The sequence below is a fragment of the Gemmatimonadota bacterium genome (assembly GCA_022560615.1).
Taxonomy (GTDB): Bacteria; Gemmatimonadota; Gemmatimonadetes; order Longimicrobiales; family Gaopeijiaceae; genus UBA1138.
The window spans coordinates 1-57671 of sequence record JADFSR010000023.1; the positions used below are offsets into that span (position 1 = coordinate 1).

A 57671-nucleotide genomic window follows, 5' to 3' on the forward strand; every position below is an offset into this window, starting at 1 on the left:
GCCTTCAAGCTGCGTTCCGGCCTGTCGCGCCTTTTCGAGCAGCGCGAATTCAGCGTGCGCTCCGAGAATCTCACCACGATGCGCTCGATGCAGCTCCTGACCCGTCGATGAGCAGAGGATAGCACCCACAAACGGATGGATGCGGTTGTCTTCACTTTGTGAGAGCTTCGCTTCCTCGATGGTCTGTGTCATCAGGGAATACTTCAGGTCATCTGGAATCACTCTGATTCAACTCCCTATTCTCACCCGGCAGCTTGGCGCTTAACGTCTGTATCTCCGCACTACCCCTAACCCCCCAAAACCCGGGGATCTCCGAAGTACGCAAGACCTGATCTAGGCCGGGGATCTGCGAAGTGGTGCGGATAATGCCTTATAGTGGGCTGTTGATCTTTTGTTCACGCCGGGGTGTGCCGGGTGAGCGGCCGGACCTCACCACGCGTGGGCGGTTCCCGGCATCCCCTCCCAGACAGCCGCTACCGCCAAATCGCCCGCCATTGGGACGAGCCCAAATGGGCGCGTGGTGGGCACAGACCGGCCGAAACAGGACGAAAAGACCCGAAACGAGACGAAGCGCCCGAACGCAGAAAGTCCCGTCTCCGTGGAGGAAACGGGGCCTTCCGAGTGATTCAGAAAGGCCCCGCTCTAAGCCAAAGACCGGTGTTCCTTGCCGGGTCGAGGACGCGGAAAGAGCGGCCGAAATCGAGACTCTGTGGTGACTATGTGGTGACTCCTCTCCATTGAGGATCCCCAAATGACAGACGTCGCAGCGACGTAAACCACTGCGAGGCTTCTCTTTACTTCAATCGGGGCGCCCGGATTTGAACCGGGGACCCCCTGCTCCCAAAGCAGAGATGCTCGCGATCACGAAGCCGGTCTCCGGCATCCACGCCCCCGCTGCAGTGATATCGTCCAGAGCCAGAAGATCAAACAGTGTGATCGTCACGAGTGCGATCGCGGAGCCCAAGCGACGGACGGAGCCGGTCGAAGGCGCTCCTGTGAGTGGCTTATCGTAGTCCACATCGCCATTCTGGTCCGGAAGGAGCCCAACCACGGAGGCACCCCATGTCAGCACCGACTTCCCGCACTCCTGCCGCCCTCGGCCTCGCCACCGTCCTCGTCCTGTCCCTCACGGCGTTCGTCACCCGTCACGACGCCGCGCCGACGAGTCTCCAGGTCGAGCCGTTCCCCGTCGAGTACTACTACAAGGTCCGTTGGGGCCATTTCGAGGAGTGGCTCGAGCTGTACAAGAAGAACCACTATCCGGTCCTCGAGAGGCTCCAAGAGCTGGGCGACATCGTCGAGATGTCGGCCTCGTCCCCGTTCTACCACGCCGGGGAGGGCACCCGCTGGGACTTCCGCTTTACGATCGTTTGGCGGAACGCCGAGGTCGCGCACGCGGAGCGCGACACCGAGCCGATCCTCCGCGAGCTGTACCCCGACAGGGAGACGTTCACGGCGGAGGAGCAGCGGCGGTTTCAGCTCCTCGAAGAGCACCTCGACGTTCCAGTGGTTCCCTACGACCTCACCCAATGGTGATCGGACACCGCCCGACGCGCCGTCCGGAGATTCCCCGACGACGAGGGTCAGCCCGACCCGATTTGCCCCGGCATGATCTACGGACTGCTCGCTGACCTCGTACTCGCGCTGCACGCGCTCTTCGTTGTGTTCGTCGTCCTCGGAGGGTTGCTGGCACTGCGCTGGCGTCGCGCGGCGTTCGTCCACGTACCGTGCGCCCTGTGGGGGGCATGGGTCGAGCTGGTGGGCTGGATCTGCCCGCTGACCCCTCTCGAGGTCTCCTTGCGACAGCAGGCCGGTGAGGGCGGCTACGCCGGCGGCTTCCTCGAGCAGTACCTCGTTCCGATCCTGTATCCCGGCGATCTGACGCGCGGCATCCAGATCGGGCTCGGCGTCTTCGTGCTGGTCCTGAACGTCGCCATCTATGCGGCCGTGATGCGGCAGTGGAGGCGCTCGCGGACGGACGGCGTTTGAGCGCGACGCAGGCCCGGCCGACCTCCCCCCTGCAACTACCCTCCCAGCGCGAACACCCAGATCACCCCACCCTGGGGCACGAACGTCTCTGTTCCGCGGTCGGCGTCGACCCGTCGCTGCATCGATGCCGCGTCCACGCCAAAGCCCGACTGGACGGCGATGTACTGCACGCCATCGACCATGTAGGACGACGGCACCCCGATGACACCGGAGTTGGTTCGCTGCTGCCAGAGCTGGTCACCTGTGCGCGCATCGAACGCGCGGAAGTAGCGATCGCTGGTGCCGCCCATGAAGACGAGATTTCCGGCGGTCGTCATCACGGGGCCCCAGTTCGGGGAGTCGAATTCGCGTGTCCACACTTCCTCGCCGGTGTCTATGTTCCAGGCTTGCAGCTCGCCGATGTGCTCCGCTCCCGGCCACACGGTCAGATCCGTGTCGGCCCCGATGAACGCCCGGCCTGGGCGGTACGTGACCTCCCGACCCTCGATCGACCCGCACAGATTCTCGTTGGCGGGGATGTATAGCAGACCGGTACCCGGATTGTAGGCCGCGGGCGGCCAGTCCTTGCCACCCCAGAGTGAAGGGCAGAAGTCGGCCTGGAAGCCGGTGCTGGGCTTCCTGAGTTGGTCGTACGTCGGCCGACCCGTCTCTGGGTCTATGTTGATGAAGACGTTCTGGCGCACATACGGCCAGGCGTCAACGAACGAGATCGCATCCGCGCTGCGCTCGAGCAGCCACAGGTACCCGTTGCGGCCCGGGTGCACGAGAGCCGGAAACGTCCGCCCGTCGCGCTCGACATCGATCAGAAGAGGCGTCGAGACCTCGTCCCAATCCCACGACCCGTTCCAATGGTACTGGTGATGGCCGACGAGCTCGCCGGTATCGACGTTGAGCGCGACGACAGAATTGGAATAGAGGTTGTCCCCGGGTCGGACGTCCCCCATCCACGGACCGGGATTGCCGGTGCCCCAGTACGTCAGGCCCAACTCGGGATCGTAGTGCCCTGTGAGCCACACGGCGGCGCCTCCGGTCTGCCACGCGTCGCCCCACCAACTCTCGTTCCCCGGCTCGTCCGGGGCCGGCACGGTGTGGGTCCTCCACACCTCCTCGCCGGTCTCGGTATCGAGCGCTACTACGAAGCCGCGGATGCCGAGCTCACCGCCCGAGACGCCGACCATGACTTTCCCACGCGCGGTGAGCGGCGCGAGCGTCATGTAGTACCCTCTGGCATTGTCCGCGACGGACTCGTCCCAGACTACTTCCCCCGTCGCTGCGTCGAGCGCGACGATCCGGGCGTCGAGCGTTGCCATGTAAACTTTGTCGCCGAACAACGCCACTCCGCGATTCGTGTAGTGAAAGCCGATCACGTCCTCCGGCATCTCGTGCTCGTACAACCAGAGCAGATCGCCCGTCCGCGCGTCGATCGCGATCACCTGATTGCCCGGCGTGGTGACGAACATCACGCCGTCGTTGACGATCGCCGGCGCCTCGTGGCCGCTGTTCACGCCGGTGGAGAACGACCAGACGGGGACCAGGTCGGCAACGTTGTCCGCGTCGATTTGATCGAGCGGGCTGTAGCCCCAGCCGTCGTAGGTGCCTCGGTAAAAGAGCCAGTTCTCGGGCTCGGGGTTTTCCAGACGCTCGTCGGTGACCGGTCGATACGGTTCCGCGGTCTGCTGAGCTGTCGCTTCACGAGGCACGAGCAGGCCGGCCGCGATCATTACCATGGTCGTGCAACAGCATCGGTCGAGCTTCATCACGTTCCCCCTCAGGTAGCCTGCTGGTTGTCCCTCAGCGCCGCCGGAATCCCACCCGCCCGAGGAAGCCGCCCCCCGCCATCAGCGTGCCGTCGACGATCTTGAGCGGGAGCGCCGCGAGACGCCGCCGCGCCGGACCTTCCGTCACTTGCCCGTTGTCGCTCGGGTCGAACTCGGAATCGTGGCAGGGGCACACGAGCTGCAACCCGTCTTCGTTCCAGTCGCTGACGTCACATCCCTCGTGTGTGCATACCGCCGAATAGGCGACGATTCCTTCCACGGCGCGAGCCGCAGTCTCCTCGGTGAGACTCGAGGGGTCCATGCGCACGAGCATCACCTGATCCAGTCGCGATTCCGATGCGACATGCGCGCCGTCAGAGTCGGCGGGATACGCGAAGAGCTGGGGGCCGCCGAGCGGGACGTCGGAGGGCGCGATGACCTGGCCCTCCCTATCACCGAACGCGAAGACCAGCACGTCGCCTTCGGCCGGGTGCTCGTGCTCCTCGAGCGGCGTAGCGTCAGCCTCGGGCGGTGAGGGCGTTGCGCCAGGCTCCGCAGCGGACGTGCAGTCCGTCAGCCCGGACGCCAACCCCAGGCCCACGAACGCCTTGAGCGCGGCTCGCCGGTCCATGCCCTCACTCGCCACTTTGTTCGCCAGCTCCGTCGTCTCGTCGTGTGTCACCTCGCCCCCCCGTTCCCGGCCGCACGCTCCGGCCGGAGGTACATCTCGAACCAGTCGAGCATCCTCTTGTGCACGTCGAGCGCGTCGGCGCGCGAGTGCCGATACAGGCTGTGATCGCCCTCCTCGTAGAGCACGAGCGTGGCGGCTTTCCCCAACCGCCTGAGGGCGTAGAACATCAGCTCGCCCTCGCCGACCAGAATCGTGTAGTCCTTCACACCGTGCGTGAGCAGCACCGGCGTCTCGACCTCGTCGAGGTGGAAAAAAGCCGACTGGGACAGGTAGCGCTCCATGAACTCGAACGGGCTGCCCCCCATGCGCGCCTGCCCGGTCTCGATGTTGTCCGAATCGCGGTCCCGGCCGCTCGCCCAGTTGCGGATGAGATCGGGAGGCGTGGCGCGCGAGACGGCGCAATCGAAGACCTTCGTCTGCGTGATGACGAACGACGTGCCGTACGCGCCGAAGCTGCCACCCCAGAGACAGAAGCGGTCGTTGGTGAAGCCCATGTCACGCACCATGTCGACCGCGGGCACGACGCTCTTCACATACGACGTGCCGGTCTCGCCGACCTTCACCTTCACGTTGGGCATGAGAACGGCGTAGCCGTGAGTCGCGAAGATCTGGTGACGTGCGCTGAAACGATGGATGCTGGGGGTGAGCTTCTCATAGATGTACGTGATCACCGGAACACCGTCGGTCGCTCCGGGAGGTCGATACAGGAGCGCGCCCAACCGCTCGCCGTCCGCGTTGTCGAAGTGCAGGAGCTCCGGCTTGCTGAACGCAAAATCCGTCAACTGCGGGTTGAGCTCGGTCACGCGTGTGCGACGTCCTGTGGTGCCGTCGATAAACCACAGGTCGGACGGCGCGGTCGCCGACTGGATCGTCAGCAGGAGCCCGTCGGGAACGGGCATGAGGTTGCCGTACGCCTCCTCGCCGGAAGCCAGCTGAGAGAGTCGCCCCTGCGCGAGCTCGTAGCGGTACAGCGTCTCGTCATAGGTGCGGTTGTCGACGGCGCGGAAGAAGAGCGAGGATCCGTCCGCGCTCCACACCGGGCCACTCACGTTGTCGTCGAAGTCCGCCGTGAGGTTGCGGGCCGTGCCGTCCTCGCTCGACACGAGGTACAGATCCATGAACGGCCGGGCGATCGAATACATGCCCGGCTGCGGGGCCTCGATCTCGGGGTCGCTGATCGACGGGTCGGCCACCAGGCTCACGAAGCGCGTCCCGTCAGGAGACCACGCGAGGGGCGTAAAACGGGCGCCGGGGCCGGAATCGAACGGGATACCGCTCCCGCCCTCCGCCGGGCCGGGATCGTTCACTCCGAGCGTCAGCAAGCGACCACGGCTGCGCCACGCCAACCGCCCGTCCGGAAGCCAGGAGAGTCGCTCGCCGCCGTCGGTGATCTTGCGCGGAGCCCCGCGAGCGTCGATCCGCCAGAGGAACGTCTCGTTACGCTCGCGGCGGGCGATACCCGCTGTGGCAGGGCTGGGCAGAGCAGCGATCACGTGTCGCCCGTCTGGGGAGACCGCAAAGCGCCGAAGCGGCTGGTCGTCCTCGAGCAGCGTCCGCTCCGTGCCGTCTCCGACGTCCACGACGGCCAGGCCGGCGCGGCTCCGGTTCGCGAAGAAGGCGTCACCGGGCAGGACCTCATCCGTGCTCTGAAGCACGCGCACGCGGGCGGGCTCACGCGCCTCCCCGGATGCATCAACAGGCGCCGCCGGTCGTGCGTAGACGACCTGACCGTCGGACACCCACTGGGGGGCCATCGTCGCCTTCCCAGGGAACGGAGTCCCGACCGTGCGCGTCTCTCCAGTATCGGCACGCCAGACGGCGAGCTGTCCCCCGCCGGCTCGCTCGAAGAAGAACGCCAGGCGTGAGCCGTCAGGTGAGAAGACCGGGAAGGAGCTACGCTGACCGTCGGAGCCGAGCGCCACGGGCGGACGCGCGGACGGCCCGTCGAGGCTCTGCACGTAGACCGTACCCAGGGGGAAACGCTCCAGGATGTTCCACTCTTCTGTCACGTCCGGTAGCATATACGCGATCCGGCCGCCGCCCGAGGCGACGGAGACACCTCCGCTGATCTGCGCCAGATCGAGCATGTCCTCGGCGGTGAACGGACGAGTCTGCGCTCCGGCAAGCGCCGGAACCGTCGCGCATACACCGACAAGTAGGAGCGGTACGCCCCCGCGGCACTTCCTGCTGATCATCTCCACCTCTCATCTCCGGCTGTTGCCCGCATCCTACGACCGGAGTCGATGCGCCGCATGTCGTCGCGTTGGTCGGCGGTGCCCGAGTTCCGAGGTCCTACCGTACCACCCGAACCTTCGCCCGATGACCGGGCGCGTCAGCGCTCCGAGCATCACAGGTGAGTAGCGGACAGTCGAGGGCCTCCGCGAGCGCAACGTACGCGGCGGCGTAAGCGCTCAGGTTGTCGCGCAGCGTCCACATGCGCGACACGAGAATCCCAGCGGAGTGTCTTTCGACGGGTAGGGCGTCCAGTAGCTCGACTGCCCCGGTCGCCCTCGCGTCCGAGACCGCGCCCGACCGCGCCAAGCGTCGAAACGCCTGCACGACCTCGACATCGAGCAGATCCGGCGCGAAGAATGAGCCGTCCGGGTCGTCCAGCATTTGCGCCACTACGGCGTCACCACGCTCGCTTCCCATCAGCCACTCCACCACGGCAGAGGCGTCCAGGACCATCACCGGGTGTCGCGGTCCTCACGGATGACGTCTGCGGCTGGAGGGGCATCGCACACTGGGCCCAACTCACGAACCCGCGCCACGATCTCGTCAACGCTCAGCCGCCGTATCTCTTTCTGCAGTGCTCGTAGCGCTAGATCGGAGAGCGTTACCCCCTCGAGGGCCGCCTTGGCCTTGGCTCGGCGGTGCAGCTCCTCCGGCACATTGCGAATCTGGATCATGACAGACATGTGACTAGCATGTGCACATGCGTTCGGCATGTCAATCGGGATCGTGGTCTACGACGATTGCTCCGATGACGCGGTCAGTTCGACGTCGTCGTCCGTGCCAGCAGCTGGGCCAGCAGTACCTCGACCGCCCGCTCGAGCTGGCTGTCGCGGCCGAGATAGCTCTCGCCGGTCGGTCGCTCCACTTCGATGTCGACCGGCCGGGGGTTTCGCTCCATCACCTGGCCACGAGTGTCGCGGATCTTCGTGCGGGGCATGCGAACCGACGTCCCATCGACGAGGCCGACGCTGCCCGTGTAGATGATCCAACCCGCGGTGGGCTCACCGACGACCTTGCCAAGCTGCAGCGTGCGGTACCCCTCCGTGAAGTCCTCGCCGTCCGAGAGCGTGTGCTGGTTCGTCACGAGGACCGTCGGCGCGAGCAGGGCACGCTGCCCGAGCTGCACGCGTGAGGGAGCGATGTTGCCGCCCCGGTTCTCCATCGTGAAGTAGTTCTGACGCGCGAGGATGTCGATCGCGTAGACGTTCACGAAGCCGCCGTTGTTGTTCCGGACGTCGATGACGACGCCGTCCTTGGCGTGGTTGCCTTGGTCCAGGTCGAAGATCAGCTGGTCGAGCGCACCTTGGGACATCGACGCGATGTGCACGTACCCGAGGCGGCCGTCGCTCAGCTCATCGACGTACGCCCGCCGACCCTCGACCCACGCCCGGTAGACGAGTTGTCGCTCGGCCCCCGTGCTGATCGCCTGCAACTCCACGTCACGAGCCCCCGAGCCGTTGGCACTGGCCGAGACGAGGACCGCGGCCTTCTCGCCGGGCGTGCCGGCCAGGACTTCGTTGAGGTTCGTCGATCCAGTCAGCTCGGTGCCGTTCACCTCCAGAACGTAGTCCCCGAGCTCGATGCTCCCCTCCACGTGTGCGGGCCCGAGCTCGATGATCTCAGTGACCCGGAAACGACCGTCGTTCTCGAAGACCGTGCGGTCGAAGCGCAGCCCGAGCTTCCCGGTCTGCTCGGCGCCTCCGCCGCCGCCACCACCCCGGTGCCCGAGGTGGGACGCGTTCAGCTCTCCGAGCATCAGGTTCATGAGACGGCTCAGCTCGGCGCGTGTCTTAGCGCCGGCGACGCGCGGCGCGAAGGTCTCGCGGACCGCGTCCCAGTCGGTGCCATGGAATTGGTCGTCGTAAAAGCCGTCACGCATCTCGCCCCACGCCTGCTCGAAGACGGCGAGCTTATCCCGCTCGAAGTCGACGTCGACCTCGGCGGAAGTGGAGATCGAGCGCGTGTCACCGGAGGTGACGTTCATGACGCTGATCCGACCACGACGAAGGAGATAGAGCTCTCGCCCATCCTTTGAGAACTGCATCGATGCGCCACCGCCGCGGCCACCACCCCCGCCCCGCCCGCCCCCACCCTGCTCACGCTCACCGAGTGGCCGGACGTCGACGCCGCCGTCGGGCTCGAACGTCACGTAGTACAGGCCTCCCTGCCCCGAGACCGCGGCGTGCTCCCCGTCCGGACTCAAGACGACCGCTCGCACACTGAAGTCCAGATCGACCAAGTTTCCTCGGCGCCGGATGCCGTCGAAATCGATCTCGACGTCGGCGGGCGCCTCAGGAGCCGCCGACACCTCGGGCTCGTCCGCCCGCACACGCTCGGGCCGCGCGGGCCGCTCCTCTGTCTGCTCCTGGTTGAAGAGGTCCCAGAACCGGTCCTCCTGGAACGTCGGCGTGAGTGGGATCAGGTCGACGCGCACCAGCTTACCCGGTTCGGTCCGCTGGCCGGTCCGGAAGACCAGGTACTCTCCGGTCGAGCTCCAGTCGAGCGATCCGAAGTTCGTGTTCGCGAGGAAGCTCACCTGCCTCGCCGTTCCACCGTCGATGGGCACGACCATCGCGTTGTTGAACTCGTCAGTGCGGCCCGCGTACGCGATCCATTTGCTGTCGGGGGACCACGTGTACGACCCACTCCCGCTCGTACCCCGTGCGAGAGATCTGTCCTGGCCGGACTCCATGTCGATGACTCGGAGCTCCTGGCCCGCGCGGTTGTAGGCCAAGTAGCGGCCGTCGGGCGAGAAGCTGGGATTGTCGTCGCGGCTCGCGCTGTTGGTGAGTTGGCGCTCCTGCTCGGTCGTGAAGTCGTACGCGAAGATCTGCGGGGTGCCATTCCTCCACGAGACATACACGATCTCGTCGGAGTCGCTCGACCAGGTGACGTCGCTCTCGGCCGCCGGCGTGTCGGTGATCCTCGCAGCCGGAGCGTCGCCCTCCAGGGGGGCGGCGAAGACCTCCCCGCGCGCGACGAACGCGAACTTCTTCTCGTCCGGAGACACGGCGAGCCCGCTGAAGCCGTCCGTCATCTTCTCGACCTCGGGCCTCGGACCCTCGACCGAGCCCATGAGGTTGATGTCCAGCTGGACGGTCCGCCCAGACGCGACATCGTACGTCCAGATGCCGAAGCTCCGCTCGAAGGCGATCAGCGGTCGGTCGACCGCGATCGTCGGCCAGAGTACCCTGCCTTCGGTAAAGTTCGTGAGCCGCTCCTCGCCCCCCATGCCGCCAGCGTCAGCGGGGACGGACCACAGGTTTTCGGAGCCACTGCGGTCGGACATGAAGTACACGCGGTCTCCGGCGTCATCCCACATCGCCCAGGAGTTCTTACCACCCGTCGTGAGCGGTGAGTAGGTCGGGGGCGCACCTTCGCGGACGAGCCAGATCTCGGCCTCGTCGATGTGTGCGTGGCCGTTCCGCCACCACTGGCTCCGCGCCATGTTGCCGCGCGTGCTGATCGCGACGACGCCCGCCTCTGGTCCCGGAGCGGCGAAGAACTCGGTCTCGTACCGGTCCCCGGCGACAGTGAACGGCGTCCCGCCCGAGGCTCGGACGCGGTAGACGTCGGTTACGCTCGAGATGTCCTGGTCGGACGACGAAAAATAGACCCACTCCGAGTCGCGCGACCATCCGTTGAGCTGCTCCGCACCGGAGGCGTAGGTGAGCCTCGAGACGTCTCCGGTCCGCAGGTCCATCACGTAGATGTTGAGGCCACCATCCCGGTCGGAGTTGAAGGCGATCCGCGATGCGTCCGGGGAGTACAGCGGCCTCGACTCGTTCCCCGAGTGGGCTATGAGAAGTCGCGCCGCGCCGCCCTGCGTGGACACCGTCCAGATGTCTCCACCCGAGACGAAGGCGACCTCGGAGCCGTCGGGTGAGATCCCGGGCTCGGCGAAGGAGGGGAGGCCCTCGATGCCGGTCTGGGCGGCCAATCCTGCCTTTGCCGCCGTCAAAGCGGGACCACCCACCAGGAGTGCCGAACAGAGCGCCATAGACCCGAACGTGAACACGATTCGGACTGCCGGGGCAACGGGTCGGAGAGCGAACATCGGGTCCTCCACGTTACTGATTCGAGAAGACGATACGGGACTACGGGTTCGTCGGACTGAACCGACCGTTTCGCAGAAAGTGCACGACCTGCCTGGCCACATCTCTGCGGTTCATGATGAACGTGTGCGTCGCGGAGATGACCAGAAAGTCCGCCGACCCCTCGACGTTGGCACGGCCCACGGCAACCTTGCCGTCATCAGGCCCTGGAATCACCCACGACCCTACCGGGCTCAGGCTCCGGTCGCCGGCGATGATGCCCAGGTCGAATCGTGCCGGGCCCAGTTGCTTGGCGATGCCCGCGGAGTCGGTCCCCAGTTGCGAGGCGGCAGGGCCCACGAATAGATCTCGAAGTCGCGGCGAATCCGCGAAGGCGTCGACGATCTCGCTCCCCTGGCTCGGGGGACTCAGCATCACGACACGCCCCTTGTGCGGCTCGGGCTGCTGGGAGAGATAGCTCCGGACCAACACGCCTCCCATCGAGTGCGTGACGAAATGCACCTCTTCCGCATGATCCGCACAGCACAGCGCCACCGCGGCCTCGAGCTGATCGATGAGGACTTCCATGGGCTCCGACGTCGATGCATACCCAAAGCTGGTAACGCCGTAGCCGGCATCCTCGAGGCGCGCCACGAGAATCGCCATCGAGGTAGAGGTACGGCGCAGGCCATGCAGGACGATGACGGACTCCGCCCCGTCCGGGGGCGGCGATGACGAGCATCCGGAAAGGACCAGAAGTGCACAGGTCAGTGATTTGAAGAGATGTCTGCTCGTCATCTTGGCCATCTAGCGATCTGCGGGGCTCTCTCTCTACCCTAGGGCGTGGGTAAGTGCTTCAATGCTCTCGTCGAAGGTGCTCGCCGTCACGGTGATCGGAGCTCCGAGGGCCACGTGAATAGTGGAAAAGGGCAGCGGCTGCATCTTTCGATCCCACGAATCGGTTCGAAAGCAGCGGTTCGCTGAAATGCGCATGGGAAGGATCGGCACGCCACTCTGAACGGCCATGTGAAGCACGCCTTTCTTCAGTGTTCGCGGCGGTCCCTTCGGACCGTCCGGAGTGACGAACGTCGAGTACCCTTTCTTGAGGTAACTCACGATCTCCTCCGCGGCTCCGCGACGGCCGTTCCCCGTCGATGAAGGCACGAGTTTCTGTACGCCGACCAAACTCAAGAGGACCCAAACCGGCTTCGTATACCAATCCGAGTGCACGATCCAGGCGTGCGGGCGCTGCCGTAAATAGGCTGGAAGACGCGGCACCCATGTTTCGACCGACAGGGGGCCGGACTCATGCCACTGGCAAAGAATGAAGTTCGAGCCGTTCGGCACGTTGTCGGTGCCCGTAACTCGGATCCTCAGGGTCAATCGGAGCAGCAGTATGTAGATGAACCAGAGCCCCCCCCCAACGTACCCGTAGACCAAGAACGGAATTCGGAATTTGGGCGGGACGTTGTCTACCCGATATCGTCTGAACAGTGGTTGATCCTCCGACCGGTGGCTTGGCGCGGGGACTGGTAGCCTGCGTAGGCGTACCACCGCAAGGCGTGAGGGGGTTCACGCCCGTGGGCTACCTCGTGCCGTCCACCGCAGCCGTCGGCTCGCGGCCCGGAAAGACCTCCTGGAAGACGGTGCCGAAACGGGGGTCACCGTACAGGGCACGGAATCGGGGAACGCCCCGGATCCCCGGCAGCATAGTGTCGCGATCAGCCAGCGCTTGTTCGAGATAGTCGAGGGCGCGCTCCACGTCACCGGTCAGCGACAGGGCCGCCGCACGCAACTTGAGATATGCTCGTCCCCAGAGCGGGCCACCAGATCGGCCGCCACCCGGGCCACCTCGTCCTCGCGTCCGGCGGCATGAAGGACGTTGCAGGCCGTGAGCTCTGCGATAGGCTTATCGCTGCCTTGTATCGCCTGACCGACGTGTGCGAGACGACGTCGAGGGCCCCGATGTGCACGATCTGCGCAAGTTAATGTCCTCAGTCATCCCGTCGCTGAAGTACTCGTTCTCCGACGAGTCGCTCATGTTCGCGAAGGGGAGTACGGCGATGGAGGTGAGCGGCGCGGACACGGCCTGGGACGTCTCCGCGGAGACGTTTGGGACACCCGGCGCGGTGGCCGTCCTGTTCCAATATTCGATCGACCCATTCAAGCGGCTTTTCGATAGTAATGGCTGAGGATTCCTCCCAGCCGTTCCTGTCGAACGACAGGCCCTAGGGCGGGTTCTGGAACCCCCTCGATCGGCCGGTTGCCGAGGCCTTGGTGGCACCGCTCCAACTGATAATGCTCCAGGTAGTTCGCAATCGCTCGCCGTAGGTGCTGCTCACCGAGCATGACCATCCGGTCGAGGCACTCCGACTTGATCGAGAGGACGAAGCGCTCCGCGTAGGCATTCAGATTCGGACTCTTCGCAGGCAATCGCACATGCGCCACGCCCGCGTAGCGGAGGATTTCGTGGAAGCCTCGTGTGTAAAGCGGGTCCCGGTCATGGATGAGAAACCGCTTTCCTCTCAAGAAGCCGCTTAGCAGGTCGCTGAAAAAGTACAGTGGGCCGCGCACATGGTGCTTGCGCGCGTTCAGGCAAGGAACGACGAGGAGTCGTAGCAGGGCTACGGCGACGAGGAGAGACGATGGATCAACCGCGCAACCGCCATGTGCCCAACACCAAACGTGACAATATCTTACGTGTTTGTGGGTTGCGGTGGCACGGCCCCATCTCCGTCGTTGGAGCTCCTATCCGTAGCGACGGCTATGGCGTCGTCGCTCCGCCTAGGATATGAGGCCGTGGCACCGCAACGCGGCCCGCTGTACTTCTTCAGCGACCTGCTAGGTCGTCGATCAGGTTCCGGGCCACCTGTCGCATCCACAGCCCGTTGGGAGCCGGCGCGATTCCGGCGATCTCCACGCGCCTGCTCGACAGATCGATGACGAAGAACACCAGGTACCGCACCAGCCCCACCCTGGTCCAGACCTCGACCGTGAAGAAGTCGGCCGCAGCGATCGCTTCCCAATGCGCCTTCAGGAACTTCGACCATGGCATGTGCGGCAGCCGCTCCGGTGCGGGCCCGATCCCACACTCCTTCAGAATCCGCCGTACTGTTGATCGCGAGACCCGATGTCCCAGCTTCGACAGCTCCCCGACGATTCGCGTACAACCCCAGCTCTCGTTCTCACTCGCCATGCGCACCGTGAGTGTGCGGATCTCGGTCGCTATGTGAGGTCGGCCCGGGCCTCGCACTGCGCTTCCGTCGTACTTCCTCGCGATCAGCTCCCGATGCCAACGCAGAATCGTGTCCGGTGTCACGATCGGTTCGAATTCTCTCAGCACGCGGCGTCCGAGCGCATGGCCCTTCGCGGCCAGTCTCCTCCGCTGGTCATCGTTGAAGCGCAGGCGCTTGTTGCCGTGCAGCTCGCGAAGCACTCGGTTCTCTTCCTTCAGGTATGCATTGACGGCTCGGTGCTGCTCGTTCACCCAGCCCGCGAGCATCATCACGAACATCTGCAAAGGCGTGTTCAATATCCCTCAACTCGTCGGTTCCAAAATGCGCCATGTCGACCGAGAATGGCGTGGAGGGGGCAACCTAATCCCCTGCAAGCTCACGGATTAACGATCAGCCTGGGTTTTGGAACAGGACGCCATCGGGCTGGAAGTGTCGCCATGCGAACCAGAAGAGCACGTAGGCGTCCTCGCGCGTGCTCAGACGCTCACCGTCCATGGGTCCAGCGATCGCCGAACCGTCGATCGTCCATGTCGAACCAGTCCCCGCGTCGACCCAGGTCCCGTTCTCGGCGGCGCTGAAGGTCAGCGTCTGACCCCCGACCCGTGCGTCGAAGGCGAGCGCGGTCTCTCCATCACGCGCTTCGTAGAAGACCACCGTGGGTATGCCCCCGACCAACTCGTTTACGACGGAGGTCTCGCCCATCTCTGCGAGCTCGCCGAACGGATATCCGCGCCCGCCCTCGCCGATCCGGATCGCGAGCACACGCTCCTTCATGGGACGCGAACGGTCCACGCCCATCGGGAAGAGTAGTTGGGAGTTCGTGATCTCGTCGTAGGAGCCGTACGGGTACACACGATAGTTTCGCCCGAAGTCCGTATTCTCGCTGACGACTTTCGTGTCCCGGTGTAGCTGCTTCCAGCGGCCCCAGCTCATCTCCTGAACGGATCGCAGGCTGACCGACTCATCGAGGAACACGCCACACTTCCCTTCCACCGAGAGCTGGGGGCCGTACACGCCGCCAGTGATGCGGTCGAAGAGCACGAGGTTGTTCGCGAACAACAGCCCGGACACGCCGAGCTCGAGCCGCTCGCCATTGGCGAAGGGATCGAAGACGAGCCCCGAGCCCGTGAGTGGGCAGAAGGTCGCGGAGATCCACGTGTCCCCAATGCGATCGTTCACGATCTCGTGATGCCAGAGGATGTTGTGCGGATAAGCACGAGCCTCACCGTTGACCACGACCCCGAGCACGCGGTCGAAGTCGAAGAGGTACTGCGCCTCCGGCGCGTCAGGGGAGACCATCTCAGGTAGCGTCAGCGCCGGGATGGCATCTGGAGGAAGGCTGGCGACCAGAAGGTCAGGATCAAGGGAACAGAGAGGAAGCTCGTCCGGATCGGCCAGCAGCGGCAGGTCGTTTCCACAACCGCCGACCGCAGCTGCCGCGAAGAGCACGGCCATGAGTCCGAGGACGCGTGTCTTCATTATCACCCCACTTTGGCGTCATGTCTGCACTTCTGGCCTAACCCGGTTGGTGCCCCGTGGGTTCCCGTTGGCTAACGGTCCTTCTCGGGCCGGCGCGGTTCATCAGGCCCCGAGATCGACCGCGATGTATGTGCGGGCTGGCATCGAGATCCGAATGGGTATCGAGATGGACGCGAACGGTCGCCGGCTCGCGTACCATGTCTTCACGCGCCATCCGTCCGAGGGCTTGGGCCGCGAGCGCACGCATGTGCCGGCCGCCGAGATCATCCACTTCTTCGTCCGGTACCGGCCCGGCCAGACGCGCGGCTATAGCCTGTTCGCTCCGGTCCTCACGACGCTGAAGATGGTCGACGGCCTGACGGACGCTGAGCTCGTCGCGAGCCGGCTCGCGGCGGCGAAGATGGGCTTCATCAAGAACATCAGCCCTGAGGCGGTCGCTGTCGTACCTAACGCGGACCGGTGATGTCGGCGAAGCGAACTACAGCTCGATGCGCGCCGGACAGCTGCCTGAGCGCGACCACTGGCGCTGCATCCAGGTCGGACTGGCGAGCAAGGTCCACCGTCGGGTCTATCTCAGCTGGATAGCCGGGCCGCGCCAGTGACCGATGAGTCATCTATGAGTGATGCTTACTGATGCCAGCAGTAAGGGCCTGCAGGTGATCCTGGACGACGCTGCATATCGCGAGGTGAGCCGGGCTGTTGGCGGAAGGGAACTGAGCGCGTGCACACGGACATGGAGCGGCGCGTATCGGACGTGCGGTCGCCCGCTCGACCATGGCAGCGCCCGGGTCTCAGGGCACGCTCCACCATGGCGACCCCGGCTCAGCGCCTTCCCCGATACCGACACACCCCGGCGCGTACGCCTGACTGGGCCGGCTCCCAGTACGTCTACCGACCGCGCCGGCCTACCACCACCCCCGCGGCGGCGACGATGATTCTCGGTGCGCTCCAGTTTAGAGCCTTTATGGCACACATCACGGGGCATGCCCCCTCCGGGTCCTCAGATGATGGCTATGTCGAGGCTCTCGCGGACCTGCTGACCCACGGGCTCGCGCCGGAGGAAGGCCAGTGAGATTCCTAGCGCCTCGCGCCATCCTCCTCCTGTCCCTCGCCGCTCCAGCCGGGACCGTTGCACAGGATCGACCGTGGTGGGAGGCTTTGGGCGACGACACGCTGGGAGCGTTGATCGAAGAGGCGCTTTTGATGAGCCCTGACCTCGCCGCCGCTGTCCAGCGCATCGCTCAGGCTGAGGCTTCTTCCATCCGTTTCCGAGCCCCGCTCTTGCCCACGCTGAGCATCGACGCCCTGGGATCGGTGGCTCCCCTGAGTGGGCTGGGGTTTCAGTTTGGCGGATTGCCGATCGGTGGTGACCCCACCGGTGCCCGGCCGTCCCTCTTCTACACGGGGTCCGGCAGGTTCACGGCGCGATACAACCTCACGTCCTTGGGCGCGGATTATCGCCTCTTGGAGTCGAGTCGTTTCCGGGCCCTTGTGAGCCGCGGAGACGGCGACGCCGTCGCGGTGGCCCTGGCCACTCAGGTGGCCGAGGCATACTTGGACGCGGTGTCCGCCCGAGAGCAGCGGGCGATCATCGAGCAGCAGGTTACGGCTAGCCAACAGCTCGCCGATGTCACGCTCCTCCGCTATCAAAGCGGCCAGGCGACCGCACTCGACGTGCTCCAGCAGCGGCAGCAACTTGCCACCGCGAAGGCCAATCTTCCGCTGACGCAGGCGTCCCTGCGGGTTGCGCTCGAGCGACTCCACGCCCTTCTCGCTCGGGATGCAGAAGCGTCCCTGCCAGAGGTCCCAGAGCGGCTGCCCACCGTGCCCGTCGCCGACCCAACCATCCGGTCCGGTGCGCCAGTGGCCACGTCTTCGATTTTCGATCGTCCCGATGTCCGGGGAGCCGATGCCAGGCTCCAGGCATCGCTTCGCGATGCCTCGGGCGCACGATGGAGCGGCAATGAGGAGGCCAGGTGCCATGGCGGACAGGATGCTGGAGATCCTGATGGCAGGCGTGAGCACGCGGAAGTACGGTGCGGTGATCGGCGAAATGGCCGACACGGTGGGCGTGAGCAAGTCGGCGGTGAGCCGCGAGACGATCGAAGCGTCGGAGCGCGTGCTGAAGGAGTTGATGGAGAGACGCCTCGACGCGTGGGATCTGTTGGTGATCTACCTCGACGGCATCCAATTCGGTGCGCACCATGTACTTGCGGCCGTGGGCGTGGACACGGACGGCAAGAAGCATGTGCTGGGGATGCGGCAGGGAGCGAGCGAGAACACCGAGGTGACCACCACCCTGCTCCAGGACCTGGTCGAGCGTGGCCTGGATCCGGAGCGCCGGCGACTGTTCGTGATCGATGGCTCGAGGGCACTGAGGAAAGCCATCACTCAGGTGTTTGGCGCGGAGCACTTGGTCCAGAGATGCAGGAATCACAAGCTCAGGAATGTCATCGGGCACCTGCCGAAGGGCGAGCACCCACAGGTGAAGGCCGCGATCCGTGCGGCGTGGAAGCTCGACGCGAAGGACGGCACCCAGAAGCTCGAACAGCTGGCGCGGTGGCTCGAACGCGATCAGCCGTCGGTGGCGGCAAGCCTCCGTGAGGGTCTGCATGAGATGTTCACGATCAACCGGCTTGGATTACCACCTCGGCTGAGGAAGTGCCTCGGCACCACGAATGTCATCGACAGCACCCACTCAGGCGTGAGGCAGAAGACCCGCAGGGTCACGAACTGGAAGAATGGCGCGATGGCCTTGAGATGGGCAGCAGCCTCCTTCGTCGAGACCGAGAAGAGCTACCGACGTATCGTCGGCTTCGATCAACTCCGGATGCTCAAAGCTCATCTCGATGATCGCGAGCCGGTTGCCGAAATGAAGATGGCAGGTTAATCACGATAGCCTCGGAGCCACCACCTTCAACTGAGATCGTTGGTCCGGCTAGCGGCTTACCGCGAACTGTGCCCTAGCCGTTACCCCCAGCTCCTGGATCTCGAAGGCCAGGCGGTAGGGCCCTACGCGGTCCGCCATCTCAGGTGTGACCGTGAAACTCCAGCGAATCATCGCCATCTGACCTGGAATCACGAAGAGTGTTGGATTGAGGAGGATTACTTCGCTCACGAGCAAATCCGCCCCCTCTCGAGTATAGCTGAGCGGAGTGGCAAGCGTCACTCTGTAACTCGTGACCCGAACTCTTGAGTCTGCGACACTCGCGAGGTCGAACTCACCAGTGATTCGTTCACCGACGCGCACCGAGGACCGCTGAACGCCAGCAGGTTCGGCTCCAGCGCCGAGTAGCCGGATCTGGGGGCCGCGGGCTGAAGCGCAGGAGCAGGCTACCAACGCAAAGAAGAAGAGCCATGCCCGGTTTTTCAGCGATGCCATACGCAGTCCGAGGATGAAGTCTCACCATTCTGTATTCGGAGCGGTCTGCGGCGCATGACAACGGGAGGTCCAGGGTGGGTCCGATCTCCGTAACCAAAGCGTCGGCGGTCCCCGAGTACGCCGGGATTACCGAACGGAGCAAGCGCGATGGTGCGGATCAGATCGCCTCCCCCAAGGATCGACACGCGGAGCAAGCGGGAGTCGTCGACCAGAAGCATATCGTTGTCCGCAACTGTCACCGAATGAAGATTGCGGAACTCCCCAGGCCGTCTCCAACACCGGCACGGACCCACTCGACGGTCCCATCCGCGGCGGCGCAACCAGTTCTTGTGTCCTTCCGCCGTCGGCCACTGCGGCTCTTCCGTCCGGGAAGAGTGCCCCTGCCACGATCGTCTCGAACGACCGCTCGGTCGCGGCCCACCAGGCGCTCCCGACGTGGGCGCCTCCACTTACTAGACGCTCGACCCTCGCGGATCGTGCAGCGCGTAGTGCCCGGGCTACGGACGCTTGCTGGTCTGGGCGCTGTGGCCGAATTGCCGGAGGTCATCGCTTCGTCCAGAAGAGGAGCACACCGCACTGGTCTCCACTCCTCGTGATGTTGTACTCGACCGGAACCTCTGCGGGACTCCGGTAGGCCTCGACTGCTTCCACAGTCTCGAGCGGCACGACGCCCGACAGTGAGATGCCGTCCAAATGATCATACCTGACCCGTACGCCGTCGACGAAGACCACGGGGGAGCACAAGTAGCCGCCGCCAGTCCCTGCATTACGCATCACAACCATGTCGCCGAGATAGGACAGGGGTCCGTCGGCCAGTCGCACGACCATGCCCGGGACGCTGTGAAAGAGCTGTTCGGTGTTCCGCGCCACGGACTTCTCAATCTCGTACGGCGTGATGAAGTGGCCGAGGCCACGCTGGTAGCGACGCACGAAGCCGTTTCGAATGAGCCTGTGTTGCTGAACCGGCCGGTCGAGCATCACCAGGATCTCGTCGAGGGGCAGTGGCTCGGGTGGCAGGCGGAACTCAACGGTAAGCTCTCCGCCCATGCCGACGTCGAAGATGCCGTCCACGGTCTCGCGATACCCCAGCGCCGAGCCCAGAAGTAGGAAACTTCCCGGTTCCGGGGAGGTGACCGAGAAGTACCCCCGCTCGTCCGTGACCGTGTAGGTGACTGAGTCGCCCGCTTCGGCGAACATGATGACGAGCCCGATGTTGATGGGCTGGCCGTTCTCGACGTCGAGGAGGCGGCCCCTGATCGTCTGCGCGGAAGCGGGCGAGACCAGCACGGCGGTAGCTGGGGTCAAGACCATCGCCAGAGCGAGGAGGCCGCGAGCTCGTCGGCGTGTGAAAACCTTCACCGCTCTGGTCGATCCCGGATGACTCTGACCGTGTGTTCCCGGGCCCCACCGATTTCCATGATCTTCAAAGTGTCACCCTCGGTCTCTACTCCTTCGTAGACGACCACCACTGTGAGGAGCTCTCTTTCTGGAAGCCGGCACACGCGGTAGACCCCTTCTTCGTCGGTCGTCGTCTGCACTCCGAACATCCCCCGGTCGATGACGGAGGCCCCACCCGGTCGGAACTCGTATCGATACGAGAGGACGCGCACGACCGCCCCGGGGAGCGGCTCGTCCGTCACGGCATCGCGCACCCAGCCCACCAGGATCCCCGTCCCTTTCGCCTGCGGGGGCAAGTTCTCCCACTCCGGACCGACCATGCGCACCTCGCTGCACACATCGGTCAGAACGCTCGCCGCCGAGGGCATATCGAACTCGACGTGGGTCATCTCGCCGTTGAACACCGCAGGCGTGAGCGGCTCCGGCGAGTAGCCGTAGGCCTCGAGCCGGGGATCGACGAATCGTACTCGATAGATCCCTTCGACGAGGCCGGAGATTTCGAACCACCCAGCGGAGTCGGTGACGACCTCCTGAGCCGCTCCCACGATGTCGACGCGAACGCCCTCGAGGGCGCTTCCGAGACTATCCCGCACTACGCCCTCGATGCCTCCCGTTCCCCGATGCCTCAGCGCGCGTCCAGCGCCCTGCACGTCGAGCACCATCCCACCGGCTTCGCGGAAGCCCACCACGTACCGCCGCCGTCCGCCCCTGAAGCCGTCCGTCTGCAGTGCGACCCGCGGCATCCTGATCCACCACTCGGGCACGATCCAGCCGCCCTCGGGCATGCGTTGGAATTCGACGCGTCCTCCGATCTCGTCCGAGCGGATGTCGGGGTCCAGGTTCGCGTAGCGATACTCGAGCCACCGAAGCTCGGAGCTCGCGGGGTCGAGCCAGAGCGTCCCGGCGACGTCGATGATACGACGTCTTTCGCTCGTCGGCTCGAACGCCAGACCGATCAGTCCGGCTGTTTCACCTCTCTCGCCGCGTCTCAATCGAAAGCAGTGCGAGTCGAGAAAGACATCGGACAGTAGGACATTCGCGTCCGGCGCGAAGTACAGGTCCACGCCACCCGAGGGTTCCACGAAGCCCCTGTCGATGAGCTCCTCGGCCGGCCTGCTCCTGAAGGGCGAACGCATGTTGGCCTCACGCCGGGACTGATTCTCCCTCCGGATCACCCGCGTATTCCGATCCAGGTCACGCTCGTAGAGCATGGTCTGATAGCGATACAGTCTTTGCTCGTCGGTGAACACCGCGGTAGCGAGCGCCTTTCGGGCCTCATCCCAGACCTGGGCCGTGAGCAGTCCTTCCGCGGGACGCACCCGGCACCGCTCGTCCACTGCTACGGCGATGCCCTCGAGTCGGATAGGCCGCGCGTCTAAGCGGATCTCCTCATGGAGTGTCGCGCCGACCCGAGCCTCGAGCAGATTGCTCTCTCCCGTAGCCATCCCGATCATCTCCGCTCGCACGCGGTAGCTTCCGGCGGGGAAGCGGAGGAACAGCACGCGCCCCCGCTCGTCGGTGAGTGCTGTCCGTACGACGGCTCCGCTGTCGTCGAGCAGGTAGACGAGAGCGCCAACGACCGGCTGGGAGGTCTCGCGACTCAAGACTTGTGTCGAGACCGTTTGGGCTCCGACGGGCGATCCGGCCAGGAGGAGCCACGCCAGGGCGCCGGTTACTTCCGGCCCGCTGGCCCGACGTCTGCAGCCTGGTCTGATCGATCTAAATAGTCGCACAGGGAGCCTCCCACTGAGAGAGATACGGTGCGCCGTCGCGTTCCTTACCTGCTCAGTACCTGCTCAGTCGTCAACTGTTGGGGGCAAAAGACCCGTCCCGATTGGCACGAGGGACGGTATTGCTGTCGCACCTCCCTGAGCATATCGGACTTCGGAAGCCGATTCGCGTGCGCCTGAGCCTGCCTTCGCCCCAGGCCGGAAAACTTCTTCCATTCGAAGACGCCTCCCGCCCGCGAACCGTGCAATGAAGTTCGACCCCGAGGGTGGCCGCCACGCCCGACGCGAGACTGACAGCGATCTCCGTTTAGGTGGATACACGCATAGTCCTGGAGGGCCGCGACGAGTGACCCGCGACTGCTTGCTAGTCTGGCGCCTTGGCCGGAGTTGCCGGAGGTCAGTGCTTCGTCCAGAACAGGAGCACGCCACACTGGTCTCCGCTCCTCGTGATGTTGTACTCGACGGGAACCTCCGCAGGACTCCAGTAAGCCTCGACTGCTTCCGTCGGTTGTGGTCTGCACTCCGCACGGTCTGCCTCCCACTGCAGAGAGGTACGGGCCCCCGTCACGTTCTTCCTGCTTGTGGACGACCAACCCCATGTGAGTGGCGCGAGGGACGATATCGTCGCCCTCCTCTCACTATCCGTTTACGAGCTACGGCTCTGCCCGCTTATATCTTCCAGTATAGTCAAGAAGAGCACTGACGGTTCCGACCGGCCACCGCAGGCCCCATGGACGCTGATCGGGGCGGTTTTTGGCTGCTCCGACCCGAGCCGGAAACTTTCTCTCAATCTTGCACCAAGCCCTCCCCCGAGGGGCCTGTAGTTTCTGGTCGAAGGGCAAAGTACAGGCCCCCGGGGTGTGATCGCTTATTGCGGCAGCAGGTCTGCCAGCAATGGAATGGATAGCCGATTCAACCGCCCTATCGACGCGGGAGGCGTGGTAGGTCGGGGAATGGGATGGGACGCGGAGCGAGGGTCGGGCGAGTCGGGTTGATAGCCGTCGCCGCGCGAGACGTGCGCGGGGCTCGGATGATGGAGTGGGACGGGGGGATGCTCAGACGGGCGGATGGAGGTGGCCGAATGGCTCAGCTTGTCCGGGCAGACAGCGGGAGGCGGACCCTCAGGGGTCGAACTCGTCCGGCGGCGACTGGTCGAAGACGAAGTCTGGGATGGGCTCGGCCTCAGTGGGATCGAAGGCCGGGGTCTGGTCGAGGAGGAGATCTCCGACCACGCTTCGCGCGGTGCCCCGGGCCGCGCGCGGGCGAGATGGGCGGAGGTGCGTGTGGGAGCTCCAGGTGTAGAAGAATCGCCGTGACGACGGGCGGGTCGGTGAGGAAGGAGAGGATCCTCATGGGGCCACCACAAGCGGGACAGAGCAGCGGCAACACCTCGTAGATGCGAGCGAGCAGCACGGCCCAAGACCCACCTTCGGTGGGTGCCCGCGAGCGGGGTTGGTGGGGCGAGCCGGCTCAGCATCGAGGGAGGGCTGCGGCCTTGGGCTCGTGCCTGTTGGGCTCGGGAGCTGAGCGCCGAGTGTCTCGGCGTCGGGTCTGCCGATGTAGGTGACGGCGGTACGGAGTTTGGCATTCGGCGCGAGAACGCCGTGATACCGGTGGCGGTGGACGCGTGGGGGTGTGACGAAACGAGCTAGCCGCTCGAGAAGCTGGCTACGTCAAGCGACCATGTCGCCGGGCAACCCCTTTTTGCACGTGATCTTGATATCGGGGACCCGCTGAGCAATTACGGTTGGTCGAGCTTCTTCGCGCCAACCGAAGGGCCATCCTACGAGCGCGGATATTATCTCGACCGATTGAGTTGGTACACAACGACTGACGGGACGTCGAAGTCGTCGCGGCTCAGTCCTGCGACATAGTTGTCACCGGCAGCCATCAGCCTGAATCCGGAAGGGAGCACGATATCTGAGAGCAATGCGCCATCCCGGTTGTACACCGACCACACCGTCTCGCCACGCGGCGTCGCATGCCGGACGAGACCACCAAGGGACCATTCCAAGGGACCAACCCAAAGCTCGGATGCTGCACCCGCAACGAACCGACCAAAAGAGGCGAACTCGTCAGCGAACTCAATCTCCCTTCTACGGCGCCTCTTGGCCTCCGCGCTCATACGCGTATTTCGAGCGTCGATGCGTGCGAAATGGGCTTCACGGTCGTCCTGCATAACCCCAGAAGACTCCCAGACTTCCCGAACGATCTGGTGGAGTGGCTCACCGGCTTGTGTAAAGCACTCGATCAGATACTTGTCCGGGAAGCCGACGCAGAACTGGTCACCCTGCGGGCCGAGGGCGGCCACCGGCCCGAAGACCAGGCCGCGGGGGCGTTCACTGCCTCGCCGCGTGGCGAGGCCGTATCTGTACCTCATGATCTGTCGAGGCTCCCCTCCGGTCACTGCAACTACTCTCATCCACACCGTAGTCCGTCCGGGGGGAACATCCGAGACGGATTCAACCACATACGTCAACTCGGTTCCGTCATCGAAAGACCCCGTTCTATTCAAACGACGACCCATCGCCGAGATCACTGGTGGGGTCCTGCCGAGAAAAGTCCCATCGAGGCCGAACCGTGAAGCCCAGCCCCTCGCGTCCACCGCGATTAGCTCGGCGCCACTCCCGAACAGATCCCATATCCGGTTGATTTCGCCCGGGCCCTGGCCGCTTCCACCCACCGTCTTGAGGTGTCGCCCGGTCGTCGCGTCAAAGAAGCGGATCTCGTCCGATCCCAGATCGCCGATGACCAACGACCCATCGGGTGTCAGGACGACACCCGCAACGTCTTCGAACCACTCCTGGGGATCGTCTCCGTCCCCAATCCGGACAAGCTCGGGCCCGACGCTCCACCGTAAGGAAGGCGCGCCGTCCGGCAACTGCCCGGAAAGGTCGATTGGTGAACCCGCCGCAAGGAGTGTGAACGCGAACAAGATGGCGGGTGGACTGAACTTCATTGGGTTCTCCTGACAGGGATTAGCCATACAGCGGATCTTGGTCGTCTGCAAGCGGGCCCTCCTCCGGCTTACCTGGCGGCTCGAATGAGCGCAGCTAAGAAACCCTTCGGAGGGAAGCCTTCGAAGTACTGATCGTTGACCAGGACGGCCGGAGCAATCCAACCGATTTCGCGTCCGCTTCACCCCGGCCCCGGCCAGGAACGCGCACGGTCCGCTCTCTCCTTCTATCGGCTACCCAAGCCGGCGCCGGACCAGCCGGGCGACCCCCGCCCGCATGCAGCCGATGTACGGCCCGAATCATCGGCGTGCTCGAGGCCTCGGTGGCGGCACAGTCCGCTGAGGCGGGCCTTGATGGTGGGCGCGTTGTCCTCGGCGGTGGTCGGGGCTGGGCAGGGTGTGGCAGAGGTTGCGGCCTACTCAACACCCGGAACGGAACGCTGGCCCCGCCCTCGAGCTCGCCGCCACCGACACGGTCGTCGCTTTCCTGCTCCGGCAAAGGCGCTGAAGTTGGTTCAGTCGTGGCGAAGCCCTGAGCCATGCACCAACACCGGACCTACCGGCACTTGCTCACGAGCGGCTCCGGCCCTGGATCCTCCGCCTGCGGATCGCCCACGAGCCCGACGAACAGAAGGGTCCCGGTCAGTCGCTCGCGAATCGCGAATACGAACGGTCGGTCGGCGATCAGTCCGTTGAACGAAAACGTACGGGCGCCCACCGCGGTGACGGCGGCGGCACGGGTCCCCCGCTCGTCGACCTCGATGAAGGTCTTCTGACGGACGAAGTCGATGCAGATCTGGTCGCCGATGGGGGACATGCGCGTGAAGTCCGCACCTGGCCTGAACGCGGAGCCCATCCCCATCGCATCGAGGGCGTCGTTCAGGAAGGCGTCGTAGGTCAGCTTGAACTTGGGGATCCTTACGAGATCCACGGTCGTGGGAGTGAGCCCGCCGATCACGCGATCCCACGTGTCGGCGTCCAGCCCGGCCAGGAAGTCCCGAGCGTCCTCGCGCGGAACGATCACGACCATGGCGAACGCCGCGCCGCCGTATGGCAGCTCCACCGCCGTGTAGTCGGAGCCGAATCCCAGCGGGAACTCCACGTCGCTGATCGACATCATGTCCACCTGGACCGTCGAGCCGTCTGCGCGCGTGAACCCCTGCCGACTCGTCTCGCCGGGATCGAACCGTGTGGTCCATGCGCCATCGAAGGAGATGGCGTTGATGAGCAGCAGCGCGAGCTCGGGATCCAGCTCGTCGAGGATCCTATCGATGAGACCGTTCGTGCTTTGCTCGACCCAGGCGTTGATCTCGGTGAGTGTGGCGGGGTCCCGGAAGTCTCTCGACTCGGATCGTGCCTCGAACGCCTGCTTCACCGCCTCGAGGAAGGCGGCATGGAACGGCACGTCCTCATTGGCCCAGAGCGAGTTGGCGATGTCGAAGCGGACCTCCGGGTCCAGCTCGGTCAGCAGCTCGATGAGCCCGTGGTAGGAGTCATTGATCTCCTCCTGCGAGAGGTCCGCAAATCCCAGCGTCGCGCGCATTCTGTCGAACGTCTCCCCGTCCGCACCGTTCAGCGTCATGCCCAGCGCCATCGAGGCGCTGAGCGGAGAGAGCACGATGTTTGCGCGCCCGTCCCGTGCGACGACCTCCCGAATGAGGTCCAGCCCGAAGCTGTTCACGCCGCCGATGACTCGCTGCTCGGCTACCGTGAGGGCCCGGGGAAGCTCGGTGATTAACTCCGACCCGGGGCCGAACGAGTCAGTGCACGCGGCCAGGACCAGTGCGACGGAAAGAACGGATCGAAAGTGGATGACGGCTCGTGACATGGGTCGTGGCGCGGGCAAGATTAGGATCGACAACTCTGGCGGCTCATGGTACAAACGAGCGAAGAGCGGAGGTCGTGACGGGAACCGACGCCCTCGGCCCTCCGGAAGTTGGGATCCTTTTCCTAGCCGGTACGTCGGCTGGACTGCCTATCCGCCTGCGCTAGCCGCTGGAATCAAGCCCGAGAAGCTCTCTCACCCGACCTTCGAGTCGAGTCATGCCGGCCTGTTGTCCCAGTTCGAACGCAGCCTCTGGATCGGCCCCGTCCACCCAGTACGCCTTGAGGGCGAGCATGGCTCCGACGCGGTTGCTACTCCCGCAGTAGAGGACCGTCGGCTCTTCTCCCACCGACTCCAGCAGAGCCGCGAGCGCCTCCACGTTCTCGCGCGTGAGCGCGTCTCCACCGGAAATCGGGAGGCGCTCGAAGTCGAACGACTGGTCGGCGGCACGAGCCTCTTCCCATCCGGCTCCCCGCTCGTCCGCTACCCTCAGTGAGATGAAGTGAGCGAAGCCAGCCTCCACGAGGCCGACGATTTGCTCTTCGGTCGGCTGGCCGGCCGTCACCAGATGGGGCAACGGCATACGCGCGTTCGACACGCCGAGCGCTGTCGCAGCGTCGAGGGTCGCTCCCTCAACAGACGCGCCACTCGTGACAGTCGCGGCACCCTCCGCCCCGTCGCCGGCCGGCTCCGATGTGCACGCTGTACCGACGAATAGGACTGCCATCGTCAGGGCAAGATTCCGAAGTGAGCGTCTGGTCACGAGGGGCCTCTGTCGGCTGAAGGGTCATGTCGACGCGTGCGATGGCACGCATCGCTCACAAGATAGACCCGATCGCATCCAGCGTCTCCCAGCTCCGCGCTAGACCTACTACGAAACGTTGGAGGTGAGCTGTCGAGGATGGCACGACGTGATGCCATGGATGGGCTACTCCTGAGGTGTCTTGCTGGCGGCCTACCGGATCTTGCTTCGCCGGATGCGGGACGTCTACCGTGGCATCTCCTTTATGTACACGTCCTGCTTCAGGTAGGGAATCTCGATTTTCTCCTCGTTGAATCGGCGATACACCTCGGTGTTGAGCGCGTCGGTGATGCGGCCGCGGAGGACGGGCTCCTCGATCCAACCCAGGAGCTCCAACTCGAGTCCAGAGGGGCCGAACGCGCGAAAACGGACGCGTGGTTCCGGCTCGGCGCACACGCCGTCGAGATGAACGGCGGTTTCGACAAGCACCTTCTTCACGTGATCGATGTCGGATCCATAGGCGCATGTGATTTTGATGCGTATGCGCTCCTTCTTGTGAGGTCCCCCCGTCTCGTTGATGATCTTGGTGTTGCCCATGACCGCGTTGGGTACGGTCACCTCGATGTCGTCACGGGTCAGGAGGCGAGTGCTGCGAAGCCCGATGTGGGTGACCCGTCCCCGTTCTCCAGTATCGAGAATGATGAAGTCCCCAATCCTGTACGGTGCGTCGGCGAGGATGAATACACCCGCGAAGAAGTTGGCGACCGTGTCTTTGGCGCCGAAGCCGACTGCGATCCCGATGATTCCGGCCGAGGCTAACCACCCAGTAACGTCCAGGTCCCAAACCAGGAACAGAAAGTAGGCGCCCGCCCCCAACAGCAGCACGTTGGACAGGTTGCGAAACAGGGGCAGTGTCTGTTCATCGATGAACCGGAAGCGGTCAGCCTGCTGACTCAGGGCCTCTAGGGCCAGTCCACTCACGCGTATCGCGAGACCGAAGCCGATGAAAACGGCCATTGTGCCGAGGGCACCGAACGTGACCCTTCGCATGACACCTTGCAGTGAGAGCAGATCTACGGCCACCGACAGGCCCCCGATGAGTACGAACAGAAACAGCGGCCGATGCAGCATCTCGACGATGCGATCGTCGAGGTCGGTCGTGGTTTTTTGTGCCCAGCGGGTGATCAGCCTGGAGATGACCCAGTCGGCGATCTTGGCGACCACGAAGCTTAGAACGACGACGATAAGGGCTTGAAAGCGCGGGTCGGCGGCCAAGTTGTTGAACGCACCGAACTGACTCAGGAAATTCTCCAGGGCCTGCATCACTCACCTCCCGAACGTGCGGACGGTACGTGTGGGTCTCTCGGGCGAGAGCCCACGCCACGTGATCGCGCTGATTCGCGACACGGGCGGACCAATCTTGCCTACAATCTCAGCTAGCGGAATGGAGTAGGCATCATGGGGACATGGCGTCCGCTACCGGTTTGGATCAGCAGCTAAGCAGCCCAAAGAGGCGTTCCGAGCGCCTCGTCGCCTCGGTACGCTTCGCTGATTCAGCGCGTAGGGCGTACAATGACCAACGGGCCCGGCCGCTGCGCGGACACTCCGGTGAGCACTAGCATGCTCACCTCCGCGTCGGGAGCGCCTTGACCGTTCTACGTAATACCTATACGGAGGGAGATCATGCGTCAGACTGCGCTCCTCGCCATCGCGGCCGCGCTCGCGGCAGCCCCCGCCGCAGCCCCTGTCCACGCCCAGAGGTACGACGTCCTGATCCGCGGAGGCACCGTCATCGACGGCACCGGCGCGCCCGGTTTTGCTGCCGATGTCGCGGTCTCGGACGGCAGGATCGTTGCGGTCTCCCGCGACGGGATCGACCCCGCCGAGGCGACGACCGTCATCGACGCCAGCGGCCAGGTGGTCACACCGGGCTTCATCGACAACCACGCGCACATCCAGCAGACGATCGCGGAATATCCGCTGGCCGAGAACTTCCTGCGGCAGGGGATAACCACCATCATCGCTTCGCTGCACTCCGGCAGACAGCCTTGGCCGCTCGATGACTTCGCCTCGAGCCTGGTGATGGCGCCCAACGTAGGGTTCTTCGCGGGTCACTCCTGGACTCGCCAGCGAGTCATGGGCATGGACAACCGCGCCCCCACGCCCCAGGAGCTCGAGGAGATGAAGGCACTCGTCGATCAGTCGATGCGCGATGGGGCGCTGGGTCTTTCGACCGGCCTTCTTTACGTGCCCGCGAACTTCGCCGAAACGGAGGAGATCATAGAGCTGGCCAAGGTCGCGGCGGCCCACGGAGGAATCTACGTGAGCCACATGCGAAACGAGGCGAGCGGGCTCATCGAGTCGGTGGCCGAAGTGATCCGAATCGCGGACGAAGCCGGCATCCCGGCGCAGATCAACCACCACAAGGCGGCTGGAGCCGCACAGTGGGGCTGGAGCGAGAAGACGCTGGCGATGATCGACTCCGCCAACGCGGCCGGGCTGACGGTCACGCACGACCTCTACCCGTACACGGCCTCGAGCACCGGATCTTCGATCCTCTTTCCGCAGTGGGCGCTCGCGGGTGGCTCGGACGCGTTCGCCGAGCGCGTCGCAGACCCCGAGACGAGGGCGCGCCTGGAAGAGGACATGCGCTTCATCTTCACCACGGACCGGACCGGGAGTGACATCTCTCGCATCCAGTTCCGCGTCTTGCGCTCGGACGAGAGCTACAACGGAAAGACGCTGGCGGACTACGCCGCCGACCGCGGTCTCCCCAACGACCTGGAGACGGGGATCGACCTGGCGATCGAGCTCCAGCTACAGGGCGGGTTCAGCGCGATCTACCACGCGATGGACGAGGCCGACGTCATCCGCATCCTGCAGCACCCGCTGGCCATGATCGAGACCGACGGGGACGCGGTGGGCTACGGCATCGGCTACCCCCACCCGCGCAGCTATGGAGCTTTCGCGCGCGTGCTCGCTCGCTACGTCCGCGAGCTCGGCGTCATCACGCTCGAGGAAGCCGTGAAGAAGATGACGTCGATGCCGGCCCAGTGGCTCGGACGCGCGGACATGGGCTTCATCGCAGAGGGGATGCGGGCCGACGTGGCGGTTTTCGACCCGGACGTGATCGCGGACCGGGCGACGTACGCCGATCCCCACCAGTTCTCGGTGGGAATCACCGATCTGCTGATCAACGGCGTGCCGGTGATCCTCAATGGCGGCCTCACCGGCGAAAAGCCGGGAAGATGGATTCGCGGACCGGTGCGAAGGCCGATCAGCTGAGGGTCAGAGCCTTCGGCTACTTGGCCTTGAGCGCGCTCAACTCCTCTTCGGTCCGTTCCCACTCGCTCGTCAGCTCGGCCACCTCACTCTTCAGGCGCGAACGCTCATCCTCCAGCGCCCTGACGTCGTCGGGCGGAGTTTGCTCGTAGTAGCCGGGTTGGCAGAATAGCTCATCGATTTCCAGGACACGCGCTTCGGCCGTGTCGACGCGAGCCATCAGCGTGTCGAGGCTCTCGCGCATGCGACTCCTGTGCGCCTTCGAAACACCTCGCCGGCCCCCTGCCGGCGCAGGCCCGCTCCCGTTGACCGACACGCCGGACCGGTCCTTGGCCTTCTTCTTCTTCTCCCGCTTGGCCTTGAGGATCACCCGGTCGGTGTCCAGATGGTCGTCGCCGCAGAAGTGCACGTACTCCTCGTATGTGCCCAGGTAGTCGACGATGTCGTCGCTCTTGATCTCCACGACGCGGGTGGCCAGCTGGCTCACGAACCAGCGATCGTGCGAGACCAACAGGAGCGTGCCTTCGAAGGCTCTCAGTCCCTCGACCAGCGCCTCGATCGACTCGAGATCCAGGTGATTGGTCGGCTCGTCCAGCACCAGGACGTTCGGGCGCTCGATCGCCAACCGGGTGAAGACCAGGCGCGTAGCCTCTCCACCCGAGAGCGCACTCAGCCGCTTCTTGCCGTCGTCGCCTGAGAACAGCATCAGCCCCATCCGGCCGCGCACATAGCCGATGTCCTTGTCCGGGCAAAAATCCCAGACCCAGTCCTCGGCCGTGCGCTTCGGCGTCTCGAACTGCTCGTGGTGGTCCTGGGCGAAATAGCCCAGGTGGGTCTCGTACCCCCACTGGACCTCTCCGCCGTCGGGCTCCAACTCGCCCATGATGATCTTGAGAAGCGTGGATTTGCCGATGCCGTTGGGCCCCATGATGGCCAGCCGGTCGCCCCGGTTCACGGTGAGGTCCACGCCGTGCAGCACCTCGTTGTCGCCGAAGGCCTTCTTGATGCCCTTGATGCTGAGCACTTCCTTCCCGCTGTTGCGCTTCTGCTCGAATCGGAAGGTGGGGTAGCGCCGCGAGCTCATGGGCAGCCCCGTGAGCGCAGCCGCCTTCTTCTCGATCATGCGCACCTTGCTCTGTGCCTGCCGAGCCTTGCTCGCCTTCGCCCGGAACCGGTCCACGAACTTCTGGTGATGCGCGATGTCCCGCTCGCGGGCCGCGATGTCCTTCTCCCTGCGCTCGCGCTCCAGCTGCTTCGCCTTCAGAGAGTCGGTGTAGTTCCCGTGATAGAGCAGCACCGTCTCGTAGTCCACATCCAGGACGTGCGTCATCACGTTGTCCAGGAATCGGTGGTCGTGGGAGATGACCACCGCCGGCCCCTTGAAGTCGCGCAGGAAGATCTCGAGCCAGCGAATGGAGATGATGTCGAGGTGGTTGGTCGGCTCGTCGAGAAGAAGGATGTCTGGGGCGCTCGCCAGTACCTGAGCGAGCAAGACCCGAAGCTTGAATCCGCCCGACAGCGTGGACACGCGAGAGCGATGCACCTCCGTCGGGAGACCCAGACCCTCCAGAATCGTGGCGGCTCGGGCTTCGGCCGTGTATCCGTCGTGCCGCTGAAAAGTCTCCTCCAATTCGGAAAACCGGTCCGCGTCGAAGTGCTGCTCGGCGCGTGCCAACAGCGCCTCCCTCTCCACCATCGCGTGCCACAGCTCCGGGTTGCCCATGAGGGTGACCTTGAGAATCTCCTCGTTCTCGTACACGAACTGGTCCTGGCGCAGGACTCCCATCCGGAGATGCTTCGCCACGGAGACCGTACCGTCACTGGACTCCAGGTCACCGCACAGGATGTTGAGGAGCGTGGTCTTGCCCGACCCGTTGGCGCCCACCAGCCCGTAGCGCTCCCCCGGGTTGAGCTGGAAGGAGGCGCCGGTGAACAGCGTGCGGTCGCCGAACGACTTTTCGAGGTTTGAAACGGAGATCATGGGGGAAGAAGCTAAAACGAACGGACGAACGCGTCCTTCAACCGTGATCCGTGACCAAGGTGAGCACGCCTCCCCGCTATTCTCGATTCGTCACGGGCCGCAACACCGGCCTCCGGAACGGCGCGCCCGGGATAAATTTTCCCGAGCCGGACTCGGCCACGACCGCGCCGTCGTCGTAGACGACTTCACCGCGGCGGATGGTGGTGCGCGGGAAGCCAGTCACCTCCAAGCCCGCATAGGTGGAGTACCCTGCCCTCGACAGCTGATCCTCGTCACGGATGAGCTTCGTGATCGTGGGGTCCCAAATCACGATGTCGGCATCCGAACCGACCTGGATCGTGCCCTTCCGGGGATAGAAACCGAACAGCTTGGCCGCGTTCGTCGAAGTAACTGCGACGAACTGCTCGAGCGTGATGCGACCCGTCAGCACACCCTCGGAGAACATCATCGGCAGGTACTCCTGGAGATTGGCGAGGCCCAGCCGCTTGTTCGCGAGCGTCTGGGTGGGGTCGAGCTTGGCCGCTCTCGTATATCCGGTGTGATCGGTTCCGATCGTGTGCACCGTGCCTTTGGCGATCCCTTCCCACAGCATGTCCTGGTCCCACTTGTCACGCAGCGGTGGCCCGCCCAGGTAGAGGCCGACGTCCGGCCGCTGGTACACCGCCGCCGTGAGGTGCAAATACATCGGCCGTGTTTCCACATAGACTGGAAGCCCTCGCGCCATTGCGTCCTCGGCCACCTTCAGCGCGCGCCCCGACGAGACGTGCAGGATGTACATCGGCGAGCCGGTCGCTTCCGCGATCGCGACGGCCCTCTGCACAGCGACCACCTCTGCGACGGCTGGGGCGCTCTGGGCGAAGTTGTGAATCGAGCCCCGGCCCTCGGCCATGAGACGGTCCCTGGCCTCCTGGAGAATCGCATAGTCCTCGGCGTGGATCATGCTGAGCACCCCTGCCCCGCCCGACGCTCGGAACGTCCGGTACCATTCGAGCACATGCTGGTCGTAGGCCGGCCGGGCCATGAAATCCTCGCCCGTGCTCACGAAGCCTCTCGACACCAGCTCGTCCAGACGGCTGCGCACGAACGGCGTGGGGTCGTTGCCCACGGCGACGTGCACGAAGACGTCGGCCATCCCGTTCCGCTCGATCGCGCCGATGACCCGAGCGGCGTACGCGTCCACGTCCTCGCCCGACCGCATCGAAATGAAGTTCGATACCGTGGTCACGCCGCCCGCGAAGGCAGCCGCGGATCCGCTCGCGTAGTCGTCCTGGTTCCTGTTGGGCTCGGGCGGGTCCGGCATCACCGGGTTGAGATGCGTGTGCGGGTCGACGGCACCCGGAAGCAGAAGCATTCCGCTCGCGTCGATCTCCCGCGCGCCTGCACCGGCTGCGAGGCTCGGTCCGATCTCGACGACCGTTTCGCCACGGATGCGGATGTCCGCCTCCATGCGCCCGTCGGCGGTAACGATCAGGCCGTTTCGGATGATGGTCTCGGCGGGCTGTTGCGCAGCAGCGGAGGCCGGCAGCGCCAACATGAGCAGTGCGAGCCACGCGAGCGATCGCGCGAGTGATCGCGCGAGCAAACCAGCAGCCGGAAGTGTCTTCAACGTAGTCATGTCAATCCGCTCCTTGCTCGCCCGTAGCGGCGATGGGGTCACGCCGCAAAGTGTGTCGGCCGTGGGGAGATCGACAGGAGTGGCTATTCTGTTTCCAAACGGGAGCGCTGGCTCCCCATAGCGGCAGGGTCATCATGAAAAAGTCTTCGCAGGCATCCATCCGGACACTTCTGTGCGCTGGGCTCCTGGCAGTGACCGGGCCGGCTCTCCAGGCGCAAGAGGTCACGACACCCATGGCCCAGTTCGGCCACGACATCGGTGACGACTATTGGCTCGCGACGTATACGCAGCTGACCGAGTACTGGCAGACGCTCGCCACGGAGTCGCCGCGCATGGTGCTGGACACCATCGGCTACACCGCCGAAGGTCGCCCTCACCTCATGGCGATCATCACTTCTCCGGCGAATCACGCGAACCTCGAGCAGCACAAGAGCAACGCGCGGCGGCTGGCGCTCGCGAACGATCTCAGCGAGGAAGAGGCACGCGAGCTGTCCCAGACCGCGAAGGCCGTCGTGTGGATCGACGGAGGGCTGCACGCGACCGAGGTGCTGGGCGCGGCCCAGCTCATGGAGATGGCATACCAGATGGTGAGCCTCGACGATGCCGAGACTCACCGCTTCCTGGACGACGTGATCACCCTTCTGGTGCACGCGAATCCGGACGGAATGGAGCTGGTGTCGAGCTGGTACATGCGCGAGCCGGACCCGATGCAGCGAAGCACGCGCGGCATCCCCCGTCTCTATCAGAAGTACATCGGGCACGACAACAACCGCGACTCGTACATGGTGACACAGCCCGAGACGGAGAACATCTCGCGCATCATGTTCCGCGAGTGGTATCCCCAGATCATGTACAACCATCACCAGACGGGCCCGTCGGGCACCGTCCTGTTCGCGCCACCGTTCCGCGATCCACCCAACCACAACGTGCATCCGCTCGTGACCCTCGGCATTCAGGCGGTAGGCACCGCGATCCATCAGAGGCTCGTCGCCGAGGGCAAGCCGGGCGCGACGATGCGCCAGGGCGCCAACTATTCCGCGTGGTTCAACGGCAACCTCCGCACGACCAGCTACTTCCACAACATGATCGGCATCCTGACGGAGACGCAGGGCAATCCAACTCCCATGCGCATCCAGTTCGTGCCCGACCGGCTGCTAGCGGTCAACGACCTGCCCGCACCGATCGAGCCTCAGGAGTGGCATTTCCGGCAGTCCGTCGACTACTCCATCACCAACAACCGCGCGATTCTGGACTACGCCTCGCGCTACAGGGAGACGCTGCTCCACAACCGCTATCGCATGGGGCAAGACGCCATCCAGCGCGGCAGTGAGGACTCGTGGACCATCAGGCCCAAGCTCGTCGCGAGGGTGACCGCCGAGCTCGCGGCGGGTAGGCGGGCGGGAGCGGGCGGGGGTCGAGGGGGCTTCGGTCGTGGTGGTCTGGCGCCCGAGGGGTTCCAACTATTTCGGGATCCTGACCTGAGAGACCCGAGGGGGTACATCATTCCTGCGGACCAGCCCGACTTCCCCACCGCGGTGAAGTTTGTGAACACGCTGGAGAAGAACGGGGTCACGATCCACCGGGCCACCGCGCGTTTCACGGTCGCCGGCAAGTCCTACCCTGCCAACTCGCTCATCGTGCGCAGCGACCAGGCATACGCTCCGCACGTATACGACATGTTCGAGCCGCAGGATCATCCCAACGACTTCGAGTACGACGGAGGGCCACCGGTGCCCCCCTATGACAACGCCGGTTACACGCTTGCGCTACAGATGGGCGTGGAGTTCGATCGCATTCTGGACGGCTTCGACGGGCCCTTCGAGGTGGTGCAAGGCTTCTCGTCACCGCCTCCGGGTCGCATCACCGATGCTGACGGGGCGGCAGGCTTCATGGTGAGCCACGCCGTAATCGACGCAGCCATCGCCACGAACCGGCTGCTAGCGGCGGACCAGAAGGTCTACTGGATATCGGAGGCCGTGATGGCCGCCGGTCAGAGCTGGCCCGCTGGAACGCTGTGGGTGCCCGCGACCGCGACGAGCCGTGAGATGATATCCCAGATCGCCCCCGAGCTCGGCCTGGACTTCGTCGGCGTGGCGTCGACGCCGTCCGTGGACGCGCTGGAGCTCAGCCCGGTCACCCTCGGCCTGTGGGACCGATACGGCGGTTCGATGTCGTCGGGCTGGACCCGCTGGATGTTCGAGCAGTACGAGTTCCCGTACGAAGTGGTCTACCCGCAGACACTGAATGATACGGGGCTCGGAGACGACTTCGACGTCCTGGTATTCGAGGACGGAGGGATTCCGGGAGCCAGCACGGGCTTTGGCGGATTCGGCGGGCGCGGCGGGGGCGGCCGCGGAGGCCAAGGCAGCATCCCGCAGGAGTATCAGAGGATGCTCGGCAGCATCACCGCCGACGAGACCATCCCGAACCTCATCGATTTCGTTCGGGACGGCGGCACGCTCCTGGCCATCGGTTCATCCACGGCGATCGCCACACATGCGGGTCTGCCCATGACGAACCATCTCACGGATGGAGAGAACAATCCCTTGGGGCGCGCGGTGTACTACGTGCCCAGCTCGGTGCTCGAGATGGCGGTCGACAACACACACCCGCTGGCCTACGGCTTCGGGGACCACACGAACATCATGTTCAACAACAGCCCCGTCTTCCGCCTCTTGCCGCAAGCGGCCAGCCAGGGCGTCACACCCGTGGCGTGGTTCGATTCCGAGACGCCGCTGCTGAGCGGGTGGGCGTGGGGAGAGCACAGGCTCTTCGGCGGCACGACGGTTTCGGAGGCGAAGCTCGGTGACGGCCGCATCTTCCTCTTTGGTCCGCTCATCAAGAAGCGGTCACAGCCTCACGCGACCTTCAAGTTCCTTTTCAACGGCATCCACCTGGGGGGAGCGACGCCGGTACGGTTGGGAGGCGTAGCGGAGTAGCGCCTAGCGATTTATCGAAGCTCGATCGGCAAGCGCCAGGGTATCCGGAGACTCAGCGCGTCCCCGCACGCGCGGTATCGATCGCCGGTCTTGGCTATGAGGTCCATCTCCTCCAGCACTTCGAGATCGCGGACGAGCGTGCGCTCAGAGAGCCGAGCGTAGCTCCGAGCCAGGCTGGGCGTGAGGAGAGCGATGTCGTCCAACGTAAGGTCGTGGCCAACTGGGAAGCTGAGCATCAATTCACGCCGTCGCTTGAACACGTTCTTCTTCGTATATCCCAGTTCGGCGAATCGATCGTAGATGAAGCCACGCCATGCGATCTCGAATTGACCCCTCTGGATCCCCTCGAGCGTCTCCATGAGGCCGTCGCGGAAGCCCTGGACCGCGTAGTCGATGAATCCGGTCAAGGTCCGGGTCTTCGCAGCTTGCTCGAGTTGGCGGTAGTACTCCGGCCGAGTGTCGTTGTAGAGATTCGCCAGGATGTGCGAAGCGATGTCGGGAGTCCCGGCACGGAGGAGGACGTAGAACTCCAGAAGTCGACCTGTCCTTCCGTTCCCATCACCGAACGGGTGAATCCACTCGATGTAGACGTGCGTGATGATCGCCTGGACCACCGCATCTGCGAACGGCTGTTCCCCGGTATTGAACAGAAACTCCTCGGCCAGCCAAGCGCAGAGGTGATCAACCAAGCTCGGGACCAACTCTGGAGCGGGACATTTGTATGGTCCCACAACCCTGTCGTCGGTCCTGAAGCGGCCCGGCACAGCGTCGAAGTGAGGCCCGAGGTCCTTGCCGATCATTCCGTGTAGACGGAGGATGAATTCCGGCGATATCGGCTGACCCTCTCTTTCCGTGGCGACTTCGACCAGGAGCCCGTTCATGGCCTCGAGGACGTTTCGTACCTCGATCTCCTGGTATTCTTTGCTAGGGGGAAGGGACTCGCCCGCGGCGACGCGCTCGATTTCTCTCGTTGTTAACGTGTTCCCCTCGATGGCAGTGGTCGCCTGAGCACCTCTTACCAGAGAGACGCCGAGCAAGCGATCGCGGTCCTCGGGTCGGAGCGGCATTTGGCAGACCGCGAGGATGATCGCGTGACACTGGCCGAGCTGGTAGCGAGCTTTAGGCGATACATCCCAGTGCCTGCGGAACGCGAGGTGAGGGTAGCCGTCGGTCATTTGACAAACATGCCGGTTATTTGTCTTCGTGAGTGTCGGTATATATGTCACCGCACTTGACCATGCAATGTCTGGATGGGCGACGCCGTGAGTCCGCGACTCAATAGGACTTCGGCAGCCCCAGAGCCTTCTCTGCGACATGGCAGAGGATCAACTCGGGGCTGACGGGCGCCAGCCTCGCGATTATCACTTCGCGCAGCAAGCGCTCCACATGGAATTCCTTGGCGTAGCCCATGCCGCCGTGGGTCATCACGGCGCGCGTGCAGGCCTGGAAGCCCGCTTCCGCGGCAAGATACTTGGCGGCGTTGGCCTCGAGCCCGCACGCCTCTCCTGAATCGTAGACGCTGGCAGCACGCATCGTCATCAACCAGGCCGCCTCCAGTTCCATCCAGCTCTGTGCCAGGGGATGCTGGATCGCCTGATTCTGACCGATGGCACGATCGAATACGACGCGCGTCTTCGCGTACTCGGTCGCACGGGCGAGGGCGTTCCGTCCGATCCCGATCGCCTCGGCGGCGATGAGAATTCGTTCCGGATTGAGGCTGTGGAGAAGGCAAGCGAATCCATGCCCTTCCTCTCCGACCCGGTCGTCCACAGGCACCGGCAAGCCATCGATGAACACTTCGCAGGAATCGACAGCGGCGCGACCCATCTTGGGAATCGTCTTCACGTCGCAGTAGTCGCGGTCCAGGTCCGTGTAGAAGAGGGTCAGTCCGTCGGTGCTGCGCTCGCGTTCCTCCTTGGGCGTGGTGCGGGCCAGCAACATGATCTTGTCGGCCTCCTGGGCCGTGGAGGTCCAGACCTTCTTGCCGCTGATCACGTATCCCTCGTCCGTACGCCTGGCCGTGGTCGTGATCGAAGTCGTGTCCAGACCCGCATCGGCCTCCGTGACGCCGAAACAGGACTTCGTCTCACCTCGAATGAGTGGCGGCAGCCAGCGTTGTTTCTGCTCGTCCGTACCGAAGACCACGATCGCGTGGGGTCCGAAGATGTTGATGTGGATCGCCGAGGCGGCGCTCATCGCTCCGGCCGAGTTCGCTACCGTATGCATCATCAAGGCGGCCTCGGTGACGCCCAGGCCCGCCCCGCCGTACTGCTCCGGCATCGCGATGCCGAGCCAACCGCCGTCCGCCATCGTGCGATGGAAGTCGAAGGGGAATTCCTCGGTACGGTCGCGCTCCAGCCAGTAGTCATCGTCGAACGGAGCGCACGCCTTCTGCACGGCGTCGCAGATCGACTGTTGGTCGGGGGTCAGTGAGAAGTCCATTGGGGGACTAAGCATCGAACCCGTGGCTGTCTGAGGCCCTATCCTTCAGCGTCCGTGACCGCCCGCCGCGACCGGACCCAGCGGTCGAACCACTTGGCCTGCTCCTGATCGAGGTAGATGCGGTGCCGAGGCTCCCGAATCCCGTGGCCCTCTCGCGGGAAGCGTAGGAATTCGACGTCCGCGCCCATCTTTTTCAGCGTCCGGAAGTACTCCTCGCCCTGGGTGATCGGCACGCGTCGATCCTGCTCGCCGTGCGTGATGAGGAGCGGCGTAGTCACGTTCCCCGCGTACTCGATCGGCGAGAACCGCTCGAAGGTCTCTTTCGTCTCCCAGGGCAGGCCTCCGAAACCGAACTCGAGCAGGAAGGGGATGTCGGTCTGTCCGTAGAAGGCGTACCAGTCGGAGATCGCGGCGTGGCCGATCGCGGCCTTGAAGCGATCGGTCTGGGTGACGCCCCAGAAGGTCATGAAGCCGCCGTAGCTCCCTCCCATGATCGCGAGCTGATCGGCATCGGCGACACCCATGTCGACGACGTGGTCGACGCCTGCCATCAGGTCCTCGAAGTCCTTGCCGCCCCAATCCATGAAGTTGGCGTTGGAGAACTCGTAGGAGCGGCCGGAGCTGCCGCGGGGGTTTCCGCGCAGCACCGCATATCCGCGGGCGGCCCAAATCTGGGAGCCGGCGTTGAAGCCCTTGGAGAAACGGCCGTGGGGGCCACCGTGAACCTGCAGGATCATCGGGTAGCGCTGACCTTCCACGTAGTCGAGCGGATACGTGAGCACGCCCTCGATCTGCCAGCCGCCCGCGCCCTCCCACGTCAGCAGCTCGGAACGCGCGAGCTCGAAGTCCTCCATCTCGTTGGTCGGGCTGAGCACGTGCTCGATGTTCGAGCCATCCGCATCGGCGATGAAGACCTCGCCGGTGGTGTAGAGCGAGCTACCGGTGAAAATCAGCTTGGTGCCGTCGTCTGAAAGCGTCGTGCCGCCGTAAATGTATTCGTCGTCGGGCAGGATCATCTCCGGCTCGCCGCCTCCGGCGGACACCTTGTACAGGTGCGACGTGAGGCCGTTGGCGACTGTGAACAGGATCTCGCTGCCATCCGCGGACCAGCGCACGCCGGATGCCGAGAGGTTGACGTCTTCGGTGAGATTGCGAGACTCACCCCCCGCCACATCGACCACGAAGACGTCGCTCTGGGCCGCGCCGCCGTTTTCGACGAGCGAGCCCGTGTAGGCGATCCGGGTCCCGTCCGGGGACCATACCGGCCCGCGGTCCGCGCCCGAGTTGCTCGCGCTGAGATTTCGGGGCTCGCCACCATCGGCTGCAACCACCAGCACATCTGTGTTGTCGCTACGATCGGGATCGCCCATCTGCGTCTGGGTCCGGTTCGACGTGAACGCGATCCATTGGCCGTCGGGCGACCACTGCGGTCCCTGGTGGTCGAACTCTCCCTCTGTGATCTGCGTCTTCTCACCCGACTCGGGGTCGTACACCCAGAGCTGGCGCCACGTGAGCTTCGCCTCCGCGTAGTAGGCGTCGTCTTTATTCTTCTTCCGCTCCTCCCATTCCTCGTGATCGACGCGCTCGGATTCTTCCGTGTAGGCGATCACAGAGAAGTCTCGGGTAAACGAGCCGCTGGTGGGCGCTTCGTCATCGTCGAAGAAAGGCACCGCTTCGCCGCCGCGCAGTGAAATCGCCCAAAAACGGTTCCCTGCGTCATCGTCATCGTCATCTCCCTCGCCGCGACGCGAGTTGAAGAGAATGCGGCCGTCGGGCAACCACTGAGGATTGCTCTCGCCACGCGCCGAGTTGGTGAGTTGAATCGATTCGTTCGTCTCGAGGTCGTGGACCCAGACGTGGGTGACACTCTCCCACTCCTCGGTGTCCATTTCCCGCTTGGTGAAGACCAGCTTGGTGTTGTCCGGGGACAGACGGTATCCGCGCCACGCCGGAAGGAGGAGAGACTCTTCCATCGTCATGTGCTTCTTACCATCGTCCGCGCCGTCGCTCTGCGCGAAGAGTGGGCTCGTCGCCACGGCGAACGTAGCGAGCGTCATTGCCACGGCCCGTCCGTTGCTTCTCACGGGATACTCCCTCCGACTCGAGTGCGTCTGCGCCGGAACATTCACGGTGCGAACACACCTGGCAACGCGCGGCTCGGATCTGGAGCCTGTCCTCCGGTAGGCGGCCGACGCCGCTACGGCGCCCCTTCATCATCCGAGTCATCCCCGTCCGGATCGTCGCGGTCCGCATCCCGGAGAAGTGCGACTCCAGAAGCGATCAGCGGCACCAGCAGCAGCGCGTCCGTGACGAGTATAGTCGACAACTTGAGGGGCCTCGCCACCTGGGGCGGGACGAATATCACGAGAAAGAGCGCGGACACGGCTAGAAGCGCCGCGCCCGTCCGGCGAGGCCATCGCCCGGCTGTCCACCCGAGCGCGAAGAACGGCGCAACGACAAGGCTGCCCATGAGCACGCCCAGCAGAAGCTCCAGCGTATTGCCTGACTCGCCGATGATGGATGCGATGACGAAGACGGCCCAGAACGAACCGAATATCATGAGCACTCGGGACGCTGTTTTTCGTGCTCCCCAATAGGTCAGCAGTGCGCTGAACAGCCATGTCATCCACAGGATGACCAGGATGAGCATGATCCATTCGGATGCGTCTTCGAGGTCCGTCCCGCGCCACCGAAGCCCAGAGACTACGAGGACTGTGGCGAGGCCTCCGATCAGGTAGGCATGGTATCCAGCCCGGTGCGCTGCCTGCCGTTTGAACTCATCCTGATCTTTGAGCCAGCCCAATTCACGAAGGATGCCTGGCCCGAAGGCACCCAGCCCAGACACGAACAGAAGGCCCTCGGCCACGAACATCCAGAGCAGCACTCCGAGGATCACAAGACCGCCCGCGATCAATCCGGGCATCGAGGGCAGCGACTTTTCCGCAGCCTGCTCAGTCATGGCCTTCCTCCTCATCGAGCTCGAACAACGCCTCCACGGAGACGTCGAACGCTTCGGCGAGCCGCAACGCTAGGCCAACGGAAGGATTGTACCGACCCCTCTCGATGGAGAGGATCGTCTGTCGCGTGACACCGACCCGATCGGCCAACTCCTGCTGAGTGATGTGATCGATCCACCGACTGCGTGGCCGTCTTCTCCTGCAACTTTGGGAGGCCTGAGCGGACTTGCCACGGCACGCGGTTGATCCAGGTCCGAGAGGGTCAGTTCGAGGGCGATGAATTGGCGGGTATCAACTTCGTGGTCACGTTCTACATGGGACGCTGGACGCGGATCTACGTCGATGACGCACTTGGCGACGAGAAGATCTCGACCCTCGATCGGCTCCTGCCCGTAGCGTTCGGAGGGTTCGCTCGGCTCGCGCAGGTAATAGAGCCCGTGCCTTTGACCGTTTCGGAGACGTCAGACACGTTCCGGTTCTCAGTACCCGAGTCGACCGTGGAGATGAAGCTGCTTCCGGGCCTGGATGGCGGCCCCATCACCATCAACGGCCTCCCGTCCCGTACGTACCACGGCTACGTGCAGTATGAGTCCGTCGTCCACACACATAGAAGTGCGGACGCTGACTGGTCGTACTCGGGCACGAATGGCTTCAAGTCCGAAATGCGGGTTTCCGGCTGACTCGACCCCCCCCCACCTAACCTGCTCAGACGCTCCCAGCACGCGCGAGTCGAGCGGCGCAGGCGGCGTAGCGAAGACGGCCATCGTGAAGGTCGGTGAGGATCCGAGGTGACTCCTCTCGAAGGCTTCGGGATAGGTCAGAGGAGATCCAACGCGGCCCGTAGCGCTCGATTCATCTCCGTAATGGACGGTCTCGACAGCGCACCGACATAGTCCGTGAGTCGCGACTTGGGAAGGCTCACGAGGTTGTCACACGTGATCCATGACGGGTGCTTGAGTCCCTCATCGGTACCGACGTGCACCTGCGTGGACAGCCCTTCTCCCTTGGTGTACACGGGGGCGCAGACCACGGTCGCGAACCGGGAGTCGATGAGCGCTTGGCGACTGACCACCACGAAGACTCGGGACCGCCTGACGTCGCCTCCGGGCCTTCTCACTCGGTAGAGCTCTCCTCTTCTCACCGGGTGACCCGGACGTGCGCATCAGTCATCAGGGTCCAGCCAACCCGCCTGGTATGCCAAGACGTCCAGAGCCTCGGCGTTGAACACGTCCGCATCCCTATCCAGGAGCGCCCGGTCCCTGGCCTGTACCTCATCGAGCTCCCGGCGGAGGAGGAACGCGCGCAAGATTCGCTCGATGAGCGCCGACCGCGACTCAGAACCGGCCACCCCATCCAGCTGCTCGAGTACGTCTTCAGAAAGTGTGATTGATGTCTTTACTTTCATACTACTATAATACTACCTACGCCGACCCGTCCGCAAGGAGCCCCACGCGCCATGAGCGCTTCTTGCCCATTCCATGCCCCACTTCTCATCTTCACCCGATTGTTAGAGCGATGGCCGTACAGCGTACGAGGTGACGACATGAAGATCTCCCGTCAACGGATTCTCACGATCAGCGCCGGGACCGGGGCCGCGTTGTTGCTATTGCTTGCCGGCGCCGTCCCGGCCGCCAGCGTCCAAGAGGTTCTCCCGCTGATCACAGAGGCCGAGTACGAGCGGTGGCTGGAGGATCTCTCGAACTGGGGTCGGTGGGGGCCGGACGACGAGATCGGCGCGCTCAATCTGATCACGCCGGCCAAGCGCCGGGAGGCAGCGGCGCTGGTGCAGGACGGGATCACAGTATCGCTCGCCAGGACCGCGCAGACGGAAGAAGCCGTGGACAACCCCTGCCCCGTGCAGTGGGAGATGGTGAACGCCAGCCCCAGGGGGGCGAGTGACCGCGTGGCGTATCGATGCATCCACGGTCTCGGCTCGACGCACATCGACGGCTTCGCCCATCGCTTCTTCGGCGGCAAGATGTGGAACGGCTATCCGATCGAGGATCTCGTCACAATGGAGGGTGGCGCGCTGAAGAACTCGGTTCTCACCATGAAGAACGGAATCGTGACGCGCGGCGTGCTGTACGACATCGCCAGATTGAAAGGAGTGCCGTATCTGGAGCCGGGAACCCGCATCACCGTCGAGGATCTGGAGGCGTGGGAGGCCGAGACCGGCGTGCGCGTGGGTTCGGGTGACGCGATGCTGCTGCGCTGGGGCCGATGGGCGAGGCGGGAAGCGGTCGGGCCGTTCGACACATGGGCTGAGGCGGCCGGCTTCGACAACTCGGTCATCCCGTGGCTGAAGGCGCGGGACATCGCGGTCCTCGGATGGGAGACGCCGGGCTACACGCCGCGTCCTGAAGGCGACCTGCCTACGCTGGCGCTCCACGACTTCGCGTTGACGATGCTGGGCATTCACCTGCTCGACCGCGCGGATCTCGATGCGTTGGCCGAGATGGCAGCGGCCCAAGGGCGGTGGGAGTTCATGCTGATGATCGCTCCGTTGCCGATTCCCAACGGGACGGGCTCACCCGTGAATCCGATCGCGGTGTTCTGAAGCCAACCCGTCTTCTCAGCTATAGTCGTTCTATTATACTGGTATGGTATATAGTAGAACGATCTATTATAATAGCTTGATATTATCGTGATCGTTCTATTATAATGGTACCTTTCTACTGAGACTCTCCGAACCATGGGTAGACTTGAGGATTTACGGATACGGCAGCTGGACGAGGCACTGACCCCGTTCCAGGCTCTCCGCGAGCGCCCGCCGCCTGGTCAGGGTTGGGCGAGGACCGTTCGTGAAGCCCTCGGGATGTCCCTGCGGCAGTTGGCCGAACGAACCGGCCTCTCGAAGACCGCGGTCCACAGCGCCGAGTCCAATGAATCCAAAGGAACGATACGGCTTGATTCGCTCAGAAAACTGGCCGAGGCAATGGATTGCGACCTGGTATATGCCATGGTGCCGCGGGACTCGCTCAGCAACATCCTCGAGCGGCAAGCTGAACACCTCGCTGCGAGCCTGGTCGCGCGGGTCTCGGAGTCGATGGAGTTGGAGGCCCAGGGAGTCCCCATGAGCGAAAGGCGACGCCAGACCAGTGAGATCACCGCGGACGTTCTCCGGGACCGGGGTAGGAACTTCTGGGATGTTCGATAACGAACCGGAAGGCGCCACCCCGGTTGATGCGGATGAGGCGGCGGACTTACTCCCCTCCCACATCCAAAACCGTGGTGAGCTCAACCTGTGGGAGCAGGAGAACATCCTCGAGGCAGCCGCCTGGGTCCTTCGCGCCCGGACTCCCGCCCTTGGCGAACCCACGGTCAGAGAATTGCATCGGCGGATGTTCGACCAGACCTGGGCATGGGCCGGTCGCTACAGGACGTCAGACAAGAACATCGGAGCATACTGGGCCATCATTCAGGAAGAGGTCCGGAAGCTGGTTGACTATGGAGTCTTCTGGATGGAGCACGGCACCTTCCCGATCGATGAGGCCGCCCTGCGACTCCACCACCGCCTGGTCAAGATCCACCCCTTCCCCAACGGAAACGGTCGGCATGCCCGCCTCTGGTGTGACATGCTTCTCCACCAGAGTGGCCGCGCGCCGTTCGCTTGGAAGAGCCGCGAACTGGACGAAGCGGGGGACGCGCGCGGCGCCTACATCCGAGCTCTGCGATCCGCCGATGGCAACGACTACGAACCGTTGTTCACCCTGTTCCTCGAGGATCGCGGTCCCTGCTAGTCCTGCGCCCCCTCACGCCTTGGCCCGGTACTCTACCTGATCCAACCCTTCGAAGTCGGCGTCCTGAGTCCAAAGCGTGGCGTCGTACACGAGCGCCGACGCATAGATGATGCTGTCGGCCAGCGGGAGGCCGTGGTTCGCGCCGAGATCGGCCGCTTCGATGGCGAGTCCCTGATCCAGGTCAATCACTCGCCCCTGTCGCATGGCGGCGGCAACGGTCAATGCGTCCCCCCGCCCACGTTCCCGCAGCACGTAGCGATACACCTCCAGGACCGTGACCGAGGGCACGAGAAGGCTCTCTATCTCGTGGAGTGGCTGTTCGAAGAAGCCGGCGTTGGGCCCTCCCACGAAGTACTCGATCCATCCCGAGGAGTCGACGACGTTCACAGGTCGCGGTCCGGCTCACGCTCGAAGTTCGGGTCCATTCCCCGGAGAAAGCCCCGCATCTCCGAAACGGGGCGGATGGGCACGAGCTCGATCCTCCCCGCTATGGCGAAGGCTTCGACCTTCTGGCCTGGGCGGATGTTGAGGCGATCTCGCACATCCTTGGGAATGACCACCTGATATTTGCTGGACACTGTGACCGTGGACACCAACGACACTCCGATCGATAGATATCTGGTAAGACGCTCCGAATACTAACCCTGTCGAGCGCCCTTACAACCGTGTGTGTGGAATGTCAGCCGCTCAACCGCTATTCTCGGTCGACAACCGGGTCCGGCTGGTGACGCTATGCCTATCTTCGAATACCGCTGTTCTTCGTGCGGACGTGAGCTCGAACACCTGGTGCTGGAGTCCTCTCGCGCGCCCACGTGCTCCTCGTGCGGAAGCCACGACCTCGAGAGGATCATGTCGAGGTCCGCGGTGAGCTCGGAGCACACGCAGGCGCGCGCCACACGTGGCCTTCGGGCCAAGAACCGGGCGCTGCGGCAGGATCATTCCCGCGAGGAAGTGAAGCGGGTCGCGGCGCACGCAGCCGATCACGACGAATGAAGGACCGACGCTCCACAACTGGGCATGCGTCCATCGTCGCGCTGGTCCTCGGTGTCGGGATCGCGCTGGTGGTGATCGCCGCCACGCCCCACCCAACCGCGATCGACCCGGATGACGTGCGAGCGGTCCTCGACGAGTACTGCGTTCGCTGTCACAACGAGAGGCGCCTGCGGGGCGGATTGGCGCTCGACGTGTTGGACGTGGAAGAGCCGAGCGCGGCGTCTGAGGAGTGGGAGACGGTGATCCGGAAGCTGCGCACGGGCACGATGCCGCCGGGTGACGTGGCACGGCCCAATCCGGCCGAGTACGACCTGGTGGCGAGCTGGCTGGAGACGGAGCTCGACCGGGCGGCTGCGGAGGCCGAGCCCAACCCGGGCACGACCAATCCGGTGCATCGTCTCAACCGCCTGGAGTACAACAACGCGATCAACGACCTGTTCGCGCTCGAGGTGGACGTGCAGTCCCTCTTGCCGGGTGACGAGACGGCGGACGGCAGCTTCGACAATTTCGCGGACGTGCTCTCGATCACGACCACCCACATGGAGCGGTACATGTCGGTGGCGCGGCAGGTGACACGCCTGGCTACCGGCCTACCTCCCGTGGCTCCCGGGGTGGAGACCTTCGAGATCCCGCTGCACGTCGTGCAGGATCAGCGGCAAAGTGAAGACCTCCCCTTCGCTTCTCGGGGCGGCATCGCGGTGCGATACGATTTCCCGGTGGATGGGGAGTACCTGCTCAAAATCCGGCTGCGCAGGCAGTACCAGGACTACCTGATGGGCATGGGATGGCCGCAGCAGCTCGATCTCCGGCTCGATGGAGCGCTCGTCGAGAGGTTCACGGTGGGCGGAGGTGCGCTCGACTCGAGGCCCGCAGCCGCCAGCTACGCGGGCTCGGGCGAGCCGGGTTCCTTCGGGGCTCCGGCGTGGGAAGTGTACATGCAGACCGGTGGCGACGCGCATCTGGAGGCGCGGGTGACGGTCGAGGCGGGGCCTGCGGTGGTCGGGGTGTCGTTCATCAGGGAGCAGTGGGAGCCGGAATTGCTACCGCAGCCGCTTCAGAGAGGGCGGGTCCTGACGAACGATCAGATCTACATGGGTTACGCGAGCGTGCACTCGGTCCAGATCGGGGGGCCGTACGAGACCACCGGAACGGTGGCGGACACTCCGAGCCGTAACGAGATCTTCGTGTGCCGTCCGGAGACGGGCGCACGAGAAGACGCGTGCGCCGAACAGATCCTGTCGAGGATGGCCCGACGCGCCTATCGCCGGCCCGCCACGCAAGACGACGTCGACGTGCTGCTCGACTTCTTCCGTCAGGGTCGTGCACAAGGTGGAAGCTTCGACACAGGGATCCAACTCGCGTTGGAGCGACTCGTGGTGGATCCGGAGTTTCTCGTGCGCGTCAGCCGTGTGCCGGCCGGGGTCGAGGCGGACGAGGTTTACGACCTCAGTGACGTGGAGGTCGCCTCCCGGCTGTCCTTCTTCCTGTGGAGCAGCATCCCAGACGAACACTTGCTCGAGTTGGCGGAAGACGGTCGCCTGACGGATCCCGCCGTTTTCGAGGAGCAGGTTCGCAGGATGTTGGCCGATCCGCGTGCGATCAACGCACTGGTAGAGGGCTTTGCGGCTCAGTGGCTGAACCTGCGCCTCCTCCCCGAGAAGCTCGCCGACCCGCTCAAGTATCCTGATTTCGATGAGAGTCTCCTGGACGCGTTCCAGCAGGAGACGGAGATGTTCATCGCCAGTACTCTGCGCAACGATCGTCCGATCGTGGAGTTGCTGAGCGCGGACTACACCTATGTGAACGAACGCTTGGCGAGGTTCTACGGGATCCCGGGTGTGTACGGAAGCCGCCCGCGGCGGGTCACGCTACCGAACCCCGAGCGACGCGGGGGTCTGCTCGGGCACGGAGGGCTGATGGCGATCACCTCGTACCCGGACCGCACGTCGCCCGTGTTGCGGGGCAAGTGGCTGCTGGACAATATCTTGGGTGCGAACCTACCACCGCCGCCGGCCAACGTCGATACGAGCTTGGACCAGGGTGCGGGAACGGCGGCGCTGGGCATCCGCGAGCGGCTGGAACGGCACCGGAGCGATCGCCTGTGTGCCAGTTGCCATTCGCTCATGGATCCTCTGGGCTTCGCGCTGGAGAATTTCGATGCCGTGGGTGGATGGCGGGACTTCGATGAATTTGGTGATCCGGTGGATAGCCGCGGGACGTGGCCCAGCGGGGTCGAGCTCGGCGGAGTGGCAGCGTTGCGGTCATTCTTGCTCGAGCATGATGAGCAGTTCGTTCGCACAGTAACCGAGAAGCTCATGTCGTACGCGTTGGGACGTCCACTGGAGCACTTCGATCAGCCGACGGTGCGCCAGATCGTGCGCGACGCTGAAGCGGGCGGCTACCGCTGGTCATCGATCGTACTCGGAATCACTAAAAGCCAGGCCTTCCTAATGCGCAGGTCCGTGGAAGCGAGCTGAGGCGCGAACAGAACACACATGGGAGCTCACAGATGATGACCATCCTGGGGAAATCGCTCCCCCGACGAACCCTCATTAAAGGTTTGGGCGCGAGCCTTGCGCTGCCGCTGCTCGATGCAATGGTACCCGTCGGGCTGCGTGGACTGTCTGCGCCTGAGCGCGTGCATCGCTTCCAAACCTTCTACGTGCCGAACGGCATGGCGATGGACTACTGGTCGCCAGTGGGCATAGGCGCTGATTTCGAGCTCACGCCGATCCTCGAGCCGCTCGCGCCTTTCAAGGATCAGATGCTGGTCCTGTCGGGGATCCGAGCGAATTGGAACCAGATTCACGCGGGTGCCTCCGGATCGTTCCTGACCGGCATTCCTCAGGGTGGACGTACCGAGACCGAGATTGTCGCGGACGTATCGATGGACCAGGTCCTGGCGCGAGAGTTCGGCCGGATCACCCAGGTGGCCTCGCTGGAGCTCGCCATGGACGCCCCGGCAAACGCGGGCGCCTGCAGCAGCAACCTGAGCTGCGTCTATACGCATACGCTCTCATGGCGCGGCCCCACGCAGCCGCTGCCGACGGAGTACAATCCTCGGGCCGTGTTCGAGCGACTGTTCGGCGACGCGGGCTCCACCGAGCGCGGCGCTCGTGAGAACAGGCTGAGACAGCAGAAGAGCATCCTCGACTCAGTGCTCGACAAGCTCGGTCAGCTAAGCCGGGAGATCGGCGCGCAGGATCAGATCAAGGTGGAGCAGTACACGGAAGCCATCCGGGATGTCGAGCGGCGCATCGAGAGGGCCGAAGCTCAGATCGATATCGAGCTGCCCAACTTCGAGCAGCCAGAAGGTGCACCGGCCGATTTCGAAGACCACCTGGACTTGATGCTCGACCTGCAGCTGCTGGCGCTCCAGACCGACCTGACGCGCGTCATCACGTTCATGATCGGCAAAGAGCAGAGCCCGCGGCCGTACCCGCAGATCGGTGTCCCGGACGCGCACCACCCGCTCTCGCATCACAATGACCAGCCGGAGCTGGTCGAGCGCATGTCGAGGATCAACCGGTATCACGCCGAACTGTTCGCCCGGTATCTGACCAAGCTGCGGGCGACCCCCGACGGCGACGGCAACCTGCTCGACAACATGACGATCCTGTATGGCTCGGGTATCTCCAACAGCACGCGGCATTCCGGCCGCAACCTGCCGCTGCTCGTGATGGGCGGGGGCGCAGGGACCCTGCGAGGCGGCCGACACCTCGAGTATTCCGACGATCCTGGGATGGCGAACCTGCTCGTCACGCTCATGGACAAGTTGGGCGTCCCGGTGGAGTCGCACGGGGCGAGCACCGGAGCGCTTCCGCTCGATACGCTGCCCGGGCTCTGATCCGGAATGCGATCGCTCGGGAAGGACGCTCACGAGGGTGCGCGGCGCATGAGCGTGCGCGTCAGGGGCCTGATTCCGCTGGAATTGGCTCTGGTGCTCGTGGGGGCCACAGGGGCTGACCCGGCGCCCCTGATCGAGGCGGCGAAGAGCGCGGATTGGGAGGCGGTCCGGACCCTGCTCGAGCAAGGAGCGGACGCCACCGCTACGGCGCCCGACGGAGCGACCGCGCTCCATTGGGCGAGCTACTGGGACGATGTCGAGGCCGCCGAGCTGCTGACCAGCGCCGGCGCCGACGTGAACGCCGCGAACGATCTCGGCGCGACGCCCCTCTGGAATGCGAGCTTGAACGGAAGCGTGGAGATGGTGCGCAGCCTGCTCGAGGCTGGAGCGGATGCCGACGCCGCTCTACTCTCCGGAGAGACCCCCGTCATGACCGCGGCTCGCACAGGCCAAGCCCAGGTGGTCGGGCAGCTACTCGCCGCCGGTGCCGATCCGAACGCCACCGCCTCGCGCGGTCAGACCGCGCTCATGTGGGCGGCTTCCCAGCGGCATCCTGACGCGGTTCGCGTGCTGATCGAGTACGGTGCGGACGTGCACGCCCGGTCGGAGACCTGGAGCCAGGTCATGGCCATCCCGCCGCACAGCATTCCAGCCAACCAGCAGAATGTTCCCCATGGCGGCAACACGCCGCTGCTGTTCGCGGTCCGGGTGGGAGGCCTGGCATCGGCACGGCTACTCGCCGATGCGGGTGCCGACGTCGACGCCACCGATGCCTGGGGCGTCAGCGCGACGGTTCTCGCCGCTCACTCCGGGTTTTCTGATCTGGTGGAGTTCCTGCTCGACGAGGGCGCCGACCCCGATGCGGCCGGCGCGGGGTTCTCCGCGCTGCACGTGGCGGTCATGCGTCGGGACGTACGCATCGTCAGCACGCTTCTCGCCCACGGAGCGGATGCCAACGCCCAACTCGCGAACTGGACGCCCACGAGGCGCGCTTCTAGGGACTGGTCCATTCACCCTGCCCTGGTCGGAGCCTCGCCGTTCTGGCTCGCGGCTCGCTTCAGCCAACCCGACGTCATGCGCTTGCTCGCCGAGCACGGCGCCGATCCGCTGTTCGTGCATCACGCCGACTATATGCGCACCATCGGCACGTACGGCGCCAACCGCACGACCGAAGCCACCACTGCGCTCATGGCAGCGGTCGGTATGGGTGGCTCGCGCAGAATGAGGGCATTCGTGTCCCCGGATCCCGCTGACCTGGAAGCTCTGAGCCTGGAAGCGGTCAAGCTCGCGGTGGAGCTCGGTGTGGACGTCGACGCCGTCGACGAGGAAGGTCGGACGGCGGCCGATGCTGCCATTTACGACTCAGTCGTGGACTTTCTCTCCAGAGTGGGTCGGCGGTAGGAATCCGAGCCAAATCACAGCAGCCAAATCACAGCAGCCAAATCACAGCAGATGGAGGCGGCCATGCGCCGGATCATCCTTTCTCTCGGTGTAGTACTTCTCGCGTCCGCCCCCGCGTCGGCTCAGGCGGGGCGCCAACTTACCTTGGAGGACTACTACAGTGTGAAGAGCGTCGGAGCTCCCCGGATCTCCCCTGCGGGGGATTGGATCGCCTACACAGTCTCGCTTCGCATCGAGGAGACGAATGCGACCGCGACAGAGTCGTGGATCGTGCAGGCCGACAGAGCGGCCGAGCCGGTACGGGTTCAACACGACGGTCAGGACGTGTCCGACCCTCGCTGGGCCGACGATGGACGCCTGCGGTTCCGTTCTGAGGACGCCGACTGGCTGATCGATCCGTCACGTTTGAGCGAACCCGCGGTCCGCGACGACGGCGTGGAGCCGGCCGGCTCCACGAGCCCCGACGGGCGCTGGCTCGCCCTCACGAAGGACATGCCGGTGCCGGCGCGTCCGCAGCTCGACATGACCGCGTTCGAGAAGCGCCACGAGGAGCGGTTCAAGGGTGAGGCATTCGACTGGTACCCCTTCCGGCGCGACCGTCAGAGCTTCCCGCTCCCGGATCCCGGAGAGCAGGCGCTGACCGAGATCTTCCTCGCGCCCGCCGACGGAAGTGGTGACGCCCGCCAGCTGACGCAGCTGGGGCTGCGACCGAGCGGCGTGCGGTGGAGGCCGGATGGGAGCGCGCTCCTTTTCAGCGCCGACGAATCCGTGCTCGACGAGCTGGCCTACAGCCGGTCGGACCTCTTCCTGGTCACGGTAGAGGGGCAGCTCACCCGCCTCACGGACGACGGTTACACATACTCGGGAGCAGGCTTCTCGCCTGACGGTCGGTGGATCTCGTACACGCGCGGCTTCGGCACCAACATGATCATCGACCGGAAGCTGAAGCACGGTGGACCGCGAGACCTCTACATTCGGCCGGCCGACGGTGGCGAGCCCGTGAACCTCACCGAGGAGTGGGATCTCGATGCCGGCACGCCGATGTGGTCGCCGGACAGTCGGTACATCTATTTCGTCACTGGCATCGGCGGAGCGAGGCACCTCTTCCGAGTCGCCCCGAACGGAGGCGGCGTGGAGCAGGTCACCACAGGCGAGCGCCGAATCCAAGGACTCGACATCGACCGGTCGTTCCGGCGCATGACGTATACCGTGGGTGAGTTCGAGCGACCCCCGGATGTCTATGTGGCCGACATCGACGGGCGGAACGAGCGCCGCCTCACGGATGTGAACCGGGACTTCCTCGCCGAAGTCGAGGTGGCGAGCCGCCCGTCGGAGCGGATCCTCTACACGAGCTACGACGGCACGCCGGTGGAGGGCTTCCTGCTGTACCCCTACGGCTACGACGCGGAGGCCGGGTCATACCCGTTGATCGTCGTCAACCACGGCGGTCCCCACAGCGCCTCGGGATACGGCTTCAACTTCAAGAACATGCTGTTCGCCGCCAACGGGTACTTCGTGTTCCTACCCAACTTCCGCAGCTCGACCGGCTACGGCGACGACTTCAAGTGGGGCACGTGGGGAGCCTGGGGCACCAACGACGGCGAGGACGTGCTGGCGGGCGTCGACCACCTCATCGAGCGGTACCCGATCGACCGAGACCGCGTAGGTTCGACCGGCCACTCGTACGGCGGCATTCTGACCAACTGGCTGATCACTCGTTATCCAGACCGGTTCAGGGCTGCCGTCCCCGGCGCCGGCGCCTCCAATTGGACCAGCAACTACGCGCTTTCGGACGTTTCACGCACCAAGGAGATGGAGTTCCTCGGACCGCCCTGGGATCCCGAGGCGAGAGAGGTCATGATCCGGCAGTCCGCGTATCTCAACTCGGGCGGGGTCCAGGCCGCCACGTTGTTCGTCCACGGCGAGGACGACTACCGCGTTCCGTTGGAGGGCTCGATCCAACTTTACACCTCTCTCAAAAAGCAGCGGGTACCTACGAAGCTCATCATCTACGAAGGCATGGCGCATGGCATCCGAGGTCACTGGAACAACGTGCACCGGATGATAAACGAGCTCCGCTGGTGGGAGACGTACCTGAAACCCACCGGCACCGTGCCCGTGAGCGACGCCAACTGATGCTGCTCATACCATCGCGCCGTTCCGCCGCTGCCGTGGCCGTCTGCACCGTCCTTGCCGGTCCGGTCCTTCTCGCTCCGGCCCCGCTCGAGGCACAAGACACACGCCTCAGCCGCGTGATCGAGCTGCTCGACGGCCAGGACGCGGTGTTCGGCATCATCAGCGGGGACTGGTCCCTCACCAGCGCCCGCGCGCTCTCGAGGTCCGGCCTGGACTTCATCATCATCGACATGGAGCACGGCCCGTGGAGTCCCGAGACGCTGCGGATCTTCCTGCTCGGCATGACCGACAAGCAGAGGATGGCGGCCAACGGGCATCTCCAGATGGCGGTCACCCCCCTCGTTCGAGTTCCACAAAACGGCGCGGAGATGATGAGCTTCATCGTGAAGCAGGCGCTGGATATGGGAGCGTTCGGCATCATGTTCCCCATGGTGGAAAACCGAGAGCAGGCGCTCAACGCGGTGTCCTCGATGCGCTACCCTCGGCCGCTCGAGTCCGACATCAGGGAGCCCTTCGGACGTCGGGGCCGCTCACCGGGCATCGCCTCGTGGTACTGGGGAATCGGCGGCGGTGAATACTTCCAGAAGGCTGACGTCTGGCCGCTGAATCCCGTCGGCAACCTGCTCACGATCATCCAGATCGAGAGTCCGGGAGCCGTCGACAGGGTCGAAGAGATCGTCACCACCCCCGGCGTCGGCGTGATCTTCATCGGCCCCTCTGATCTCGCGACGCAGATGGGGTACGGGGACAGCCCCGGCGCTCCAGAGGTGGAGACGGCAATCCAGACGGTGCTGGCGGCTTGTCTGCGGCATGACGTTCCCTGTGCGATCACGACGGGGGCGGGGTCAGTGGAGCGGCGCCTTCAGCAGGGGTTCCGCATGGTGACGGTGGGGGGGGATGGGGGGATTACCGCGGGGACAGCCCGGGCGTTGCAGTTGGGGCGGGGGGCGGCTGGGCGGAACTGAGGGAGAGGGTCGAACCTACCTGACTTTGCGTCCCGGCTGGTTCGCCCCGCCCTGGTGCAGGATGATCCCGGTCACCGCGCCGGAATCGTCCTTCGTGAACGAGACCTGCGCATCGACCACCCTCAGGAAGAACTCCGTCTCCGACTCCGCGAACAGGGGGAACTTCGGCTGCCCGGTGGCCTGTGCGAACAGGGCGCCGTCCTCCAGCGTCACGACGATGGAGAACGTAGGCGCGAGCTCGTACTCCCCGACGTACGTCTCGAGGACGGCCGTGGCGACCTCGACCTCGGTCCGCTCGACCGGCGGCGCGGGCGCGGGCACGAGCGGCACGTCCGGGTTGATGAGGTAGAAGCCGATGTCGTCGGCGCCGTGTCCCGAATTGGTCAGCACCACTGCCCCGACGCCCTTGTCCGGATCGAAGCCGATGAAGGTACGGAAGCCGGCGGTGCCTCCGTTGTGCCAGACGATCTTCTCGTCGCCGACGCTCCGCACGTGCCAGTTCAGGCCTATGCCCATCTGCGCGCTGACGCTCTTCCGCACCTCGTGGCTGGCGCGCATCGAGCGCTCGAGCCGCGAGCCGGGCGCCCCCGTGTTGGCGGCGAGGAAAGTCAGCATGTCCTCGACGTCGGACCGGAGTGCCCCCGCGCCCGCCAGGGTCGGCAAGTCCCAGAGCGGTACGACATCGCCCTGCTGGTTATGGCCCTCCGCCATCCAGTCACGCATGTCCCCGTCGAGCGCGATGCCGGTCATGCTCATCCCGAGTGGCTCAAGGATCCGCTCCCGCACGACGTCCTCGTAGCTCCCTCCTCCGACGCCCGCGAGCACGTGGCCGAGCAGCCCTACCGCGAGGTTCGAGTATTCGTACTCCGAGCCGATGTCGCGCCGAAGCTCGTGACCGGATAGGAACGCGTACATCTGAGCGACCGTGTAGTCGGCGTAGGGATTCGTCGCATCCGCGGGCGACATGTTGTCGGGAAGTCTCGGCAGCGCCGAGTGATGCGTGGACAGGTCGAGCAAGGTGATCTCCCGACCCCCGCGAGAGGGCATGGTGACCCCGTCGGGCAAGTGGTCGGAGACCGGATCGGAGAGCGAGACCTCACCCCGAGCGACCATGTCCGCGAGCAGCGTCGCCGTAAACACCTTCGTGATCGAGCCGATCTCGAAGACCGACTTCCGGCCAAGAGGTCGCGCGTTCGGGCCAGCGTCCCCATACCAGACGATGCGCGTCGAGCCATCGGCCTCCATCACGCCGAGCACGATGCCGACTGCCCGGTCTTCTTCGATGCGGGACCGGATCAGCGCGGTGAGGTCCTCGTCGGACGGGAAGTGCTGAGCGCCGGCGGCGGCTGGAATCAGGAGCGCGAGCGCGCAGAAAACGAGGGTGCGGCAGACTCTTATGTTCACGTAACGACCCCCGGAGGTGAGGTCCGACTCGGCGCTGCGCAGACCTTACGGCTAACGCCCCAGCTCCGATCTGGACAGCGTCCATCCCGCCCACCGGGCCATTGGCCCATCGGGGCTCTTGGGCATCACTTCGGATTGAAGCGAAAGGAAGTCGGTATTACTCTTATCGGTAAGAGTAAGAATCACCAGGAGTGCCGATGAAGATCACAAGCAAGGGACAGGTCACGATTCCCCAGGAGATTCGTGAACGGCTCGGTCTGCTTCCGCATACCGAAGTCGAATTCGAGGTACGCGATAACGTGGTCGTGTTGAAGAAGGCGGAGATCCCACGTCGCGGGCGGAGGGTCGTCGAGCATCTCCGGGGCCGAGGAGACGTACGGATGAGCACCGATGAGATCCTCGCGCTCACTCGAGGCTAGGATTCGTGAGCAGCACCCTCGTAGACAGCAACGTTCTGCTTGATGTTCTGACGGAAGATCCAGCGTGGGTCGACTGGTCTTCCGCTGCCCTCGAGT

General features: G+C 64.5%; 51 protein-coding genes, 1 tRNA gene and 2 pseudogenes (1 of these 54 running past the window's edge). 20 read left to right on the forward strand and 34 right to left on the reverse strand.

The window, feature by feature from the left end:
* On the reverse strand, positions 1 to 222 hold a 222-nt coding region (locus tag IIB36_13235), incomplete at its 3' end, for a hypothetical protein (protein ID MCH7532705.1).
* Between the two features lie 581 nt (positions 223 to 803).
* Positions 804 to 893 (reverse strand) — tRNA-Pro (locus IIB36_13240).
* 226 nt (positions 894 to 1119) lie between these two features.
* On the opposite strand from IIB36_13240, the gene IIB36_13245 reads away from it, so the two are divergent.
* Together IIB36_13245 and IIB36_13250 are read left to right on the forward strand one after the other, a co-directional pair.
* On the forward strand, positions 1120 to 1536 hold the full coding sequence (locus IIB36_13245) for a hypothetical protein (protein MCH7532706.1): 417 nt from the start codon (positions 1120 to 1122) through the stop codon (positions 1534 to 1536).
* A 72-nt stretch (positions 1537 to 1608) separates the two neighbouring features.
* The gene (locus IIB36_13250) at positions 1609 to 1989 is read left to right on the forward strand and encodes a DUF2784 domain-containing protein (GenBank protein MCH7532707.1); all 381 of its coding nucleotides are present in this window, start codon (positions 1609 to 1611) and stop codon (positions 1987 to 1989) included.
* Positions 1990 to 2024: 35 nt separating this feature from the next.
* On the opposite strand, the gene IIB36_13255 is transcribed toward IIB36_13250, so the two are convergent.
* The 9 genes from IIB36_13255 to IIB36_13295 form a co-directional block, all read right to left on the reverse strand.
* Positions 2025 to 3716 (reverse strand): methanol/ethanol family PQQ-dependent dehydrogenase, encoded by a 1692-nt coding sequence (locus IIB36_13255; protein MCH7532708.1) that lies wholly within the window; start codon positions 3714 to 3716, stop codon positions 2025 to 2027.
* Between the two features lie 64 nt (positions 3717 to 3780).
* Complete coding sequence (locus tag IIB36_13260) at positions 3781 to 4377, reverse strand: Rieske (2Fe-2S) protein (protein ID MCH7532709.1); 597 nt, start codon at positions 4375 to 4377, stop codon at positions 3781 to 3783.
* Positions 4378 to 4424: 47 nt separating this feature from the next.
* The gene (locus tag IIB36_13265) at positions 4425 to 6632 is read right to left on the reverse strand and encodes a S9 family peptidase (GenBank protein ID MCH7532710.1); all 2208 of its coding nucleotides are present in this window, start codon (positions 6630 to 6632) and stop codon (positions 4425 to 4427) included.
* 97 nt (positions 6633 to 6729) lie between these two features.
* Complete coding sequence (locus tag IIB36_13270) at positions 6730 to 7128, reverse strand: type II toxin-antitoxin system VapC family toxin (protein ID MCH7532711.1); 399 nt, start codon at positions 7126 to 7128, stop codon at positions 6730 to 6732.
* The gene (locus IIB36_13275) at positions 7125 to 7355 is read right to left on the reverse strand and encodes a hypothetical protein (protein MCH7532712.1); all 231 of its coding nucleotides are present in this window, start codon (positions 7353 to 7355) and stop codon (positions 7125 to 7127) included. Before IIB36_13275 ends, IIB36_13270 begins: the two co-directional genes overlap by 4 nt.
* Before the next feature lie 74 nt (positions 7356 to 7429).
* Positions 7430 to 10729 (reverse strand): PD40 domain-containing protein, encoded by a 3300-nt coding sequence (locus IIB36_13280; GenBank protein ID MCH7532713.1) that lies wholly within the window; start codon positions 10727 to 10729, stop codon positions 7430 to 7432.
* A 40-nt stretch (positions 10730 to 10769) separates the two neighbouring features.
* Positions 10770 to 11504, reverse strand: coding sequence for an alpha/beta hydrolase (locus IIB36_13285; GenBank protein MCH7532714.1), 735 nt, complete (start codon positions 11502 to 11504; stop codon positions 10770 to 10772).
* Positions 11505 to 11537: 33 nt separating this feature from the next.
* Complete coding sequence (locus IIB36_13290; GenBank protein ID MCH7532715.1) at positions 11538 to 12146, reverse strand: DUF374 domain-containing protein; 609 nt, start codon at positions 12144 to 12146, stop codon at positions 11538 to 11540.
* Between the two features lie 145 nt (positions 12147 to 12291).
* Positions 12292 to 12501, reverse strand: coding sequence for a hypothetical protein (locus IIB36_13295; GenBank protein MCH7532716.1), 210 nt, complete (start codon positions 12499 to 12501; stop codon positions 12292 to 12294).
* A 193-nt stretch (positions 12502 to 12694) separates the two neighbouring features.
* Here IIB36_13295 and IIB36_13300 point away from each other — a divergent pair, with 193 nt between their 5' ends.
* Positions 12695 to 12898, forward strand: coding sequence for a hypothetical protein (locus tag IIB36_13300; protein ID MCH7532717.1), 204 nt, complete (start codon positions 12695 to 12697; stop codon positions 12896 to 12898).
* On the opposite strand, the gene IIB36_13305 is transcribed toward IIB36_13300, so the two are convergent.
* The 3 genes from IIB36_13305 to IIB36_13315 all read right to left on the reverse strand — a co-directional run bounded on the left by IIB36_13305 (position 12870) and on the right by IIB36_13315 (position 15421).
* The gene (locus IIB36_13305) at positions 12870 to 13235 is read right to left on the reverse strand and encodes a transposase (protein MCH7532718.1); all 366 of its coding nucleotides are present in this window, start codon (positions 13233 to 13235) and stop codon (positions 12870 to 12872) included. The two genes, IIB36_13300 and IIB36_13305, sit on opposite strands and share 29 nt — an antisense overlap.
* Before the next feature lie 301 nt (positions 13236 to 13536).
* Positions 13537 to 14238, reverse strand: a complete 702-nt coding sequence (locus IIB36_13310) for a helix-turn-helix domain-containing protein (GenBank protein MCH7532719.1) — start codon at positions 14236 to 14238, stop codon at positions 13537 to 13539.
* Positions 14239 to 14332: 94 nt separating this feature from the next.
* Positions 14333 to 15421, reverse strand: coding sequence for a DUF3179 domain-containing protein (locus tag IIB36_13315; protein MCH7532720.1), 1089 nt, complete (start codon positions 15419 to 15421; stop codon positions 14333 to 14335).
* A 124-nt stretch (positions 15422 to 15545) separates the two neighbouring features.
* Between IIB36_13315 and IIB36_13320 the strand changes: the two genes are divergently transcribed.
* The 3 genes and pseudogenes from IIB36_13320 to IIB36_13330 all read left to right on the forward strand — a co-directional run bounded on the left by IIB36_13320 (position 15546) and on the right by IIB36_13330 (position 18311).
* Positions 15546 to 15884: a phage portal protein gene (locus tag IIB36_13320; GenBank protein MCH7532721.1), complete on the forward strand. Its 339-nt coding sequence runs from the start codon at positions 15546 to 15548 to the stop codon at positions 15882 to 15884.
* 740 nt (positions 15885 to 16624) lie between these two features.
* A pseudogene (locus tag IIB36_13325) lies at positions 16625 to 17194 on the forward strand (TolC family protein).
* Positions 17195 to 17402: 208 nt separating this feature from the next.
* Positions 17403 to 18311 carry a transposase gene (locus IIB36_13330; GenBank protein MCH7532722.1) on the forward strand — a complete coding sequence of 303 codons (909 nt, stop codon included), beginning with the start codon at positions 17403 to 17405 and terminating at the stop codon, positions 18309 to 18311.
* 48 nt (positions 18312 to 18359) lie between these two features.
* Here IIB36_13330 and IIB36_13335 read toward each other — a convergent pair whose 3' ends face one another.
* The 8 genes and pseudogenes from IIB36_13335 to IIB36_13370 all read right to left on the reverse strand — a co-directional run bounded on the left by IIB36_13335 (position 18360) and on the right by IIB36_13370 (position 28777).
* Positions 18360 to 18539, reverse strand: coding sequence for a hypothetical protein (locus IIB36_13335; protein ID MCH7532723.1), 180 nt, complete (start codon positions 18537 to 18539; stop codon positions 18360 to 18362).
* Between the two features lie 807 nt (positions 18540 to 19346).
* Complete coding sequence (locus tag IIB36_13340) at positions 19347 to 20108, reverse strand: carboxypeptidase regulatory-like domain-containing protein (protein MCH7532724.1); 762 nt, start codon at positions 20106 to 20108, stop codon at positions 19347 to 19349.
* A 50-nt stretch (positions 20109 to 20158) separates the two neighbouring features.
* Entirely contained in the window at positions 20159 to 21805 is a 1647-nt protein-coding gene (locus IIB36_13345) for a carboxypeptidase regulatory-like domain-containing protein (GenBank protein MCH7532725.1), read from the reverse strand.
* Positions 21806 to 23280: 1475 nt separating this feature from the next.
* Positions 23281 to 23598: pseudogene (locus tag IIB36_13350) on the reverse strand (transposase).
* A 131-nt stretch (positions 23599 to 23729) separates the two neighbouring features.
* Complete coding sequence (locus tag IIB36_13355) at positions 23730 to 24890, reverse strand: hypothetical protein (GenBank protein ID MCH7532726.1); 1161 nt, start codon at positions 24888 to 24890, stop codon at positions 23730 to 23732.
* A 553-nt stretch (positions 24891 to 25443) separates the two neighbouring features.
* A complete protein-coding gene (locus IIB36_13360) occupies positions 25444 to 26715 on the reverse strand; it encodes a serpin family protein (protein ID MCH7532727.1) in 1272 nt (423 codons plus the stop codon).
* Positions 26716 to 26875: 160 nt separating this feature from the next.
* A complete protein-coding gene (locus tag IIB36_13365; protein MCH7532728.1) occupies positions 26876 to 27475 on the reverse strand; it encodes a hypothetical protein in 600 nt (199 codons plus the stop codon).
* 225 nt (positions 27476 to 27700) lie between these two features.
* Positions 27701 to 28777: a mechanosensitive ion channel family protein gene (locus tag IIB36_13370; protein MCH7532729.1), complete on the reverse strand. Its 1077-nt coding sequence runs from the start codon at positions 28775 to 28777 to the stop codon at positions 27701 to 27703.
* 360 nt (positions 28778 to 29137) lie between these two features.
* Here IIB36_13370 and IIB36_13375 point away from each other — a divergent pair, with 360 nt between their 5' ends.
* The gene (locus tag IIB36_13375) at positions 29138 to 30739 is read left to right on the forward strand and encodes a D-aminoacylase (GenBank protein ID MCH7532730.1); all 1602 of its coding nucleotides are present in this window, start codon (positions 29138 to 29140) and stop codon (positions 30737 to 30739) included.
* A 16-nt stretch (positions 30740 to 30755) separates the two neighbouring features.
* Here IIB36_13375 and IIB36_13380 read toward each other — a convergent pair whose 3' ends face one another.
* Together IIB36_13380 and IIB36_13385 are read right to left on the reverse strand one after the other, a co-directional pair.
* Positions 30756 to 32717 carry an ABC-F family ATP-binding cassette domain-containing protein gene (locus IIB36_13380; protein MCH7532731.1) on the reverse strand — a complete coding sequence of 654 codons (1962 nt, stop codon included), beginning with the start codon at positions 32715 to 32717 and terminating at the stop codon, positions 30756 to 30758.
* Positions 32718 to 32793: 76 nt separating this feature from the next.
* The gene (locus IIB36_13385) at positions 32794 to 34332 is read right to left on the reverse strand and encodes an amidohydrolase family protein (GenBank protein ID MCH7532732.1); all 1539 of its coding nucleotides are present in this window, start codon (positions 34330 to 34332) and stop codon (positions 32794 to 32796) included.
* 134 nt (positions 34333 to 34466) lie between these two features.
* On the opposite strand from IIB36_13385, the gene IIB36_13390 reads away from it, so the two are divergent.
* On the forward strand, positions 34467 to 37271 hold the full coding sequence (locus tag IIB36_13390) for a peptidase (protein MCH7532733.1): 2805 nt from the start codon (positions 34467 to 34469) through the stop codon (positions 37269 to 37271).
* A gap of 11 nt (positions 37272 to 37282) precedes the next feature.
* Here the strand turns inward: IIB36_13390 and IIB36_13395 are convergent, their stop codons facing one another.
* From IIB36_13395 to IIB36_13415, 5 genes are all read right to left on the reverse strand, one after another.
* Entirely contained in the window at positions 37283 to 38446 is a 1164-nt protein-coding gene (locus tag IIB36_13395; GenBank protein MCH7532734.1) for a Fic family protein, read from the reverse strand.
* A 100-nt stretch (positions 38447 to 38546) separates the two neighbouring features.
* Positions 38547 to 39713 (reverse strand): acyl-CoA/acyl-ACP dehydrogenase, encoded by a 1167-nt coding sequence (locus IIB36_13400; protein MCH7532735.1) that lies wholly within the window; start codon positions 39711 to 39713, stop codon positions 38547 to 38549.
* 38 nt (positions 39714 to 39751) lie between these two features.
* The gene (locus IIB36_13405) at positions 39752 to 41797 is read right to left on the reverse strand and encodes a S9 family peptidase (GenBank protein MCH7532736.1); all 2046 of its coding nucleotides are present in this window, start codon (positions 41795 to 41797) and stop codon (positions 39752 to 39754) included.
* A 113-nt stretch (positions 41798 to 41910) separates the two neighbouring features.
* The gene (locus tag IIB36_13410) at positions 41911 to 42672 is read right to left on the reverse strand and encodes a hypothetical protein (GenBank protein MCH7532737.1); all 762 of its coding nucleotides are present in this window, start codon (positions 42670 to 42672) and stop codon (positions 41911 to 41913) included.
* Complete coding sequence (locus IIB36_13415) at positions 42665 to 42952, reverse strand: helix-turn-helix transcriptional regulator (GenBank protein MCH7532738.1); 288 nt, start codon at positions 42950 to 42952, stop codon at positions 42665 to 42667. Before IIB36_13415 ends, IIB36_13410 begins: the two co-directional genes overlap by 8 nt.
* On the opposite strand from IIB36_13415, the gene IIB36_13420 reads away from it, so the two are divergent.
* Positions 42913 to 43350, forward strand: a complete 438-nt coding sequence (locus IIB36_13420; GenBank protein MCH7532739.1) for a hypothetical protein — start codon at positions 42913 to 42915, stop codon at positions 43348 to 43350. The genes IIB36_13415 and IIB36_13420 overlap by 40 nt on opposite strands.
* A 137-nt stretch (positions 43351 to 43487) precedes the next feature.
* Here the strand turns inward: IIB36_13420 and IIB36_13425 are convergent, their stop codons facing one another.
* Positions 43488 to 43811 carry a type II toxin-antitoxin system PemK/MazF family toxin gene (locus IIB36_13425; protein ID MCH7532740.1) on the reverse strand — a complete coding sequence of 108 codons (324 nt, stop codon included), beginning with the start codon at positions 43809 to 43811 and terminating at the stop codon, positions 43488 to 43490.
* A gap of 21 nt (positions 43812 to 43832) precedes the next feature.
* Positions 43833 to 44075, reverse strand: coding sequence for a hypothetical protein (locus IIB36_13430; protein ID MCH7532741.1), 243 nt, complete (start codon positions 44073 to 44075; stop codon positions 43833 to 43835).
* 138 nt (positions 44076 to 44213) lie between these two features.
* Here IIB36_13430 and IIB36_13435 point away from each other — a divergent pair, with 138 nt between their 5' ends.
* The 3 genes from IIB36_13435 (at position 44214) to IIB36_13445 (ending at position 46410) form a co-directional block, all read left to right on the forward strand.
* On the forward strand, positions 44214 to 45227 hold the full coding sequence (locus tag IIB36_13435; protein MCH7532742.1) for a cyclase family protein: 1014 nt from the start codon (positions 44214 to 44216) through the stop codon (positions 45225 to 45227).
* Between the two features lie 135 nt (positions 45228 to 45362).
* Positions 45363 to 45827, forward strand: a complete 465-nt coding sequence (locus IIB36_13440; GenBank protein MCH7532743.1) for a mobile mystery protein A — start codon at positions 45363 to 45365, stop codon at positions 45825 to 45827.
* Positions 45817 to 46410 carry a mobile mystery protein B gene (locus IIB36_13445; GenBank protein ID MCH7532744.1) on the forward strand — a complete coding sequence of 198 codons (594 nt, stop codon included), beginning with the start codon at positions 45817 to 45819 and terminating at the stop codon, positions 46408 to 46410. The genes IIB36_13440 and IIB36_13445 overlap by 11 nt, the downstream gene beginning before the upstream one ends.
* 12 nt (positions 46411 to 46422) lie before the next feature.
* Here the strand turns inward: IIB36_13445 and IIB36_13450 are convergent, their stop codons facing one another.
* Together IIB36_13450 and IIB36_13455 are read right to left on the reverse strand one after the other, a co-directional pair.
* Positions 46423 to 46797 (reverse strand): type II toxin-antitoxin system VapC family toxin, encoded by a 375-nt coding sequence (locus IIB36_13450; GenBank protein ID MCH7532745.1) that lies wholly within the window; start codon positions 46795 to 46797, stop codon positions 46423 to 46425.
* Positions 46794 to 47003, reverse strand: a complete 210-nt coding sequence (locus IIB36_13455) for an AbrB/MazE/SpoVT family DNA-binding domain-containing protein (GenBank protein ID MCH7532746.1) — start codon at positions 47001 to 47003, stop codon at positions 46794 to 46796. Before IIB36_13455 ends, IIB36_13450 begins: the two co-directional genes overlap by 4 nt.
* Positions 47004 to 47142: 139 nt before the next feature.
* Here IIB36_13455 and IIB36_13460 point away from each other — a divergent pair, with 139 nt between their 5' ends.
* From IIB36_13460 to IIB36_13485, 6 genes are all read left to right on the forward strand, one after another.
* A complete protein-coding gene (locus tag IIB36_13460) occupies positions 47143 to 47403 on the forward strand; it encodes a zinc ribbon domain-containing protein (GenBank protein MCH7532747.1) in 261 nt (86 codons plus the stop codon).
* Positions 47400 to 49880, forward strand: coding sequence for a DUF1592 domain-containing protein (locus IIB36_13465; GenBank protein MCH7532748.1), 2481 nt, complete (start codon positions 47400 to 47402; stop codon positions 49878 to 49880). The genes IIB36_13460 and IIB36_13465 overlap by 4 nt, the downstream gene beginning before the upstream one ends.
* Before the next feature lie 32 nt (positions 49881 to 49912).
* A complete protein-coding gene (locus IIB36_13470) occupies positions 49913 to 51250 on the forward strand; it encodes a DUF1552 domain-containing protein (GenBank protein MCH7532749.1) in 1338 nt (445 codons plus the stop codon).
* 48 nt (positions 51251 to 51298) lie between these two features.
* Positions 51299 to 52651, forward strand: a complete 1353-nt coding sequence (locus IIB36_13475) for an ankyrin repeat domain-containing protein (GenBank protein MCH7532750.1) — start codon at positions 51299 to 51301, stop codon at positions 52649 to 52651.
* Positions 52652 to 52714: 63 nt separating this feature from the next.
* Entirely contained in the window at positions 52715 to 54787 is a 2073-nt protein-coding gene (locus IIB36_13480) for a S9 family peptidase (GenBank protein MCH7532751.1), read from the forward strand.
* On the forward strand, positions 54787 to 55752 hold the full coding sequence (locus IIB36_13485) for a hypothetical protein (protein ID MCH7532752.1): 966 nt from the start codon (positions 54787 to 54789) through the stop codon (positions 55750 to 55752). The genes IIB36_13480 and IIB36_13485 overlap by 1 nt, the downstream gene beginning before the upstream one ends.
* 15 nt (positions 55753 to 55767) lie before the next feature.
* Here the strand turns inward: IIB36_13485 and IIB36_13490 are convergent, their stop codons facing one another.
* The gene (locus IIB36_13490) at positions 55768 to 57156 is read right to left on the reverse strand and encodes a serine hydrolase (protein ID MCH7532753.1); all 1389 of its coding nucleotides are present in this window, start codon (positions 57154 to 57156) and stop codon (positions 55768 to 55770) included.
* 197 nt (positions 57157 to 57353) lie between these two features.
* On the opposite strand from IIB36_13490, the gene IIB36_13495 reads away from it, so the two are divergent.
* Together IIB36_13495 and IIB36_13500 are read left to right on the forward strand one after the other, a co-directional pair.
* Positions 57354 to 57575: an AbrB/MazE/SpoVT family DNA-binding domain-containing protein gene (locus IIB36_13495; protein MCH7532754.1), complete on the forward strand. Its 222-nt coding sequence runs from the start codon at positions 57354 to 57356 to the stop codon at positions 57573 to 57575.
* 5 nt (positions 57576 to 57580) lie between these two features.
* Positions 57581 to 57671 carry the 5' end (the start) of a type II toxin-antitoxin system VapC family toxin gene (locus IIB36_13500; protein ID MCH7532755.1) on the forward strand. The gene runs 329 nt beyond the window's last position, so 91 of the gene's 420 nt are visible here — the first part of the coding sequence; the start codon lies at positions 57581 to 57583; its stop codon lies off the right edge, out of view.

Excerpts from the sequence above, each read along its gene's own strand:
- IIB36_13250 (MCH7532707.1), top strand. The coding sequence starts at position 1,609 with ATGATCTACGGACTGCTCGCTGACCTCGTACTCGCGCTGCACGCGCTC.
- IIB36_13255 (MCH7532708.1), bottom strand. The coding sequence starts at position 3,716 with ATGGTAATGATCGCGGCCGGCCTGCTCGTGCCTCGTGAAGCGACAGCT.
- IIB36_13260 (MCH7532709.1), bottom strand. The coding sequence starts at position 4,377 with ATGGACCGGCGAGCCGCGCTCAAGGCGTTCGTGGGCCTGGGGTTGGCG.
- IIB36_13265 (MCH7532710.1), bottom strand. The coding sequence starts at position 6,632 with ATGATCAGCAGGAAGTGCCGCGGGGGCGTACCGCTCCTACTTGTCGGT.
- IIB36_13275 (MCH7532712.1), bottom strand. The coding sequence starts at position 7,355 with ATGTCTGTCATGATCCAGATTCGCAATGTGCCGGAGGAGCTGCACCGC.
- IIB36_13280 (MCH7532713.1), bottom strand. The coding sequence starts at position 10,729 with ATGTTCGCTCTCCGACCCGTTGCCCCGGCAGTCCGAATCGTGTTCACG.
- IIB36_13285 (MCH7532714.1), bottom strand. The coding sequence starts at position 11,504 with ATGACGAGCAGACATCTCTTCAAATCACTGACCTGTGCACTTCTGGTC.
- IIB36_13300 (MCH7532717.1), top strand. The coding sequence starts at position 12,695 with ATGTCCTCAGTCATCCCGTCGCTGAAGTACTCGTTCTCCGACGAGTCG.
- IIB36_13315 (MCH7532720.1), bottom strand. The coding sequence starts at position 15,421 with ATGAAGACACGCGTCCTCGGACTCATGGCCGTGCTCTTCGCGGCAGCT.
- IIB36_13320 (MCH7532721.1), top strand. The coding sequence starts at position 15,546 with ATGTATGTGCGGGCTGGCATCGAGATCCGAATGGGTATCGAGATGGAC.
- IIB36_13330 (MCH7532722.1), top strand. The coding sequence starts at position 17,403 with ATGGCGGACAGGATGCTGGAGATCCTGATGGCAGGCGTGAGCACGCGG.
- IIB36_13355 (MCH7532726.1), bottom strand. The coding sequence starts at position 24,890 with ATGAAGTTCAGTCCACCCGCCATCTTGTTCGCGTTCACACTCCTTGCG.
- IIB36_13360 (MCH7532727.1), bottom strand. The coding sequence starts at position 26,715 with ATGTCACGAGCCGTCATCCACTTTCGATCCGTTCTTTCCGTCGCACTG.
- IIB36_13370 (MCH7532729.1), bottom strand. The coding sequence starts at position 28,777 with ATGCAGGCCCTGGAGAATTTCCTGAGTCAGTTCGGTGCGTTCAACAAC.
- IIB36_13375 (MCH7532730.1), top strand. The coding sequence starts at position 29,138 with ATGCGTCAGACTGCGCTCCTCGCCATCGCGGCCGCGCTCGCGGCAGCC.
- IIB36_13380 (MCH7532731.1), bottom strand. The coding sequence starts at position 32,717 with ATGATCTCCGTTTCAAACCTCGAAAAGTCGTTCGGCGACCGCACGCTG.
- IIB36_13385 (MCH7532732.1), bottom strand. The coding sequence starts at position 34,332 with ATGACTACGTTGAAGACACTTCCGGCTGCTGGTTTGCTCGCGCGATCA.
- IIB36_13390 (MCH7532733.1), top strand. The coding sequence starts at position 34,467 with ATGAAAAAGTCTTCGCAGGCATCCATCCGGACACTTCTGTGCGCTGGG.
- IIB36_13395 (MCH7532734.1), bottom strand. The coding sequence starts at position 38,446 with ATGACCGACGGCTACCCTCACCTCGCGTTCCGCAGGCACTGGGATGTA.
- IIB36_13400 (MCH7532735.1), bottom strand. The coding sequence starts at position 39,713 with ATGGACTTCTCACTGACCCCCGACCAACAGTCGATCTGCGACGCCGTG.
- IIB36_13410 (MCH7532737.1), bottom strand. The coding sequence starts at position 42,672 with ATGACTGAGCAGGCTGCGGAAAAGTCGCTGCCCTCGATGCCCGGATTG.
- IIB36_13430 (MCH7532741.1), bottom strand. The coding sequence starts at position 44,075 with ATGAAAGTAAAGACATCAATCACACTTTCTGAAGACGTACTCGAGCAG.
- IIB36_13435 (MCH7532742.1), top strand. The coding sequence starts at position 44,214 with ATGAAGATCTCCCGTCAACGGATTCTCACGATCAGCGCCGGGACCGGG.
- IIB36_13440 (MCH7532743.1), top strand. The coding sequence starts at position 45,363 with ATGGGTAGACTTGAGGATTTACGGATACGGCAGCTGGACGAGGCACTG.
- IIB36_13445 (MCH7532744.1), top strand. The coding sequence starts at position 45,817 with ATGTTCGATAACGAACCGGAAGGCGCCACCCCGGTTGATGCGGATGAG.
- IIB36_13460 (MCH7532747.1), top strand. The coding sequence starts at position 47,143 with ATGCCTATCTTCGAATACCGCTGTTCTTCGTGCGGACGTGAGCTCGAA.
- IIB36_13465 (MCH7532748.1), top strand. The coding sequence starts at position 47,400 with ATGAAGGACCGACGCTCCACAACTGGGCATGCGTCCATCGTCGCGCTG.
- IIB36_13470 (MCH7532749.1), top strand. The coding sequence starts at position 49,913 with ATGATGACCATCCTGGGGAAATCGCTCCCCCGACGAACCCTCATTAAA.
- IIB36_13475 (MCH7532750.1), top strand. The coding sequence starts at position 51,299 with ATGAGCGTGCGCGTCAGGGGCCTGATTCCGCTGGAATTGGCTCTGGTG.
- IIB36_13480 (MCH7532751.1), top strand. The coding sequence starts at position 52,715 with ATGCGCCGGATCATCCTTTCTCTCGGTGTAGTACTTCTCGCGTCCGCC.
- IIB36_13485 (MCH7532752.1), top strand. The coding sequence starts at position 54,787 with ATGCTGCTCATACCATCGCGCCGTTCCGCCGCTGCCGTGGCCGTCTGC.
- IIB36_13495 (MCH7532754.1), top strand. The coding sequence starts at position 57,354 with ATGAAGATCACAAGCAAGGGACAGGTCACGATTCCCCAGGAGATTCGT.